The following is a 50,681-nucleotide window of genomic DNA, read 5'->3' as shown; positions in this document are numbered from 1 at the left end:
TAGCGGAAAACTCAGTTATCAGCTGCCAGGATCTTAAGCGTGCTTGTTGGCACCTTAAAAGAAAAAATAAGTTTGATACTCTTATACTTAGCCTGTCTGAACCGACAAATACTGTTGATGGAGTTACGCTTACTTTTACCCTCAAAGCTTCTTGGACATTTTCTAAAGTATGTTTTAAGGGCTCCCTAGTTGGCAAAGATCGCTACGAGCAGTACTATGCTCTTGAAGGTGGTGAACTGTTTGATATAGCAAAGCATCAACAGTCGCTGGTTAAAATACAACAAGAGCTTAAAAATCAGGGTTACTTAGAGGCTGAAGTTGCCGATGTTATTGCCTATGACAAAGAAACTAAAACAGTTAAAGTAACACTGTACGTTGACAAAACTGAGCATTTTACTGTTGGTACTATAGCGGTAATAGTTTCATGTAAACAGAAAACAGAACAAGAAATTAAAAAGCTTCAACAAAAAATAATTGAGCTTGTTCAAACTGAGCTCGCAGATGCTCATTGTGATCAGCAATTATTACAAGAACAAACAGATCGTATAAAGTTGTATTTGGGGCGTAAAGGATTTTTGAATCCTAAAGTTGACTATATAACTGTCCCTAACAAAAAGAATCGTACAGTGCGCATTAAGTATACAGTAATGCTTTCTGAGTACAAACGATTTGTCTTTTTTGGTAACCACTTTTTTACTAGCCACCAGTTGCTTGAAGAGTTACTAGCCAGCGGTTCTTCAGCTTTTTTAATTCCTCCAGCATTGCTTGCAGAAGATATACGCGCTTTATATAAAAAAAAGGGTTTTTGGCGGAGCTCCGTTGAATGGAAAGAAGAGCCTGATCGGTTTTTATTTGTTATCAAAGAGCAGGAGCGTGTACAGGTGCCTGCAGTATCTTTTAAAGGAGTTGTCTCTTGTAACTCTACCGAGCTTGCAAAAGAATTTTTTAGAAATTTTTACAAGTTACCTTTTTTTGATGCAGATGCTTTAAAAATAGCATTAGATAGATTGGGCGACGACTATATACAAAAAGGGTTTTGGGATTTTACGGTGCTTAAGCAAGACTATGTACTGTTAGAAACACCAGGCAGCTATGAACTTGTAATAACTATCAATGAAGGGTTACAGCGTACCTTAAAAAAAATTAGCTTTAATAATTTTCAGGAGCTTGCAAGTCAGGAACCTTTTGTTGAGTACACTTCTGGTAATGCCAAGCCTTTTAATATTTATCTTGTACAGGAGCAGCGTCGGTGGTTGCTTAAGTATTTAAAAAAACAGGGTTTTTATTATGCATCAGTAAAACCTGAATTTATCACTCATCAAGACGGTATAGAGCTTAGATGGCATATAACAAGTGTTCAAACACCAAGTGTATTTGGAAAAACTATTATTACCGGAAGTACTAAAATAGATCCTGAGATTTTTCGCAGAGAACTTTTTTATAAAGAAGGTGATCTGTTTGATAAAGAAAAAATAGATCAAACTATTAAGCGTCTTAAAGAGCTTCGTATATTTCAATCAGTTTCTTTAGTACCTCATGATATAGCTACTCCTGAACCAAGTAAAACTATGGTACTTACCTGCATAGAAGACGATCCCTTTGAAGTAAGGACGCGTTTAGGATTACAGCAAACAAGTAAGAATCTGTTGTCTTTAAATGGTACAACCTATAAATTGGGCGGCTCATTAGTATGGAAAAACCCGGCTCAAAAAGCAGGTCTACTCTATTTTGATGTTGATTTGACACGTTATACACGTGATATAGCGCTCTCTTATGAGATGCCGTGGATTGGTAAGTACCCTATTAATACTACCGTCAGAGCTTATAGTAGTTGCTATGCGCAGCCCGTTATAGCACGATCGCGACAAACATTATATAAAGAATCTCGTGAAGGAGTAGCGTTAGACTTTAATAAAAAATACAATGGCTATCAAACTGCTCTTTCAACAGGTTTTGAATGTGTTAAGCTTTTTGATGTTGCTCATGATCTAGCACATACTATCAATTTTAAGCCTGCTTTAATTGATAAAAGAATAGCTTGTTTATTTATCGAGCCGTCGCTTATTATCAATAAACTAGACGATAAAGTTAACCCTGGATCAGGATTATTTACACGTCTAAGTGCTAAAGCTGTGTTGCCGCTCAACTATTATAACTATTATTTTCTAAAATTTTCTTTTGAGCAGTCGTATATTCGACCTTTGTATAAATCGCTTATTGGGGCAAGTAGGTTGCGCTTTGGCCACATATTTAACAACTCTTTTAATACGCTTACTCCTACAGAACGGTTTTATTTAGGTGGCCCTAATTCACTGCGTGGTTACTATTATGACATGGTGCCACCACTGGCAGATTACGCTCTTAACTCTCATGAGCGTTGCTGGATTCCTGTGGGCGGTAAATCTATGATAGATTTTACCACTGAGTTACGCTTTCCTTTGTATCAAAAATTGAGTGGCGTTCTCTTTAATGATGTAGGTGCTCTTGCTCAAGACAAGATTACCGATTTATTTAAAAACGGTGTAGCTGCAACCGGTTTTGGTATACGTTATGAAACACCTATTGGACCTGTGCGTTTTGATATTGGCTGGAAATGGCATAAGACGTATGAGCACGAAAGGCGCTATGCCTGGTTTCTAACTTTTGGCCATTCGTTCTAACAAATAGAGAGCCAAAAAGAGCTCTAAAAAACTGCCATCTTTTGATTTATTTTTAAAAAACATTATATTCAAAGGGATACTATTTTTCTGACAACTATTACCAATAAATAAAACTATGCAACACACAGACCGTATTTTAACACAGATTACTCCCGCAGAAGTGCCACACGATCATAGCCACGATCATAATCATGAGCATGGTGATCATCATCATCATGGCCATAGCTTTAAAGAAGAATTGCTACATCATTTGCCGTATGCAATATTTTCTGTTGCTTTAGGTATGATTGTATTAAGTCTTTTGGATTATACTTCTGCTGCTCAAACAGCAGCTCATAGTCATGCAGCGCATGATCATAGTGCCTGCTCAGTTTCAGGCTATCATATTCTTTTTCATAGCTTTCACTTTTTACATATTCTTTTTGCAGCTACGGGTACGGTAATAACGTTTTCCCGATTTTCACGTAGTATTAGTAAAGCATTACTTGTAGGCATTATATCACCAGCCATATTTTGTATGTTATCTGACGTGTTATTACCCTATTTGGCAGGTCGCCTTTTGGGTGTTGATATGGAATTACATATCTGTTTTCATAGAGAGCTGCATAATGTGCTTCCTTTCTTGGCAATTGGTGTTTTAAATGGTATGGTACTACGTAGTCACCATTCATCAATGTTACGCGTGTTCTCTTTAGGATCTCATTTTGTGCATATCTTAATTAGTTCTTTAGCCTCATTGTTTTATATGGTGTCTCATGGATTTGAAAATTGGTATCCACAAATGGGCTATGTGTTTTTATTTTTAGTGGTAGCTATTGTTATCCCTTGTACATTCTCAGATGTAATTGTTCCTATGTACTTTGCAGGCGTTAAGAAAAGATGAGAAGCATACGTATTGAAAATGTTACTAAGTCATTTAATGGTGAAGTAATATTAGATAAAATTAACCTTACTATTCCATCAGGCAAATTTTTTGCTTTACTTGGCCCAAGCGGTAGTGGTAAAACTACGCTACTGCGTTTAATTGGTGGTTTTGAAACCGTTGATAGTGGCGCCATATATTTAGGAAATCAAGATATTACTCATGTACCTATAAACGAGCGTCGCATTAATACGGTGTTCCAAAATTATGCTTTGTTTCCTCATCTTAATGTTTTTGAAAACGTAGCTTATAGTTTAACACTCAAAAAAGTACCAAAAGATATTATTGAGCATAAAGTTATAAAGATGCTTAAAACTGTCCATTTAGAGAGTCATATTTACAAAGAAATAGGGCAACTTTCTGGTGGGCAACAGCAACGTGTAGCATTAGCTCGTGCTATTGTTAATGAACCTCAAGTGCTTTTACTTGACGAACCGCTTGCTGCGCTTGATTTTAAATTACGAGAACGGTTACTTATAGAACTTATAGAAATCCAAGATAAGCTTAAAACTACCTTTATTTACGTTACTCATGATCAGCTTGAAGCGCTTACGGTAGCAGATCAAATGGCTATTATGAATCATAATGGTGAAATTGAGCAGATAGGGGCACCTAAGGATATTTATGAGTTTCCTGTATCTTCTTTTGTTGCACGCTTTGTCGGTACAACTAATATATTACAGGGAATTCTACATGTTGACAGTGATACGACAACAATAGAAATTCCACAATTAGGTAATTTTGAAGTCTATATTCCTAAACTGCGTTCTTGGATGGTAGAAGGGCATAAAACTGTTATGAGTCTACGTCCAGAAAAAATTTATATAACTACTAAAGTAACGCCAGACTTTTCTAATATGCTTGAGGGTATAGTTGAATCGATTGTATATCACGGCCGTTCAACTCAGTATAATGTACGAGTAAAAAATCAAGAGCTTATACAAGTATTTCAACAAAACGAAGAACATTTTCCTCAAGAAGTTATAGATTATGACAGCCATGTATACTTATATTGGCAAAAAGAAAACGTCGTATTATTAGAAAGATAAGTGGCATGCGTATTAAAAGTCTTATAGCTCGGCAAATGCCTTTTTTTGTAGGAAGTATTGCTCTGTTGTGGCAAGTGCTCTTTTTTTATGTGCCGCTTGTTTTTATAGGTATGTTAAGTGTTTTACAGTTTTCTTCTACAGGGGCATGGACAGGCTTTACTCTTGCTCATTATGCTCCCTTTATTAAAACTACCTATGGGATTATACTTGCTAAATCATTAGCATTAGCTCTTGCTAACGTGGCAATCTGCTTTTGTGTAGGGTTCCCTGTGGCTTACTTTTTATCGTTTAAAGCTAAGGGATTTAAAAACTTCTTTTTCTTTTTACTGATTTTGCCTTTTTGGACAAACTTTTTACTGCATGTATATGCTTGGTTTTTTGTACTTGAGCGTAATGGCTTTCTTAATACTTTTCTACAAAAAGTAGGTCTTATAGGTGCGCCATTCCATTTTTTAAACTCATTAGGTGCTATACTTCTTGTTATGGTTTATTGTTATTTACCTTTTATGGTGCTCCCTATTTATTCTATACTAGAAAAAGTTGATAGAAAGATTGTTGAAGCATCCTATGATTTGGGAGCTACTACGTGGCAGACATGGATTCGTGTTATATTGCCACTTGCCTTTAGTGGTGTTCGCTCAGGATTCTTTTTAGTTTTTGTACCTTCTTTTGGTGAATTTGCTATTCCAGGACTAATGGGTGGTGAAAAACAGATGTTTGCTGGTAGTGTGATAGCACACTATATTTTAGGTAATCAGACGCTAGCCTCAGGTGCTGCTTTTACTGTGGTAAGCTGTGTAGTGCTTATAGTTTTTATACTAGTTGCCGCAGCTCTTGTACGCAAATTTTTTAAAATAGTATAGATAAAAAGAGGTATCAGTATGGAATTAAAAAGACGCTGGCTGGGCCAAGTAGGTTTTACTGCTTTTATAACCAGTATGTATCTTCTTTTATATATACCTATTATTATACTGGTGGTTTTTTCTTTTAATAATGCTTCATTTCCCGCTCCGTGGAGTGGTTTTTCGCTTAAATGGTATTATGATCTTTTTTCGTCTTCAGAAATCTGGCATGCTTTCTCTAATTCGCTTATTGTATCACTATCGGCAACATTTTTAAGCCTTGCGATGTCAGTTGGGTTGATTTACTATCATGTTATGGGCAATAATCTTTCAAGATTTCTTACACTTTTTTATGGTAACGTTATAATACCAGAAATAGTATTAGCAGTGGGTCTTTTGAGTTTGCTTTCTATGTTTTCAGTGCCGTTAGGTATCCCTACGCTTATTGTAGCTCATACAGTACTCGGCTTAGGATACGCGGTACCTATTGTGTATACACGTTTTGTAGAGCTTGATAATCGTATAGTAGAGTCATCGCTTGATTTAGGTGCAACTCAAACACAAACGTTTTTTAAAATTACTTTACCGTTACTTAAGCCTGCTTTAATAGCGGGTGGCCTTCTTGTATTTATTTTGTCGTTTGACGATTTTTTACTTTCATTTTTTTGTGCAGGAAGTGAAGCTCAAACGCTTTCTTTGTATATTTTTAGTATGATCCGTTCAGGAGTATCTCCTGTTGTTAACGCGCTCTCTACAGTGCTTCTTGCTTTGACCAGTTTACTTGTAATAATCTTTTGCTCTTTTAATGCTCGAACGAAAATATTTTAACTATGCTACTACCACAACAACAGACTAACAAAACAGTGTTTATACGTATTTTAATGCTCGCCTGTTGGGTCGGTCTTATAGTGCTTTTTCTCTATTTACCGACTCTGCTTTCATGGCGCTTGCAAGCACAATCAATTAACGTGTTCTCTTGGTCAGGTCTTTTTGATACCCAGTATATTGCAAAATTTGAAAAAGAGACGGGCATAAAAGTTAATTTTAGTTATTATGAAAGCAACGAAGAACTGTTAGTTAAACTTAAAGCCACAGGCGGCAGGGGCTACGATCTTATTGTACCAAGTGATTATACCGTTAATGTACTACGTCGCGAAAATTTGCTACAAAAAATTGATAAATCTAAACTTGATTTTTATTCTGCTTTAAATAAAACGTTGCTTAACCATTACTTTGATCCAGAAAATAACTACTCTATACCCTTTGAGTGGGCAGTTTTTGGTTTAGGTATAGATAAGGCGGGCATTAATTCTCAAGACGCGTCTCAGGCCACGTGGGGGCTTGTTTTTGATAAGTCTCTTATTAAGTCTAAAATAGTTATGATTAACGATCCACTTGTTGCTATACCGCTCGCGGCATTTTATTTGTTCCAGTCGCTTAACGATATAGATCAGGCTAAGCTTGAGCAAATAAAAGCTCTTCTGCTTACACAAAAAAAGTGGGTTGAGGCATATGCTGACTTTAGGGCTGACTATATGATTGTTACCAAAAATGCTCAAGTAGCAGTTGCTTCAAGTTCTTATATCTGGCGTAGTATGAAAGAGTATACCAATATAGATTTTATAGTTCCCAAAGAGGGTTCTTTGGTAACTGTAGAAAGTCTAGCATTGCCTGTAGGTACCACTAAACAAGATTTGGTATATAAGTTTATAAACTTTATGTACAAACCTGAAACAGTAGAACATCAGTTTAAGACGTTTGCTTTTTTTCCTGTAACTACAGACGTTTTACCTCGATTACAATTAACTGACTCTGTACGCAAGCTGCTTACCTTATCACCTGAAGAATTTAAACAGTTTGACTTTTTTAGGTACGATTACTTTAAAGCACCTATAACACCGCAAACTCTTCAAGATCTGTGGGTAACGGTAAAATCTTAAATTAAGAGTAAAAAGCTTTAGTAGCTTACGCTCCAGGTACTATATAAAATATAAGTTAGCCAATTATTAATTTGGTAGGTACTGTTAGTAGTGCTATGTAATGACATATATTATGATCGAGTTCTGGAGTGGAGCTTTGTAATAGAGCAACAGCTTGAGCCCGTTTTTTAACAATAGCGTTTTTATGTTGTTCAAAAGCAGTAAGTGCAGCACTGTCTAAATGGTTTGGAACAACATAGTTGGCAATAGCATTTTGTATGCTTACACTAAGGCTATACTGTTCAGTTTTTTCTTTAAGTAAATTAATTACCTGAGCTCGTTTTTTTAAAAGATTGCGACTGTATTTTTCAATTGCTTTATAAAGACTACTTTTTAGTGTGGTTTGTATAAACATATCTTGAGTACAGGGTGAACTGCAATTTTCTATAGTATCAGCTACTTGAGTAAGTTCCTCTTTTGTGGGCTTGCAGTAAAATAAAATAGCTGATACTGCTGTAATGCTATTATAGTGCAAAATACCTAGTTCTTTAATACTTACAGGTTGTTGCGTATAAGGGTGTACACGATAGAGTGTTATTATAGTTTTAAATCTTTCCATGTTATTATTTTCAAGAGCATGCATTAATCTCTCTTTAAGAAAAGGCTGATGATGAAACATTTTAGAATATAAAAAGTCAATAAGCTTTTTATCGCCTGACTCTTCTGCCAGAGCTATAGCAACGCTATAATTCACTTCTATTTCTGCATGGTATTTATCTACCAAAAGCATAACCGTTTCTAAAGAACCATATCTAATGGCATCTATAAGTAGATCACTACAAAACCAGGAAAGAGCAAAAGGCCGCATGTCTTTGCATTCTTTTATAATAAAATCTTCCACGAGAGCAGTATATTTATAAAATCCTTTGTAGTCCATTTTATAGTGCTTTTTTATTAAATCTCTTGTAGGTTGAAGTTTTTGATTTGTTGTTTCAAGAGCATTCTTTTCAGCTTGACTAAACTGACCATTAATTGTCCAGGGGATAAGCATCATAAGTGCATATAAAATCTTTTGCATAGTATTTCCAGGTAGGTATATAATTTTTTGTTAAAGTAATGTTATTTAAAAATCACTTAACTCATTAGGTAAAGTTAGCCAAACTATGCTGTTAATAACATTTGGATCGGTTATTTGGCCACTTGCTTGCAGCATTTTTGTAACCTTTTGTCTATTGCGCGCTAATCTAGATTTATACTGAGCTACAGCAAACAAAAAATTACTTTCATGCATATCTGTTATAAAAAGTGCTAATGCATTATATTTCTTATCTGTATAAATATAATGTGGTAACCTTAAACGAAGATTATTGATAGCATTTTGATCAAGATGTTGGCAGATACATGCAGTGAGTCTCAAACTGTTTTTATCTATATTTTCTTTTAAGATCTCTTCAGGTGACTTATAGCTGACTATTTTTTTATGTTTAAGAAAAACGCAAGCTAGGTCTATTTTATTCTCTCTTAACGCATTTAACACAAGTTCTTCATGACGATGATCATTTAGCTTTTCTCCATTAAATCCAGAAGCTAAAAGCCGTTCTATAAGTTGTATATTGTTATATTTAAGTGCAAGGGCTAAAGGTGATCTACTATAATAATCTGCATAACCTGCTAATCTATTTTTAGCTCCTCTATCAAGTAGCAACAATGCTGTTTGTGTGTCTTGTTTTGAAATTGAATTGGATAAGGCATCGTAACTTAAACCACTAATTCCGTTAGGCAGAGCATTTCTATCAAGAAGGAATTTTGCAACTGGGTAGCTATCTTTACGCTGCAAATCATATGTCGCCGCATATAAAGCCCCCTCATTGCGATAGTTTTCATAGTTTATATCTAAGTCATAACTAAGTAAGAATTCTAGCATTGGTAGAGCTTTGTCCGTACTACAGTATCCAGAAGCAGCAATTATTAGATGCTCAGATTTAATTTGAAAACCGTATTCCATAAAAAGCTTTACTATATCAATATGGCCAGAGGCGATAGCTTGATTGCCTGCTTTATTTATTTCATCAGCACCATGTTTTATCAATAATTCAGCAATTTCAACATGATTGCTGTCTGCGGCCTTACGATCAGCTTGAGTAGGAAGCCTAAGTTGTTCTTGTAATTCTGGTGATTGCGCTAGAAGATTTAACTGGGGTGAAGAGCTATTTATATTTTTTGCTAGTGTACTAAGACAAAGAGCCTGCAGACTAAAAGGATTATAGAGCTTTTCTTGTACGGTATCTTGATCATACTCAGATTCTTTATAGCTAGCATAAAGACTACTAGTAAGAAGTAGGCTAAACAAAAAATATGCTTTTTCCATGATATGCTTTCTTTGACTTTTTATTAAATTAAACTTTTAAATTATTTTTCCTGAATATAAAACGCTAAATTTATATTATATTAAATAATTATAGCAATAATTAAAATTTTATCAACCAATATATTATTTATTGATAAATAGATCTCTGTGTTTTATGCGTAATGTAAAGAGCGTACAGCGCCACTATTGACAGAGTGTCTCATATAAGTTGCAATTGGCTTATGGACATTGAAGTTATCTTAATGAAGCGTTGGTTGACCCAGATCCGCGGGTTTTGCTGTTAGCTCTCAAAAATGTATTAAAAGCGCAAGGTGGTGATATGTCTGCTATAGCACAAGAAGCACAACTAAGTAGACAAAATCTGTATCGTATGCTTTCAGCTAAGGCAACCCCCGTTGGAATAATATCACAACGCTATTTGGTGTTTTGGGTTTACAAGTGCAACTTTCGCATAAAAATAAATAAACAGACTGGCTTACAGCAAAGGCTTAACTAAGTATGCCTTTTGTCTTTTAATTGTACGTTCAATTTAAATACCCAGAATTACGCAGTCCAAATTTATTTGGTTTACAAGTTCTGGCATTTTTTGAATATAGAGAGGCTTACTAGGTAAACTTAACTCAACAATGTGCTGAACTAAGTTGGAATCATTAAGCCTTTCTGACCACTTTAAAATTTTTGTTAAAGTTGCTCTATTATGCTCAAGATATTTTTTATATTGCTTGCGACGATTTTGTTGTGAGCTATACTCAGAAAGTGCGTAATCAAGATTTTTATTGAGTACATTAATAATAAAAATACGTGTTTTGTTGGGTATAGGGGTTTGATTTAAGAGTGTATTAGCAAACAGAGTGCTATAGGCTTTAGAATCTAGTAATGAGCACAGTAAAATAACAGATTTTAAGTAGCCTACGCTGAGTGCTACATTAAGTATTTGATGAATAAGGTTGGGATTAGTTTTTTGTAATACGCAATAAAACAAACGGTTATTAACGTTAGCTAATAAAGAAGTAAGTAAGTCATGGCATAGTTTTGTTTTCTTGCCTTCTGATGCTTTCAATAAAATTTCATGTATTATAAATATACACCCATGAGGCAATAAACATTTATCTATTTGAAGGCCTTTGTCTGATAAACATTCTAGCGCTACTATAATAGTATCTAATGGCGTCTTAAACACATGTATACACTTGTCAATTATAACGGAGAACAAATAACTTTCTAACTCTTTTAAATCTAACCCAGATGCTAGTAAGTCATTTATTTTGCTAAGATTTGCTACACTAACAGCACTTATAAGGTCCAGTTTTGAAATAGGTGTATGATTATTAGTTGAGGATATAACATCTGTAATATTACCACCAGCATAAAGGCTGCCAAAAGCAAAAAGAGCAAGTGCACTATATTTTTTTATCATTATTTTTCTTAAGTGAAAATTATTAAGTATAAGTTATTTAATATAATTGTAACCTTAATTAAAATTTTGGCAATTCATAAGCTCGGTAATGCTAGCGCATTAACAAAAAAGCTCCATTCTGCTATGCTAATACTATGCAAAATAAGATTTTCACTTTTACTCTATATGTGGTTTATGATTGATTCAAAGAAAAAATTTTATGTAACGACGCCTATTTATTATGTGACTGCTAAGCCTCATTTAGGCTCACTGTATTCTACTTTACTTGCTGATGTAGCTGCTCGTTGGCATAAGCTGCGTGGTTATAACACCTTTTTTTTAACAGGAACTGATGAGCATGGCCAAAAGGTAGCTGAAGCTGCAGCTAAGGCTGGTAAACAGCCACAAGAATTTGTCGATAGTTTTATCGATAACTATAAAGACATGTGGCATAAATACGAAATTGAGTATAACGAGTTTATAAGAACTACTGATACAGCTCATGTTAAAGCAGTGCAAGAATGGCTCAAAAGGTTACAAGAAAGCGGTGCTATTTATAAATCTTATTATACCGGTTATTATTGTACGCCATGCGAAACATTTGTAACTGAAAAAGATGCTTCATTACAAGAGAATGAGCAAGAGCCGGTTTGCCCTTCATGTAGTCGTGCAACTGCAGCAGTTTCAGAGGAATCGTATTTTTTTAAGTTATCAGAGTATCAAGATAAATTACTCAAATTTTATAAAGAGAACCCTGATTTTATTACACCACGTGAGCGTTTTAACGAAGTAATCAGCTTTGTAAAAGGCGGTCTGAGAGATTTAAGTATTTCTCGTACTACCGTAAGCTGGGGTATCCCTTTTCCTGAAGATACCAAGCATGTAACCTATGTGTGGGCTGATGCGCTTAATAATTATATTACTGCTATAGGATATGGTAATCCAGCACGTCAAGAAGAGCTTACGTATTGGTGGCCAGCTGATATGCAAGTAATGGGCAAAGATATAGTGCGTTTTCATGCGGTCTATTGGCCAGCTTTTTTAATGGCTTCAGGATTAGAATTGCCTAAAAAATTACTGGTACATGGCTGGATTAAAGTCAATAATCAAAAAATGTCTAAATCATTAGGTAATGCAGTTGATCCACAGGTGCTTCTTGATACGTATGGTGCCGAGCCTATACGGTATTATCTAACGCGTCATATGGCAATTACACAAGATGCTGAATTTAGTATTGAAGATCTGGAGCAACGTATCACTTCCGATTTAGCTAACGATCTGGGTAACTTGCTTAACCGTATGGTAACATTAGCACATAAATTTGATGCTTATAAAGTAAACGCACCGCAAAGTTGGGATACTAAAGAACTTGCCTTGCGTGCTAGTTGTTATAGCATGCTTGAGTTGTTTGCTCTAGATATGCAAGAAGGGTATTTTTATCGTGCTCTTAATAGTTTATGGAAGTTTATTAATGACGTAAATGGTTACTTTCATGAACAAGAGCCGTGGAAGGTTATTAAAACTGATAGAGCGCGCTTTGAGCAAATACTTTCAGCTACCTGCCATAGCTTAGAAGCCATTGGTATTTTATTGTCTCCTGTGCTACCAAACAAAATGGCCGAGTTATTAACCAGTATTGGTGTAACTTTAGCGCCTGGTAACGATATGGTAGCAGATTTAACCTCTAACCCTTGGAATAAAAAATTTATGTTACATAAAATTGATAATTTGTTTGAAAAACATCAGCCTGAAAAAATAGCTACTGAGCAACAAGAAACAGCTACACCAGTGCAGCCTCTTGCAGTAGAGCTACCAGCGGTAAATTCTATTACTATAGATGACTTTGCTAAAATTATGTTACTTATAGGCACTATTGAGCAGTGTGAAGAGGTAGCAAAATCAGATAAGCTTTATAAACTACAAGTTAATTTTGGCTCGTATGGTATACGCCAAATACTTTCAGGTATTAGACAACATTTTACGCCTGAAGAATTACTCAATAAACAGAGTATATTTGTGTACAATCTCGAGCCGCGTAAACTTATGGGTAACGAATCCCAAGGTATGATGCTGCTTGCAGAAAATGCTGAAAAAAAATTAACACGTGCTACAGTAGAATACTCAGTACCTAATGGAACACGTTTAAAATAGTATACAATAAAAGAGTCTCGATCACATAAGCACTCCACATGATAGATGTTACGTAATCGAGACTCTTTATGCTAATTTTACTTAAGCGGCTTTTTCGCTTAGTGCTTTAAATGCTTTTGGTTCTGAATTATTTTTAATAAATTCTTGAACTTTTAGCGCTGCTTGCTCAACGGTCATAGCAGTTGTATCAAGCTCAAGATCATAGATCATACCTTGATGCACAGTAGCATAATGGCTACGCGCATGCCCCAGTGGCGTGGTACCTCGTGACTTTTCACGTTGCTCAATTGCTGACAATGTTGGCTTAATGCCAATCATGTATACGCGTAGGCCCCGTAAATTATGTACTAATTGCGCTGTCCATTCTGGATAATACAAAATATAATCAACAATAACATTGTTCCCCGCACGGGCATAAGCTCCTATAGCTGCATGCATTCCAGCTATTGCTTTTTGACCAAGAGTCCCTATTTCAAGGCTAAAAACTGGATTGCCTTCGCTGTCTTTCGATGAAGTTCCTTTCATAACCATAGTTTCAGGTGTTTGATGAGGAACAGGACTGGTAATATAGCGAGCAGGTAACAAGTTAACAAAAAGGTCATCGATGCCTACTTTTAAATAAAGCTCAGCGTATAACTCTTGGAGTTTTTTTTGTAATGACGATTTGCCTGATGCTGAGGGGCCGTTAAGGATAATAATGGTGCCAGAGATAGGAGTGTTGTAATTGTTAGATAATTGCATGCTAAATCCCCAGAAGATAGAGCTTAGAATAACTGAAGGTAATGAAAAATATATCAATGAGCTTAAGCGATTGTGTTTATTTGCCATATTGAGAATCCTATGTAGTAAACCTTTAATTTACAGTTAATTAAGTTATACTGAAATACCAAATAATTATAACACACACGTTTATAAAGGCCTACTTATGAAACAAATAATGCTCTTTAGTATAATAACTTTAGCTATGGTATATCCATGTAGTATTAATGCCAATAGCGAACAGATACCTAAAATCGTAGAGACTACGCAGTTTAATCAGATTACTGTTTTAGATCAAGAGCAAAGAAAAGCTGCCCTTGAAAGTGAAGAGCGTAAAAATAAAATAAAACTTGTTGGTGTATGCTCACTAGCTAGTGCTTTGATAACTACTTATTTTAGTTATCACACATATAATGAGATTATTGGTACTTCTACTAAATTAATACGAGACCCTAACGGTGATTATATCACACACGTTACAGAACTTACATCTTCTACTAGCTATCAAGCCGCTACTGTTAGTTCTCTATTATATGTTGTAGCTGGTTTTTGTTATTTTAAACCCCAGGTAGTTGAAAGAGCTTATTGTAGGTTAGCTCATAGTTATAGTCAAAAGAAGCTCGACAAAACAGCTTAAATTCTTTTAATATAAGCTGTAGTGACTCTATAGTTAAAAAAAGAATAATGGAAGAATAAGCTATGAAAAAAACGATTTTATATATTTTGATGAGTTCTATTCTAGGAAATCAGTATACACTAAGTCAAGAACAGGTAGCCGTTCAAGAGCTTGCAGAAACTGAACCAGCTCTTAACTTAGCCGACCCAGAAGAAGAGCAAGATGCAGCTGAGCTTGCTCAAGAAGAACGATATAGAAAAATAAAGTTATTAGCTGCTTGCTCTGTAATAGCTGGCCTTACAACAAGCGTTGCAAGCTTTATATCGTATAATAAAGTTATATACATAGCTAAAAAGCAGCGAAAAGACGCCGATGGATTTCCTTTAGTAGATCAACATGGTGCACGTTTGTTCATTAGCAAAGAATACAGATCTTCAGCTGTAAGTTATAAGTATGCTGCTACAAGTGCTCTTTTGTATGCTTTAGCAACGGTATTTTTTTATAAAACTGAACAGGTTGATACATCGTATCTGTATTTCAAAGATAAAGCTAAACACTATAGCGACAAATATTTAAGAAGACATAAAGCTTAAAAAAATATAATTATTTAATAACCGCCTTTTTACTGTTAGTTGAAGTTAGAGTACACTTATAAATATAATAATAATAATTACTAGAGGAATATGTTTATGAATAAAATACGCAGTTACCGTTTACTAGCTTTAGCACTTGCAACTCAGCCGCTTATGCATGCAACTGATATAACTTCACCAGAGCGTATTAAGGCTATAGAAATTGAAGTAAAGGCTGATTTTGAACAGCAACAAAAACAAGTTCAAATTGAAAAAGAAGAACGTTATCATAAAATCAAGAGGCTTGCTGCTGGATGTGCAGCCATGTCTTGTATTTGTTTTTGTTTGAGCTATACAACCTACCTGAGCAATGTGCAACATAATGAATATATAGCTGGTGGCGACCTATTTACACAAAATTATGATGGTACGCTTACAAAAGGCCACTCTGAAATAAAATCTTTTAAGGCAAGTTATCAAACTGCTGCTACCAGCGCTGTATTTTTAGGTTTGGCGAGTTTAGGTTTGTTTAAGACAGCTTTAGTTGACAAAATGCTTCTTAGCTTAAAAGACAAGTATAATCACTTGATCAAAAAGCATAAGCACGATGCAAAAAAACAAGCATAATAACAGGCTTTTTACTGTTAGCTGCAATTAGAGTATACTTATAAATATAATAATAACTAATAGAGGAATATATTTATGAAGAAATTACTTTCTTACAGTTTACTAGCTTTAGCGCTTGGTGCTCAGCCGCTTATGCATGCAGAAGATATAAAGTCCAAAGAACTTCCTGAGTCTGCAAAAGCTGAATTAAGAAAAAAAGGCTTGCAAGCTCTTGCGGGAAGTGTGTTATGTGGCATTTATGCCTATGGAAACAAACATCAATTGCCTTGCGCATTTGATAATTGGAAAACAAGAAATCTTACTCTTCATGTTGATTTGCTTCAGGGTTTTAAAGATACTATCAATCTTGGCATTACTCCATCAGAGGGTGGTCGCGTTTTGCTAAGTGCTTTAGGATCTGTTCACCTGGCTATTTATGGAGCTTTATGCTTTCTTAAGCCTGAATTTGTAACAGAGATGCATGCTAAATTTGCTATAAAATAACTTAAAGTTATAAAAAAAGAGCCTCTTAGATTAATCTAAGAGGCTCTTTTTTTATAATAGCTCTATATCTATTCTTGTTCTTTTTCTTTTTTAAAGCCACAGGTTTTATTGTTACAAATAAGGGTAACATTACCAGCTTTGTCTACACGACGCAATAAATACGGTAATTCGCAGCGTGAGCATGGTGTCTCTTCAATTTCACCAGGAATAGAAGAAGTACATTTAGGATATTCACTGCAGCCCCAGAACTTATTCTTTTTCCACATACGCTGTATCATGTCACCTTTTTGGCATTGTGTACATTTAAAGCCAGCAATAATGGGTTTTATATACGTACATTCTGGGTATCCAGAGCATGCGCTAAAGGAACCGAACTTGCCTTGTACTTGGCGTAATGGCTTAGTGCAGGTGGGGCATGTTTCTTCAAGTAGTTGTGGAGCTTCAGGCGTAACAAGTTTAACGCTCCCGTCTTCAAGACGTTCAAAATTACTGGTAAAGTTGCAGCTTGGGAAATTGGCGCAACCAATAAAGGGGCCTGTTTTTCCAAATCTGATTATTAAGTTACCTACAGAACATTTTGGGCATTGTAGCTCAGTTTTTTCAATAGCTTTCTTTACTTGTTCGCCTCGAAATAATTCTAAATCTTTCTCAAAATCTTGGTAAAAGCTTTTAAGAAGTACGTCACGTTTTAAAGTACCGCTTGCTACTTTATCAAGATCTTCTTCCATAGTAGCGGTAAACGTAAGATCCATGATTTTAGGTAGATTTTCAGTAAGCATTTTAGTTACTATCATACCAAGCTCAGTGGGAACAAAGCGTTTTTTTGGATCAAGCGTAGTATAAGACCGTGCTTGAATAGTTTTTAAAATAGTTGCATAGGTACTTGGTCGTCCTATGCCCTCTTTTTCAAGCTCTTTAACCAAAGACGCTTCAGTGTAGCGTGGTGGTGGTTGAGTAAAGTGCTGTTTAGGAGTGGTTTTATCAAGTACTAATGGCATAAGAGCTTCAAGTTCTTTTGGCAGTAGTACTTTGTCCTCTTTTTCATCTTCTTCTTGATTGTATACTTTTAAAAAGCCATCAAATATAAGCGTAGAGCCTGTAACTTTAAAAGTATAAATACCCCCTTGAATAACGACGTTGCGTTGAGCATATTGTGCTGGTTTAATTTGGCAAGCTACAAAGCGCTTCCAAATAAGCTCATACAGCTTAGCAAGATCTGCTGACGCATACCGTTTTACATAGCTTGGGGTAATAGTTATATCAATAGGTCTAATAGCTTCATGGGCATCTTGGGCTTTACCTTTAGCATAAAGCTGTGCTTGCCCTGGTAAATAGTCTTTGCCATACTCATCTACAATAAATTCACGTGTTTGCTTTAATGCTACATCAGAAATACGTAAAGAATCAGTACGCATGTACGTAATTAACGCTTGTGGTGTAGAAGTGTCTTCAAGCGGTATACCTTCGTATAAATTTTGAGCAAGCTGCATAGTTTTTTGCACAGCAAAACCTAGTTGATTATAGGCGCTTTGTTGCAAAGTACTGGTCATAAAGGGTGGATTAGGATTTTTAAGACGTTTAGCATCTTTAATCGACTCAACAGTAAACTGCTGTTTTTGGATAGCCTTTACAAGCTCTTGTGCCTGTTCTTCGTTGGTAATAGCTACTTTTTTCTTGTTAACTTGAGTAAGTGGTGCACTAAAGCTATTTTTAGCATCGGTTAAAAAGTCAGCATCAATACTCCAATATTCTTCTGCTTTAAAACCAATAACGGCTGTTTCTCTATCGCATATTAAGCGTAAGGTGACTGATTGTACACGACCGGCTGACAAGCCTTTAGCTATCTTGCGCCATAAGACAGGGGATACTTCGTAGCCTACAAGTCTATCAAGCACACGACGAGCTTGTTGAGCTGCTACTTTATCTAAATCGATAGTTGAAGGATTAGCTAAAGCTAGTTCAATAGCAGGCTTGGTAATCTCGTTGAAAGCTATTCTATGAATAATGGCTTTCTTTTTTATAAGGCCCAGTATTTCTTGCTCAACATGCCATGCTATAATTTCACCTTCACGATCAGGATCAGGTGCTAAAAATATTTCGTCAGCAGTTTGCGCTTCTTTGCGAATATCAGCTATTGTTTTCTCTTTGCCTTCAAGGACAACGTAGTTGATACCAATGGTGCTATCCATAGTAATACCAAGTTCTTTTTTAGGCAGGTCTTTAATATGCCCTAATGTGGACATAATTTTAAACTCTTTGCCTAAAAACTTGGCTATAGTTTTAATTTTTGCTGGCGATTCAACAATCAATAACTTTTTCATAAATAATATAATCTTTAAGCAGTTCTAATAGTATAATAAATTAATAATCTTTAACCATGTAACGCATGAGCAAAATAGGCAGCTTCTTGTTGTGGATCTTGCGATTGAGTTATAGTTTGTCCTAGTACAAGGCCTGCTGGGTTAATAGAAAGTATTTCGCTTAACGTTTCACGTGATAATGCAGTAGAAATAAATACGGGTAACTGTGTATTACCTTTAACCATATCCCATCTATCTAAAAATACCAGTGGATCATCATCAATAGGTTTATGAAAAACTAAAGCGTCAGCACCGAGGCTTTTAGCTTCAAGAGCTGATTGTCCGAGTGAACTTGCATCAAGCAGATCAAGCATAACTTTTTTACCTAATTCATGTGCTATGGTACATGCAGCGTGAATAACGTTTTTGTTTGCTCCAGCCATAACGGTAATCCAATCAGCACCTGATTGAGCAAATAGGGTAACAGCATCTTTGCTTCTATCGACTATCTTAGTATCAGCTAAAATAATTTTTTGAGGAAAGCGCTCTTTGAATTTTTGTACAGCAAGAACACCATGCTTATAAATAAGCAATGATCCAACTTCTATAATGTCAGCGGAGTTTTCTACAGCTTCAGCTATAGCTATGGCCTGATCAAGATCAGTTAGATCAAAAGCAATCTGTAATTTCATTTATGATATTCCTTATTAAGTCTAACACAAGGTTCCTTATAGTATACCACTATTTTTTTCAATTGGAAAAATGGTTTATACTCAACTACTAAAGCACTCGTTCCTGATAGCCTTGAGGTAGATAATTATACTTAAATGTAACAGGGTGAAAAAAATTTCGTAGTTTAAGAAAGCGTAAAGCGTTTAGTGCTGTATCTGCCGTATTAATTACATATATATCAGGCAACACCAAATTGTCATTGTTTGCTGTTACGGTAGGCCCTAATGGTATAAGTATACTTTGAGGATCAGCAAATACAATAAAAGCATCAGCAGGTATCTTGTCTTTAGGCACCTGTTGTTCACTTACATACCACGTAAGCAATCCTGTCTCAGGGCTTTGAGTAAGTTGATACAAGTAATAACTAGAACGCACTTTAGGGTCAATTAAAAAGCTGGATAGTGTCGTTTTGTGAGAAGGGTTTACCAGTAACGGTTTTATATCTTCTGTTACTAACATATACAGGGTGGTATCAGCGCTTTTGCGCGGTAAAGTCACTTGTCCATGCACAGAAGAGCGAGCAAGCTGCCCTAAGTGAGTTACATAGATTCCTGAGTATAAACTTTTGGGATTAAATTCGCGTGTAAGTCTCTTTTTTGCTAATTTGCCTGGTTTAGCAACCATTTTTTCTATACGTGCTTGAGCAGTTGTTTGAAGTGTTGCTGGTAAAGGTCGTATGAAAAACGTTATACTATAAGGAGCTATCTGGCTTTTAAGAGTTGCTGTAAAATGTAAAAAGAGCAAGCTCATTAGAAAGAGTACCGTTTTTTTCATATTTTTTCCTTTACGCCAGGCTCTAGTAACTAGGATCTCTTTAACTTTAACAAACAAAACTAAAAAAAGTCTACGATTATTATGACAAAAAAAAATTTAGAACTTGAATCACCATCATTATGGCAAGCATTTAAAGAGCGTACAAACTTAACTGACAGGCAACTTGAGCAATTTCAACAGTACTATACTTTGCTTAAAGAAACCAATGATATACATAATCTAACGGCTATAACCGATTTTATGTCTGTGCTAAAATACCATTTTGAAGACTCGCTTATGTTGGGTCAATTTGTAGATTGCACTAAGCTCAGTTGCGTTGCTGATGTAGGAACCGGTGGCGGATTTCCTGGTCTTCCTTTAAAAATTAAGTATCCTCATTTGCAGGTAGTTCTTATAGAAGTTAATTTTAAAAAAAGAGCATTTTTAAAAGAAGTTGTAGCTCTCTTAGGTCTCACTGATGTAGAAATTTCTGAGCTTGATTGGCGTACTTTTTTAAGAAAGACAGAGTATCCTGTAGAGCTGTTTTCTGCTCGTGCTTCTTTGCAGCCAGAAGAGCTGTTGCGTATGTTTAAACCAGCGTCGCCGTATAAAAACGCTACACTTGTCTATTGGGCCTCAAAAGAATGGACGCCAGACGCCTACGTGCAAAGCTTTATCACTAAAGAAGAACAGTATAAAATGAGCCATAAATCACGCCGTTTAATATTTTTAGAGAACCCAGTAGTACAAGAGTGATAAACGCAAGGGAAAAAGGATGAAAAATACTGCTCACGTACCTACACCTGAAGCATCTTCTGCAAGTAATGTGTCAGGGGAAAGTTATAGCGCAATTTTAAGGTATTTTTACCCTGAGTTTATAACGTCACTTATACTGTACTCGGTTCTTAATTTACTTGATATTTATTTTATAGCGCAGCTTAATGTTGCTTCAACCTATACTACTCTTGGGGTAACTAATACGCTATTTCATTTTATTACCAAAATAGCTGAAGGGCTTTCAGTTGGTATGGTAGTAGTGTGTGGTCAGTATAACGGTGTGCATAAGTATAAGCATGTTGGTAGAGCAGTGACCGATTCGTTTTGGGCAACATGTGTTATTGGTGGGTGTATAGCATCGTTGCTGTATGGTGGCGCCTACATAATATATGGCTTTTACGACGTTCCTCAGGAGATGATTGAGCTTGGAGTGCCCTTTTTACGATTAAGGGCAGTAGGAGTATTTTTTCATTTTGTTTATTTTGCCCTTATTGGCTTTTTGCGTGGCATTAAAAATACTAAAGTACCCATGATTTTTTCTGTTATTGGCGCAGTAGTTTTTATCTTTTTTGATTACGCACTTGTTTTTGGTAAATTTGGTTTTGCTGCTCTTGAATTTCAGGGCTCTGCTTTAGCATCTGTAATACAATATTTGGTTATGTTTATAGGCGCTTTTGTCTATGTTTTTATTGAAAAAGAGCATAGTAAATATGCTATTAAGTTATTTACGCGAGTGCGTTGGCATAATGTGCGTGATCTGGTGCATATGAGCTGGCCTGTAGTAATAGATAAAGCAAGTTTAGCAGCTTCTCAGATATGGCTTACTAAATTAATGGCAGGCGTTGCTAAAGCTAACAGCTGTGTGGGTGGTGCAACCGTGCTTGAAAGTTTTGTAGCTATAAAAGATATTGAACGATTTTCTATTTTGCCTGCTATAGCGCTTGCTCAAGTGGTTACATTTTTAGTCAGTAACGATTACTTGCTGCAGCGTTGGCATAGTATAAAAAATACTATCAAAAAAACGCTTTTGCTTTCTTGCAGTATGGTATTTGGTTTATTTTTTATATTTTATGTAAGTTCTGGAAAAATTTTATATGTAATGGGTAAGCAGAATGTGCTTACACCTTTTGTAGTTAAACTACTGCCGCTTGTAAGTATACTGGTCTTTTTTGATCTGTTACAATTAATCTTATCAGCCGCATTGCGTGGTGCAGGAGATGTTAAGACGGTGATGTGGGTACGACTTGTTGTATGTGGCAGCTTTATTCCTGCCTCTTGGGTAGTATCGTTTTTACACTTTAACAGTTCTTACCTGCAGTTTATAAGTATTTATGGTTCACTGTATGTTGCGAATGCTCTTATGAGTTTATTGTATGTATATCGCTTTAAGTCTGGAGCGTGGAAAAAACAATCAATTGAAGGATCTTAATGGTAAAAATTACTAAAGAAGAAGTATTAAAATTAGCGCACATGTCACAAGTAGCTATAGACGAACATGACATAGAAAAGCTTACTGCAAAATTAGATGCAGTTCTCTCTTACGCGTCATGTCTTATTGAAGTAGCTCAAGGAAAAAAAGTGTATACAACGGTTCAAAGCACAAACGTTGTGCGTGAAGATCGTATGGTAAAAACAGATCCAGAGTTATTGCTTTCACTAGCGCCTGAGCGTGAAGAAGATTACTATGTTGTTCCTATGATTTTGAAAAATAGTTAAATATACTTAAGGATAATAATGAGTGAACTTGCCTTTAGTTCAATAAAGACGTTACAAGAAAAAGTAGCTCGCCGTGAGCTTTCTATCTCTGAAGTACTTGAGCACTCTCTTAAGCGTTTTGCACAATTCGACGAACGCATTGGTTCTGCTTTAGAGGTATTTGATACAGATTCTATTACAGCTGCCAGCTCTGCTCAAGGGCCACTTGCAGGTATTCCAGGGCTTATTAAAGATAATATTTGCCAAAAAAATCGCACGGTATCTTGTGCTTCAAAAATATTACAAAATTACGTAGCTCCGTATGATGCAACGGCAATAGTACGTTTAAAAGCTGCTGGAGCTTTATGTGTTGGTCGCGCTAATATGGACGAGTTTGCTATGGGAAGTTCAACAGAAACTTCAGCGTACCAAAAAACAAGAAATCCCTGGAACACCGATCTGGTGCCGGGTGGCTCAAGTGGCGGCTCTATAGCTGCAGTTGCAGCTGGTTTTGTGCCTTGGGCGCTTGGCTCTGAAACAGGTGGCTCAGTAAGACAACCAGCAGCACTTTGTGGTATTGTGGGTCTGAAACCAACATATGGGCTTATCTCTCGTTATGGGCTTATTGCTTATGCGTCATCACTTGATCAGATAGGTATAGCAACACGTACAACCTATGATAATGCGTTAGTGCTTTCAACATTAGCTGGTCATGATGCACAAGATTCTACCAGTCGTCCTATTGCTGCTCAAGATTATACTCACGGGTTAACGGGTACCTTAAAGCCAGGTTTTACATTAGGCATCATCGAAAATGCTTTAGAAGCTGAAGGATTTAATCCTGAGGTATATGCTGCTCTTAATGAAGCTATAAAGCAATTTGAGCGTTTAGGCGCTACTATAAAAAGAGTAAAGTTACCTATGATGGATTATGGCGCAGCAGCTTATTTTATTATAAGTCGTGCAGAAGCTGCTTCTAACTTAGCTCGTTTTGATGGTGTACGTTACGGTTACCGTAATAAAGATGCTCAAACGGTGGCTGATATGTATGCTCGTACACGTCAAGAAGGTTTTGGCTTTGAAGTTACTTCTCGTATTTTAGTAGGAAACTATGTGCTTTCAGCTGGTCATGCAGATGCCTACTATGCTAATGCTCGTACGGTGCAAGGCTTTATTCGTGAAGAATTTAATCAAGCATTTAAAGATGTCGATCTGTTATTGTCACCCGTATCACCGTCACCAGCGTTTAAGTTTGGTGCTTTTGATGATAATCAACTGCAAATGGATCTGCAAGATTACTTTACTGCTTCAATAAATTTAGCGGGTATTCCTGCTTTAAGTATTCCGTGCGGTATGACGCACGACAATCTTCCTATAGGCTTACAACTTATTGGACCTGATTTGTCTGAAGCTGAGATATTTAAAGCCGCTTATGCGTATGAGCAGGCTACTCAGTGGCATACTTTGCATCCTATTCTTAAGTAAATTTTCATAACTCTTGATTATATTCCCCTTTTTATTTTATTATAATACTGTCTGTATTTTTTAAGATAAGGGGGGAAGTGTGATCTTAAAAAGAAGAGCGTATACAGTCATTCTTTTTCTACTTTTTTCTGTGCGCTTTAACTTGCTCAAGGCTCTAGAGACAAATTTAGTTGAGTCAATTAAGTGCTTTAGCTCTACTCTTGTGTATGATTCTCTTGAGCTTGGGCGTTATTTATTTTCAGCCGATTCGCTTAAGGTTGCTGCAGCATGTGTACCCTTGTATGGTATTACGCGCTTATGGGATGAGCCATTACATTATTGTTTTTACGATAAAAAGCAGCATAAAAATATTAAGCAGTTACCTCAGTGGTGCCATTCAGGTGCTAACGTGGGTGTGATTGCTGTTCCTATGATTACGCTTGGTGCGTGTGCCTTGTTTGCCCAAGACATTAAACTTAAAACTACAGCACAGATTTTTGTGCTTGGGTTACCTTTTACGTGGGCTACTAAACGGGCGTTAAAGCTTTTTAAGGTGAACTGCTGCTTAAGGCCACGCAATGAGCATTTTCCTCGTTACCAAAGGTCTCATGGTGGCTTTCCTTCAGGCCATATGCTTGAGATAACCTATATGACTACACTTATTGGGTTGCAATATGGACCGCAATGGGGTATTCCTTTGGCTGTAGGAGCGGGGTTTTTAGCAGTCGATTTTACTGTTTGTAATCGTCATTATGTATCACAACTTGTTGCAGGCACAGCTTTAGGTGTTATATTTGGTGTCGCTGCTAGTAAGCTTGTTGACAGCAAATTAGCACAAGCTTGCAATCTAGCAGTAACAGTAGAAACATGTCCTCAAACAGTACGTCCTGCATTGCAAGTCGCTTACGTATTTTAGCAAATATTTGTATACTAGCTCATAGGTAGTGCTAAGTAATATTTTTATGGGTAGTTTGTATAATGACACGTATTTCAGTTTTCCGACTTTTAAAGCAGAGCAGTATACTCTTTGTAACTGGAGGCCTTTTTTGTAGCCTCTTTTTTAAAGTATATTATCGATCTTCAGGTGTTCTTGAGTCTTTTTCCTCACGTCTTTTATACCCAGTAATTAAAATACAAACCACCGTTACTCGTCCTGTGCATAATTGGCTTGCCCATTGGCGTAGTTACAAAGAGCTGCAGGCTGACCATCAAAACTACAAAATTCAGTTAGAAGACCTCAAAGCCCAGGTTATAGCTCTGAACGCTTATCGTGACTATGCTCATGATACTCAAGAAGTTCGTAGTTTTTTAAATCGTTATAATTCTAATAATGGTATTTTAGCACAAGTAATACTTAAGAATTTTGATGAAAAAAATCACTTTTTTTTACTTGATGCTGGGCTACGTAAAGGTGTGATGCGCGATAATCCTGTTGTGTATAAAAACTGCTTGGTAGGCCGCATAAGTGAAGTTTACCCGTATTATAGTAAAGTAACTTTAATAACAGATGCTTCATGCAAAATCGCTGCTTATTGTACTTCTAATCGTGTACAAGGTATTCATGAGGGTGAAAACAGTTTGCAACATTCTAAGCTTGCTTTTGTAAATCATCTTGAGAGCCTAAAACTCAATGATTTAATTGTTTCTAGTGGTGAAGGGCTGATATTTCCTCGTGGTTTTGGTTTAGGATCTATAGACTCGTATAGCATAGATGGCTTTAATTATAAAGTAAGTGTTAAGCCGCTGATAAATTTCAAAGAGTTAGCCTATTGTTATGTACTTCAAAAGGGTGCTGAATGGAATAGTGCCCAAGAAGTGCCAGAGTTGCTTAAACCTCAAGAGATCACTTCAGCTACTGATGCTATTCAAGAGGTTAAAGCAGAGGATGTTGTAGAAACGGCAACGGAAAACCAAGATTCTCTTATTGCACCAATACAAGATGATAAAGAGTCAGAAAAAGAAACGCTAAAAGAAAATTCTCAAACGCAACTAGTAGAAGAGTAAAAGCAAAAGCGCTACTAGTTAAGTAACGCTCTTGCTTTTTAGAGCTGTTAATACTTTACACGTGGTGTAGTGTAACGATCTTCTACTGTTTTACACAAAGTATTTGCGATACTTTGTAAAGATGATGAGGACTCGGGGTCTGTTTCATCATCATCACTATCAGAAGAAAACAAGTTAGTTATAAAGTTGCTGCTTTTAGCTGGTTTAACCCATTCTATTTCTTTCTCTATAGTGGCAAGTTTTTTAAGTTTGCTAACAGCGTTAGAAAATGAGCCCAGTTCATCAATAAGTTTTAATGAAAGCGCTTGATCTCCAGTAAATATTTTACCATCAGCCCATAATTTTGAATCGCTTGATAGACCCGGACGACTATTCTGAACGTCTTTTGTAAATTGATTGTAGGAGCTATCAGTTAATGACTGCAATTGTTTTCGTTGCTCAGGTGTAAGATCTAAAAAGGGACTACCAGAGGCTTTATAAGCTCCAGATTTTATAATGTCATACTTAATATTATACTTTTCGATAAACTGTTTTACCTGAGGAAATGCTACATAGGCTCCTATGCTACCAATAAAAGCACTTGCTGGAGCTATAATATAATCTGTAGCGCTGGCAATATAGTAGCCGCCTGAAGCAGCTATGTTTTCTACAAGTGTAATAATAGGTTTAGGATATTGAGCTTTAAGCGTTTTTATTTCGTTAAATACTGATTGAGCAGTTCCGGCATAGCCTCCTGGGCATTCCATCTTTATAAGTATTGCTTTAATATCTTTGTCTTCAAAACACTTTCTTAAGTTACGTGTATACGCTCCTGAACTTGTTAAGTTATCTTTAATATGAATTAAGCCAACTTTGCTTTTAGGCTCAAGTAGTCCTGAATATTTTTTGTGCAAGTCTTTAAATAAGCTTGGTGCTACTTGCAAAAATAAAAGAAAGAAAAAGATATTGCTCAAAGAGCCAAACCAATTAGCCATTGTGTCCCTTAAAAGTTGAGTATTAGTGTAACTATGCTATACTTTTTGTACATCATAACTAGTGTATAAAATTTTAGACAAGTTAAGAAAGTTTTTTTGACATTTGTAAGATTTTGTCATACACTAGATTTAGCTAGTTATGAAAATAGCACGGGCGGTTAGCTCAGCTGGTAGAGCATCAGTCTTACAAACTGGGGGTCGCTGGTTCGAGTCCAGCACCGCCCACCATTAAAATGTATATCGAATTCCTCGGTAGCTCAGTTGGTAGAGCACACGACTGTTAATCGTTAGGTCACAGGTTCGAGTCCTGTCCGAGGAGCCAGAAATTTGTCGGGGGCTGTAGCTCAGTTGGTTAGAGCGTCCGCCTGTCACGTGGAAGGTCGCGAGTTCGAGTCTCGTCAGCCCCGCCAGTTTTCAAAGAGAAAAGGAGTCTAAATTAATTTTTAGGCTCTTTTTTTATGCCCTTTTGTCATATTTAATAGCACTCCGTATCAGACTTTTCATCGTATCTTGCGAAACTCCTGTATTAAATAAAGAAAACCCAGAGGCTTCATTTTAAGCGGTAGGAAACAACTATGCATAATTTTATACGATATAAATTTTATCGTGAACATAAATATTTAAGCTTTGTACTTAATGATTTAGAACGTTTGATTGCAAAGACCAACTTTCAGATAGCCCAAGAGGTGGTAAAAGTTACAGAACAATTTAAAGCAGCGATTGAGCTACTCAAAGGGCATGCGGAGTATGAAGATAATTGTTTACATGTATTGCTTAAGCAGAAAAACTCGCAACTATACGAGCATATTGAAGAAGATCATGGAACTTTAGATGAGACGCTTAATAATTTGCAGTTATTGCTTGATCGTGTTAATTCTTTTGTATTAGCATCAGAAAAAGTAGAGGCTGGTTATCAGTTTTACGTTGGTTACAGGAAGTTTGTGGGAGAGAATCTGATTCATTTGCATGAAGAAGAAACCATTATATTGCCAGAGTTACACCGCTTGTATTCAGATGAAGAATTGAAAAAAGTAGAAGCAAAAACATACGCGGTTATGTCATCCGATGATTTAATCGACATGTTGCAAGTATTGTTTCCTCATATGAATGCTAGCGATAAGAGAGCGCTTTTATCTGATATTAAAGAGTGCCAACCAGCTAAATACGCAGTTATATGGCCAAAAATACAGCTTCAAATACCTGAACATGAATTGCCAATAATCACCTTATAACTGATTAGATGGTTTTAATACTCAATAGATAAAAAAATAGCTAAAACAAGATTAATTAAGATAGATTTAAGAAGATGATAGCTAAAAAATTATTGCATGCTCATGAGCTTAATGAACTACATGAAGCTTTATATTACATGAAAATCAATGAGCTTAAAGGCTTATGCGCAACTTATAGTCTACCTATAAAAGGTAATAAAGTTGCTTTGATAAATCGTATCACAGTATTTATAGAGACAGGCAAGGTTGTACATTTGCAAGAACTTCCTAGTACATCTAAGGCAAATAAAGAACTTGTAGACTATAATCTTGAGCTTGATGCTTTAATGCTTTATGGGGGATATAAGAACGATGCTAAGACTCGCAGTTTTTTTAAGACAGTTATTGGCAATCATTTTCACTTTACTGCATTTGGCATTGACTGGCTTAATGAAAGATGGATTTCTGGCAATCCTCCGACCTATAGAGAATTTGCTTTGTTTTGGCAACAAGAATATCTTAATAGAAAACAGACTAAAGTGGTACCTAAAAAAGAATGGGCCTATATTAATTTTACGCAACAATTTTTAATTCATAACCCAGCTGCCTCAAAAAAAGAAATTATTACAGCATGGGAAAAAGAGCGTATGCAGTATGTGTATAAGATTAAAAATTTGTTAGATTTAACGTAGTTAAACACAGATTATCTTGGAAAAAGCATTTCCTTGACAACTACTCTATAAAGAAAAGTTATGACTGCCAAAGAAAATTTATTTAATAAACTTGAAGAATTAAATATTAAGTATCAAACTTATAATCACGAGCCTTTGTTAACAATTGAGCAGTCTCTTAAGGCTGCTTTTCATATTCCAGGTATTGGGTGTAAAAATCTCTTTTTAAAGGATAACAAAAATAATTTGTATTTAATTGTAGCTGTCTATGATACTAAAATCGCTTTAAAACCTTTATCTAAAAATATTAAAGCTCCAGAGTTGAGATTTGCTAATGAAGAATTACTTAAACAGTATTTAGGAGTAGTGCCCGGATCGGTAACACCGTTTGGCATACTTAACGATAAAGATCATAACGTAAAAATTCTTTTAGATTCACGTATATTTAATTATGATCAAGCTGGATTTCATCCTTTAGAAAATACTCAAACAACTGTTATATCGACAAAAGATTTAAAAAAGTTTATTGAATATTGTGGCAATTTTAATCAAATTATAAACTTTGAAAACCTTATATAAGCCAAAAGCGTCATATCTTTAGTTTGATGTTAAACATTAAAACTAAAAATATTAGAAACTACAAATTCTTTCATGTCTTCGTCGTTTTGCTAAGTCTCTTCTGGCTTCTACGTTAAAGGAATTATTTTCTGAAAATAAAGAACTTGTTAAAGACTTGTTGATAAGCAGTAGTGACTATAGATGGCAAGAGTATCCTGTTATTTATTTAGATTTTGCTGATATAAGTCATGAGACTGCTACCGAATTAAAGTTAAGCTTAGGTTGGGCTTTAAATTCTATAGCTCAGCACTATACGATAGATATATCTCAAGCTCCAACACTTAATGCTAAGTTTAGTTTTTTAGTTAAACAGTTAGCTCGGAAAAATAAAGTTGTTCTTTTAATTGATGAATATGATAAACCGGTACTTGATCATTATCTAAGTTCTTACTAGGCCAATTGAGCTTTGCTATCAGGAATATGCTCCATTAACCAAGGAATTTAATTTGACATATTGCATTAATATATTTAATCTTATATTTATAAATATGTCTAAATAATAAATTATAAAAAGAGTCTAGCTCATGACTAATTTCACTAAATCAATTATTTTTACCGCTCTTCTTTTAACCCTTTCAAATAGTTTCAGCTCTTTAGCTTCTTTAAAAGATCGAGCAGCTGATAAAACTATAGAAGCATTACTTTCTCAAACATCACAAGAGAAGCTTTCTGCTAGTATCTCTAGCATGCCTGGAGAAATACAGCAAAGACTTAAAGGCAAAATACTAGAAAAATATAAAGATGCTTTAAATAAAGCTCTAGCTATTCAGTTCAAGGAGTTTAAGGGTCATACTGATATTGTAAACTCAGTATCCTTCAGCCCTTGTGGCAAACTTGCCTTAACTGGATCTTCTGATAAAACTGTTCGTTTATGGCACTTGGCCACTGGTACTACTATACAAGAACTTAAAGGCCATAATAGTTTTGTAAGATCGGTAGTATTTAGTCCCTGTGGTAAATATGCTTTAACTAGATCAGCTGATAAAATTGCATGTTTATGGGATGTATCTACTGGCAGTGCTATAAAGGACCTTAAAGGGCATACTGATGATATGATTTCAGTAGCATTTAGTCCTTGTGGCAATTTTGCTTTAACTGGGTCCCATGATAAAACTGCTCGCTTATGGTTTCTTCCTCAACTAAATACTTTAAGCTTTGAGCAACTTTTGTTTGCCCTTAGATCTCAAGAGCAGAATATTAATATAGATGATGTAGGCACACAAAACTTATTAAACTCTTTGTCATCAACACTAGATCCTTATGGTACATTACCAGGTAAAGATTACGCTACTAATCCCTTAATTAAAGCCTACATAGATTTTAGACGTAGACAACTCTTTCATGCAGCTGTTAGTGATGATGTTGATACTGTTAAAGCTCTAATAAAAAAAGGTTTTAACACAGTATTCACCATTGATAAAGCTGGTAATAATCTATGGCATTATGCTTTTAAAGGCTGTATTAAAGATGGTATTACTTGTCCAAGCAAAAAGGTATTAGCGTACTTACTTGAGCTTGAAGGAGCTGATAAGGGACTAAAAAAACCTAATAAACAAGGATTACCTCCTTTTGCCGTTGGCCTTATCTACAACAAAGAGTTTACAGCTGAGTTTATAAACAACCTTACTAAACCTTAACTCTACTAGGGACATTTCTCATGACTCATTTCCATAAATCAATTTTTTTCATCACTCTTCTTTACTAAACCTTTTTATGTCGGCTTGCTTATGGTTACGCTAAAAACCCAATAGAACCTACTTAAACAACTCCCACTTTTAATTTTTAGAAATTGAAGTTGCTTAAAGACGGGTGCTTAGCTAAGCTAAAAGAAACAAAAGACATAGTTAATTTTTACCATCTGAGATAGTTCATGAAAAATTTACCCAGAGACGTAAGTGATTTTAATACAATGATAACTGGTAATTATGCTTACGTTGATAAAACGCAGCTTATTTACAATCTTTACGCTACCGGAGGTAGGTATTATTTTCTTTCACGTCCTCGTCGCTTTGGTAAATCTTTGTTGATCTCGACACTTAAAGAATTATTCTCCGGTAATAAGCAGCTTTTTTCTGGCTTGTCGATAGAGTCAAGTGATTATGATTGGCAAGAATATCCTGTTATTCATTTGGATTTTTCTACGATAGATCATGAAACTGCTCTTGAATTTAAAATAAACTTAATGTGGGCTTTAAAAAATATTGCGCATAGTCATGGTATTGATATAGCAGAAGCTCCAAGTTTAGGATCAAAACTGTCATTTTTAGTACGTCAATTAGCACAACATAAAAAAGTGGTTATATTAATCGATGAATATGATAAGCCTTTACTTGATCACCTACAGGATCCACGTCGAGCACAAGCTCAACAAGTAGTGCTTAAAAGTTTTTATGATACCATAAAGGGCCTTAGTGAACACTTACATGCTGTTTTTATTACCGGTGTAAGCAAGTTTTCTAAAACATCTATTTTTTCAGGTATTAATAATCTTATTGATATTACTATGGAGCCTGAAGCTGCAATGCTACTGGGTTATACTAAAGACGAAATTGATCTTTACTTTAATGAATATATAAATGATTTAGCTGCTGATAAAGATATGTCTACTGAGCAAGTTATGCAAGAAATGAAACTCTGGTATGATGGTTACCAGTTTTCTGAAAGAGCATCTCAAAAGATATATAATCCTTATTCTGTCCTTTACTATTTAAAAACAAAAAAAAGAGCTAACTATTGGTTTAGCTCAGGTACTCCCTCATTTCTTATTAGTTTAATAAAAAACCAATATCCAGTCTTAGAAGATATAAAAGATATAGAGTTAAGTGCTGATAGTTTAGGTACGTTTGATATAGATAATATCCCTCTTATTCCATTGCTTTTTCAAACAGGATACCTAACTATAACGGGCTATGATCCTATAACTGAAAAGTACCAACTTAATTACCCTAATGCTGAAGTAAGTGAATCTTTCCAAAAGTATCTTGTAGTAGCTCTTACGAATTGTACTTATTGGGCTTGCATTTAATTACAAAAAAAAGAAATTAACTCTTGAGTGGCAAAAAAAGATAGTTGAATAAACTCTGAACGCTTCTTAAAGATTTATTTTTCGCGATTGTCTCTCTCTGTATGGTAAAATAATCAAAAAGCTGAAGGGTCTTTTGTTGTAATAAAAGATTCATTCTAACTATGCTTGCTATAAAGTGAGAGCATATTTCAAGAAAAAAATAGGTGAAGCATGAAAATAACGTTTTTGGGTGCAGTAGAAGGAGTAACAGGATCACGCTATCTTGTAGAGCACGAAAATATAAAAATTTTAGTTGATTGTGGCATGTTTCAAGGATCTCAGGAAATCACTCAGAGCAATTCTGACCCCTTTCCTGTAGACCCGGAAAGCATTGATGCTGTTATAGTAACTCATGCTCATATAGATCATACTGGTTATATACCGGTATTAGTTAAGAATGGTTTTAGGGGCAAAATATATTGTTCAAAAGGCACCTATGCATTGTGCTCTCTGATGCTAGTCGATAGTGGGTCCTTGCAGGAAAGAGGGGCAATAAAATTTAATCAAAGGGGTGGTCCTGATCATCCGCCAGCAGTAGCCTTGTATACAGCACGTGATGCTGAGAACGCATTAAAATTTTTTAATCCGGTTGATTACGATACCGTTATTGATATTGGTACCTCTTTAAAAGTTACCCTAGTGCGCTCAGGACATATTCTTGGTTCATCATTTGTGATTGTATCAGATGGCAAACAAAAACTAACCTTTTCTGGAGACCTTGGACGACCACAACAGTTTATGCTAAAAGCACCACCAGCACTTAAGCAAACTGATTTTTTAGTTATTGAATCAACCTATGGTGATAGGCTCCATCCACAAGATGACCCGATAAAAATTATAGGTGATATTGTTAATGCAACAATAGCAAAAGGGGGCGTTATTATAATTCCTTGCTTTGTTATAGGGCGTACTGAAACGATCCTCTATTGTCTTCATCAATTAAAACAAAAGAATATGATTCCCGATATTCCTATTTTTTTAGATAGTCCGATGGCTATCCATGTTGCTAATTTCTCGTGTGATTTTAAAGAAGAATATGAATTATCATCTGACTTGTGTAAGGATATATTTACTCTTGCTACGTATACGCTCACGGCGGAAGAATCTAAGAAGATCGATCGCATTGAGCAGCCGGCAATAATTATTGCTGGAAGTGGCATGGCTGATGGTGGACGCGTATTGTTTCATCTCAAACGTTTTATTTCTGATGCCAAGAACACGGTCCTTTTTGTAGGGTTTCAGGCAGAAGGTACAACAGGACATGCATTAGTCAATGGTGAAAAACTAATAAAAATAGATGATGAGTACTATACCGTTCAAGCAGACATAAGAGTATTAGACTCTCTTTCTGCTCATGCTGACTATGACGAAATTTTGAAATGGGTTGGGCATTTTGAAAATAGGCCTAAAAAAGTATTTGTTACCCATGGAGAAAAACCAGCTGCAGAGGCATTAAAAAATAAAATAGAAGAGCGCTTTGGTGGTACTGTTATCGTGCCAAAGTATTTAGAATCATTTGATCTAGATTAAATCCGTAATGAGCTGATCCTTCACCGCGCAAGCAGTTAACAGCTCAGGAACAGCTGCGCGCTCTAATGGAGTAAAGCTCATTGTAAGAGCTCATAAAAATAGATGAATAGATTCTAACTAATTGACAAAAGGTCCTTTGCTACTGGCTAGCAAGTAAGCGGCATACTATCCTGTTGAAGTTCATATACACGTGAGACAAAAAAGCATAATGAATCTTCTTAAAAAGAGTAACTACTTTTAAGGAGATTCATTATGCTACTGGGACGTATCATTGGTAAAAGATATGATTACATAAGAAAAAAATATTTCTAGGATCAAAGCGCTAAAAAAGTGTTAACTTAACTGCCCATTCCATAAATTTGCATATACACCTTGTTTTTTTAAAAGTTCTTCATGATTACCTGATTGAATAATAGAACCTTTGTCTAAAACAAAGATAGTATCAGCATTACGCACTGTTGAAAGTCTGTGTGCTATTATAATAATTGTATGATTTGCCGAAAGTTGCACTATTGACCGTTGAATCATACTTTCGGTTTCATTATCGATAGCGGATGTTGCTTCATCAAAAATTATAATAGGGGCCTTTTTAATTATTGCCCGGGCAATTGAGATGCGTTGACGTTGGCCACCAGACAAATTCTTACCATGCTCCTGTATTTTTGTATCATATCCACGTGGTAGTGCCATTATAAAATCATGCGCTTGTGCCATTGTGGCTGCTTTTATAATGTCGTTACGTGATGCATGAAAAGTGCCATATGCTATATTCTCGGCTATGGTGCCTTCAACTAGGTAAACATCTTGGCTTACAAGTGCTAATGACTTACGTAAATCGGTAAGTTTTATATCTCTTATAGCGTGATTATCAATTGAAATTGAACCGCTACTGGCATCATAAAAACGTAATAATAGCTTAATAATCGTACTTTTGCCCGAACCAGTCTGGCCAACAAATGCAACGATCTTACGTGCAGGGACTTCGAAGTTCAATTTATTAAGAACTTTCAGGCCATTAGAATAAGAAAAAGAAACGTCTTTAAAATAGATTTGGCCTTTTATGCTCTGTATATCGCTTTTAGAATTACCATCAATAATTGCAGGCGAACTAGCAAGAATAGCGAGTATTCGTTTTGCGCATGCCATTGTTTTTTCATACATATCAGTGATTGTTGCCAGTGACGTAAATGGCCACAAAAAACGTTGCGTTAAAAACACTAAAGCGGCGTACCAGTTTATGGGTATTTTCCCTTGCAGAGCGTAAACACCTCCAACAACTAGAGACATAATAAACCCGACCATTATTGCCATGCGCACTATAGGAATATACTGTGCAGTTACACGGTTTGCATTATAGTTTGCCTTTTGATAAAGATTGCTCTGCTTTTGTAAACGCTCAAGTTCATACTTCTCAGTTGTATAAGATTTAATGGTAGCAATACCTTGTAATCGGGAAGCGATATGGCTTGTTAAATTACTGGAAGTTTGACGTACAGCTTCATATAAGTTTGCTAACTTATGTTGGAAGTAATAGGCGATACCAATAACAAAAGGCACGGGTAGCAGTGTCACTAGTGCTAACGTTGGCGATAGATAAAAAAAGAGTAATCCCATAACAATAATGTTAACAGTCAGTTGTATTATTTCATTGGGGCCCTGGCTTAAAAATCCCTCTAATTGGTTTATATCATCTTGAAGTGTATTTAGTAGACTACCAGTTGTCTTATTTTCAAAATATTCTAGATCTAAATTTTGAATTTTTTCGTAAGTCTTTAAACGAAGTGTATGCTGAATCTCTTGTGCCAAATTTCGCCAAGTAATGGAATAAGCATATTCAAAAATAGATTCTAAAATCCACAATAATGCAGTAAGAAAGCCAACTAAATACAATTGATGAAAGGGATTTGCAATGCCTAGCTTTGCTACAATTGAGTGTTGTTGATTGACAATTACGTCTATGGAAATACCAATCAGTATTTCAGGCACAATATCACAGATCTTGTTAAGCACTGAGCATAATGAGGCAAAAACTATGGCTTTTGTACTCGGTGCTGCATATTTTACTAACTTAATTAAAGCATTAGTAGCATTCATAGCTGTTCCTAAATAAGTTTATTTTCTTTAAATTTTTTAATTACATCTTCAATCATGCCATTAATGTGATAAGTCATTAAAGCTTGTGCGGTTTTGGTATCTCTCTTAAGAGTAGCTTCAGCTAGCTTTTTATGTTCTTTGTAATTTAAAGACAATGCACGTTTACTGATTTGATAAGACATGCGACAATAGCGATCAAATTTCATATAAAGAGTACGACGAATTTCAAGGAGCGTTGGAGAATTACACCCACGGATCAAAGCTACATGAAAATTATAATTCTGTTGGACCCACTCAGCGTAAGAATCAAAATAACTTTTGTTTTCGATTAATCCCAATTTATGAAGCTCGGCGACTATGGAAGCTTCCCAAGAAACATCACCTTTTTCTATTGCTTGCTCTAAAGCTAAATTTTCAATTTGGGTAAAGGTCCTATAAGTGTCCCTTATATCAGCTTCTGATATAGTCGCTACTCTAAAGCCTTTATTCTCTTCAATATCTACTAGTCCAACTGCCGTCAATCTAGATAAAGCTTCTCTTACAGGACTTTGGCCAATATTAAAGCGCTGTGCGATAGGAACCACTTTAAGCTTTTGACCAGGTGTTAAAATGCCTTCTATTATTTCGTTTTGAATGTGCTCATAACATTGCTGTGAAAGTGTGCTGTCGGAAACAAATTGTATCTTTTTCGCCATAATTAACTCCAAGTAAATTTTTAACTTATAGTATAATTATATCGACAATATTTTATTTTGTCGACAAAATAATAATTTAGACTATTCGTCCTCATCGCCTATGGCTAATTTGCTGTCCTTCGCTAACAGATACTAATATTTCATTTTAGGTAACTAGGCCTAAAGCATATATTGCTACAATTTTTTTAGGTTAAATTTTAAGTAAAAATTTGACTATTGATAATTTCATAGGTGTTGTTTTGGGAAAGAGATAAATTGCTTTTTACACTATGCTTGTGCAATTTTTACATAAATTGTAAAATATGTACAAAAGTATTAATAATATTTTTAAATAGGGGTTTTATATGATACATCGCGAGCTGTTATCAACGTTAAAGGAAATAGCTTTACAACTACCAGTTATAGCGCTTTTAGGCCCACGCCAATCAGGTAAGACTACTCTTTCAAAAATAGCATTTGATAAGCATGTGTATATATCCTTGGAAGATTTAGATGTACGTGCTCAAGTTATGGAAGATCCCCGTAGTTTTCTTGAGCGCTATCGTAATCCGCACGGTATTATTTTAGACGAAATTCAGAATGTCCCGAGTATTCTTTCTTATATTCAAACATATGTTGATAGTGAAAAAGTCTATGGCTATTTTATATTAACAGGATCGCAAAATTTTTTAGTTAATCAAGCAGTTACTCAAACTCTGGCAGGAAGAATTGCAATTCTAACACTTTTGCCTCTTTCTATTTCAGAGTTACAAGAAAACTCTCTTTTACCATTAACTGTAGAAGAGCTTGTCTATAGGGGTGCGTATCCTCGCCTCTATGATGAAAATATAAAGCCTTTTGTATGGTATCCTAGCTATACCCTTACCTATATAGAGCGGGATGTTCGGCAGGTAGCTCATGTTCAAGATTTAACTATTTTTCAACTTTTTTTAAAATTATGTGCAGGGCGGATAGGTCAACTGCTTAATCTATCATCGCTTGCAAATGATTGCGGTATACCTTTACGCACTGCTCAGCATTGGATTTCTTTATTACAATCAAGTTATATTGTTTTTTTGTTACAGCCACATTACAAAAATTTCAATAAAAGATTAGTGAAAACTCCAAAACTTTACTTTTATGACACAGGTCTTGCCTGTTCGTTATTGGGTATTGATTCTCCGGATCAAGTATATACTCATTATTTAAAAGGGAGTTTAGTAGAATGCCTTATTATTTCTGAGCTACAAAAGCAATATTACAATAGAGCCCGTTTGCCCAATCTTTACTTTTGGAGAGACAGCCATGGCCATGAAGTAGATTGTATTATTGAAAAAGGTATACAGCTTATTCCAGTTGAAATAAAGGCAGGTAAAACAGTATCTTCTGATTATTTTACGGCGTTACAGTATTGGTATAGATTAAGCGAAGCAGAACAACCGAATGGTTTTGTAGTGTATGGAGGATTAGAAAATCAAAAGAGAAACTATGCAACAGTACTTAGTTGGAAATCAGCTAATACTATTATTAGTAATTTATATGAATGATGTTGTATGTTATATGCAATAATCGTAGTTAATTACTAAAGAGCTTAAGAAAAGCTATATAAAGGGGTTTATGTACTTATCTAAACAAAAAAGTTTACGAGCTAGTATTATAATTAGCATTTTTATTAATCATCACTTTTGTTTAGCGCTTACACAAGAAGCAAGGTCTAAAGGTTTTGTGTATTTACATGAAATAGACCCATCTATTTATGTTTCTTTACGTTACGCAAGCAGCAATAACTTTATGGGCAGATCTATTGAAGGGTATAAAAAACCGATTGTTATACTTACACTATCAGCAGCTCAAGCATTAAAAAGAGTGCAAGCAGAGGTCAAGAAAAATGGCTATAGTGTAGTTGTCTACGATGCCTATCGACCACAACAAGCAGTTGACAGTTTTGTGCGTTGGTCTAAAGATACTCAAGATGATACCAAAAAAAGTGAGTATTATCCACGTGTAAAGAAAGCAGATATACTTAAACTTGGTTATGTTGCACAACGTTCAGGTCACAGTAGAGGTAGTACTGTTGATGTTACTCTTATCAAAACAGGTCAACATCTTCATGCTATTAAACCCACAAAACTTAAACTTTTAGATGGGTATACTATTACTTTTCTTGATGATGGTACTGTTGATATGGGTTCGTCTTTTGATTTGTTTGATGAGGCTTCTCATGGTGAAAGTACACTTGTAGAAGAAAAGTATAGAAAATCAAGAAGATATTTAAAAACTAGTATGGAAAAGCAGGGATTTAAAGGTTACGCCAAAGAATGGTGGCATTTTACTTTGAACAATGAGCCTTTTTCCGCTGGTAACAATACTAGTTATTTTAATTTTAGTGTAAAGTAATTGCTTTAATTTTGCTCGTAATTATAAAATTATCAAATAGAATCTACTCTTGTGGTGCTGGTGTTATTAAAAAACTAAAATATATTTATAATATACATATATAAAAAAAGACAAAAGTATATTTTTACTGTATACTTAGAATAATAATAACAAAAAGAAACATTAATTTTAGGAATTTATGTCAAAATACAGCAACGAAAAACGTCGATCAGAAAAAAAAGACAGCTTTATGCCTGCTACAGGTAAAAGCGGCACTAAGTCTTATGGTACACCAAGCGGCAAACCTAAAACAGGTAGCTCACAAGGCTTTAACCGTAATCCAAAACCTGCTCAGTCAAGAAAAGCAGTTAAAAGTTATAACCCTTTATTATTTATAAAAAAAGTTGAAGAGCAATCTGTAGCGGCAGTTTATACGCCAAAACATAACTTTGTAGATTTTTTAATTGATGATCAAATTAAAGCAAATATTAGTGCGCGTGGGTACGTTACTCCTACACCTATACAAGATCAAGCTATACCGTTATTGTTACAAGGCAAAGATGTTATTGCTACTGCAAATACCGGTACAGGTAAAACTGCAGCTTTCTTGATACCCTTAGTGCATAATGTGCTTACTAAAAAAATAAATAGAGTACTTATAGTTACTCCTACACGTGAACTAGCAGCTCAAATTCAGAGTGAACTTGATTTTTTTAAAGCTAAAACAGGATTAGGCTCAGTGCTTTGTATTGGTGGTTTAAGCTTAAAGTTGCAAATGCAGCAGCTTAAAAAAGAACCAGCATTTATTATAGGGACTCCGGGTAGATTACTTGATTTAGAACAAAATGCGAGTTTACACTTTCGTAAATATGACGCTATTGTGTTAGATGAAGTTGATACTATGCTTGATATGGGTTTTATTAATGATATTAAATATATTATTGGTAAACTACCAGAAAAAAGACATTCATTGTTTTTCTCTGCAACTATCTCTCCCGCTATTGCACAAGTAATGGACGGCTTTTTACATAACCCAGTTTCTATAAGTGTGAAAACCAGACAATCATCTGAAAATGTAAACCAAGATGTAGTAAAAGTAGCAGAAAAAAATAAAATTGAAGTATTGCATGATCTTCTTATTAAACCTGCTTTTACACGAGTAATTATATTTTCACGTACAAAAAGAGCAACTGATAAACTCGCAAAAGCATTAAAAGAGCGTGGATTTGAAGCTGCGGCTATTCATGGTGACAAAACGCAAACTCAAAGAAAAAAAGCTTTAGATATGTTTAAAGCTGATGCTGTTAAAATTTTGTTGGCAACTGATGTCGTTGCACGTGGTATAGATATTGATGATGTATCACATGTGATTAATTATGATTTACCGCAAACCTATGAAGATTATATTCACAGAATAGGCAGAACCGGACGAGCAAGCAAAATAGGTCAAGCGCTTACTTTTATTGAGTAATAGAAAGGATAATTATGGTAAAAAAATATGTATTTTTACTGCTCTTTGTATGCTTACAAAATGGCACTATATTCTCTGGCGGCTCATTGAGCAGTGGTAAACAAGAAAGCGTTTCAAAGCCAGTTAATGTAGAGAAAAAACATCTTTTTAGCCGTGGTAGCGGTTATTGGACAGATCCAGCAGATGAATCAACCACTGGTTGGTTTTCTCAGTTAACGAGTCCGGCTAGTCAACGTGAAAATTGGTATAAAGTAAGTCCCTACGTAGCAGAGTTTTGGTGTGCTATTTCTAATGTGGGCTTTCTATATGTAGGATATAAGCATCGGTCACCTGAATTGATGGCTGCCGGTTTAGCTTCTCTACTAAGTCATAGTATTCCAAAGCAATGGTTGTTATCTGTAGATAAAGCAGGTGTTCTATTCGTATTGTCAAAAGTGCTTAGAGAATATAAAGTCTTTAAAGATAATCCCAAGCTATTAGCTCCTGTTGGCTTAGCTGGTCTTATAAATCTGACTGATGCTTATCTTGCTCGTAATAAGGGATACACGTTGCCACATGTTGTATGGCACTTATCGGCTGCTTTACTGGCAGACGTGGTTTTGACGGCAGCAAAAAGATAGTATTGTCATTTTATGTGAGTGTAAAAACAAAAAGCCTAGAAATACTCTAGGCTTTTTTAATATATTATTCTATTTCATCCAGGTATGTGCCCACTGGTGAATACAAAACCGGTAAGGCGTACTTTTGCTATACCAAATTTTGTTTGCAGGCGTAAAACACTCAGATGGTAGTATTATACCGGTCTTTTTTAATAGTGCACGATGATTATAGCATACACGTGTAAGTAAAACGGGACCTGTTTTAATAACTGTTTTTAGTATTGGATGAGCATTTTTAGTGTCAATTTGGGGCTTTTTAATTTGCTCAATACATTCTTTTACTATAGGATGACCTGCTTTACAACCAATAATTGCATTAGCTACTGATAAACAAGTAAGGGTATTAGCTCTTAACGGTTCAAGGGCTACATAAAAGTCATAACGATCATTAAGAAAATCAAATGGCTTGAGAGACTCAACGTCCATATCTACGTAAACGCCACCTTCGCGCTCTAAAATTTCATAACGAGCTATGTCGCTTTTTTCTCCATAATTTTTTGCTTCATCATAAGCAGCCTGATTTAAAAGCTTAAAGTCTGCTATGTCTTTATCTGTCCATAATTTATAGTGCCATGTTGGATGCAGATCTTTAAGCTTTTGTTGCAGACGCTTAAACTTAGCAGGCACAGGACTGCCAAGCCATATTTGGTGAATTATTTTAGGTGTACTGTTTTTTTTCTCTTCACACGTGCGCTGACTGGTATAAATATCTTTAAAAGCGTCAAGTATAGTGTTTCCGGATTCTTTAAGTAAATAATGGGTTGTTGGAGAAGAAAGTGTTTTTTTATCTTGTATATAAGAGGCTGTATCAAAATCTGGCAGTACCAGTTTGCTTTTTTGTAGAGCATACAAGTAAGCACCTACACAGGTGAGCAATCCATAGACTATAACAAGCCTGATACGCATTTTTTTATCTCCTGGTACTAATCTTTTTATTATACTTCTAGGCTATTAAGTGCTTTTTTCATCCAGCTATGGTCCCAATGGTGAATGCAAAATCTGTAACTATCGTTTTTATTTACAGAATTAGAATTAGCCGGAGTAAAGCACTCAGAAGGAAGTATCATACCTTTGTTGAGTAACGAATTTCTATGCTGATAGGCTGCTCTTGTAAGTAATACAGGTCCTGTTTTTACCACAGTTTTTAAAATAGGGTGCCAGCCAGCAGTAGCTATGGGTGGGTTTTTGATCTGTTTAATACATTCTTTTAGTAGAGGATGACCTGGCCTGGAGCCTATAATTGCATTTGCTAAAGACAAGCAGGTCATGCTATTTTTTGGCAGCGGTTCAAGTGCAGCAAAAAAGTCATATCGTTCAGTAAGAAAATCAAAGGGCTGAAGACATTGAACGTCAGTATCAAAGTAAATACCACCTTCACGCTCTAAAATTTCGTAACGAGCTATATCGCTTTTTTCACCAAAATTGATTGCTTCATTATAAGCAGCTTGGTTAACAAGCTTAAATTCTGCTATATCAGCATCGCGCCATAATTTGTACTGCCAAGTTGGATGAAATTTTTTAAGAAGATCTTGAAAATGATGGTATTTAACCGGTAGTTCACTGCCAAGCCAAATTTGATGAATTATCTTTGGTATTTGATTGTTGCCGGCAGGTTTAGAGCGTGAACTTTTATAAATAGTTTTAAAAGTGTTGAGTACTTGAATACCCGATTGCTTAAGAAAGAAATGGGTTCTCTTAGAATGTAAGTCTGGGTAATGGGCAATAGCATTGGTGCTTACAAAATCTGGTAGTTCAATCGCTCTGCTATAAGGAACTATGCTGGTTATTGCCATAACTGCTATAAGTATTTTTTTAGCAACTCTTTGATTCATGATCTTTTATCTCCAAAGCTATACATTCACTACCCTTTTTACACTGTCCCTTTTAACTAGTTTACGCTAATTGAAATTTTTACAGCAAGAGTTTTTGTGTAATAAGTTGGTGTTGCAAATTTTCATTAAAAACTTGATTTTTACTCGCTCTTTAGTATAGACTGCTCATAGCTTTCCTCGGTAGCTCAGTTGGTAGAGCACACGACTGTTAATCGTTAGGTCACAGGTTCGAGTCCTGTCCGAGGAGCCACAAAAACTACTTGCTTGCAAAATTGTCATACGCCATAGAGTATGGTATACTAATACTAAAGCCATTATTATTGCAAGAAAGGTCATACTTATGAAAAAAGAAATACATCCAAATCTTAATGAAGTGTTAGCACACTGTGCTTGTGGTAACGAGTTTAAAACAACCTCTACCAGAAGAGAATTACGCGCAACTATTTGCTCTAATTGTCATCCGTTTTTTACTGGGTCACAAAAGCTTGTAGATACAGCAGGTCGTATTGAGAAGTTTGAAAAGAAGTATAAAAAAGGTAACAAGTAATTATATATGAACAGTTTTCATATTGCTTGGGATGAGTTACAACAACGGTATAATGAGCTCTCTGAGCAGCTTACTACATCCGTTCTTGATAACAATAAACGCCATGTAGTTCAAAAAGAGCTTTCATCACTTTCTACGTTACTTAATAAACACAAAGATATTGTGGGATTAACGTGCGAAATTACTCAAATAGAAGCTCTTATTACTGGTAATACCGATACAGAGATGGCAGCTCTTTATGATGAAGAGCTTGCAGCTCTGCGTTTAAAATTAGCAAAAGAATATGAATCTCTTGATAAGCTTATGTTCCCTGCCAATCCGCTGGATGATCGCTCGGTGTTTTTAGAAATACGTGCAGGTACTGGTGGTCAAGAGGCTTCTCTTTTTGCTGCAGATCTTTTACGTATGTATACTAACTATGCTCTTAAGCAAAACTGGCGTGTTGCTGTAACTCATTCAAGTACCACCGATTTAGGTGGGTACCGCGAAATTGTGTTACATATTGAAGGCAAAGAAGTATATGGCCATCTAAAGTTTGAGTCAGGCGTTCATAGAGTACAACGTGTTCCTCAAACTGAAACTGCAGGCCGTATTCATACTTCTACTGCTACAGTAGCAGTGCTGCCTGAAGCTGAAGAGGTAGACATAGCTATCAACCCAAGCGATTTACGTGTTGATGTATATCGTTCAAGTGGTGCTGGTGGTCAACATGTTAATACTACCGATTCGGCTGTTCGTATAACGCATATACCAACCGGAGTTGCTGTTGCGTGTCAGGAAGAACGTTCGCAGCATAAAAATAAAGCTAAAGCACTTAAAATGTTACAATCGCGTCTGCTTGCAGCACAGCATGAAAAACATGAAGCTGAACTTAGCCAAAAACGTAAAGAACTTGTCGGTAGTGGCATGCGTGCTGAAAAAGTGCGTACTTATAATTTTCCACAAAATCGCGTAACAGATCATCAAGTTGAAGTAACGCTCAAAAAGCTTGATATGGTTATGGGCGGCGATCTTGATGAAATTATTGATGCACTGCGTGTTCATGAGCATGAACAAAGGCGTAAAAATCCTCTTATCTTTAAACAATAGCTACACAAATATATATTTTATTTTTTTAAAGCACCTTGTGTGCTAAGGGCCACTTCTATGTCTATTGGCGTCTATTTACTTGAGCATAATCGCATTTATAATCTTTTGGGTATCTTCGTTATTTTAGCAATTGCTTTCTTGTTTTCTAACAATAGAAGACATATAAGTGTTAAATTAGTTGTTAGTGGTCTTTTATTGCATGGTTTACTTGCTTTAGCGGTGCTTAAAACTACTTTGGGAAAACAAGGTATTGAATATGTAGCAGGGCTCGTGGCTAAACTCTATGAGGCTGCTGATCAAGGTATAGAATTTGTTTTTGGTAAATTGAGTATTCCTACTGAAAGCTGGGGATTTATTTTTGCTATTAAAGTGCTCCCGGTAATAGTTTTTTTTGGTGCTTTAATGTCTTTGCTGTTTTACTTGGGTATAGTGCAATGGCTTGTTTCAGGCATTAGTTTTTTATTAAGACCATTGCTTGGTACTTCAGGAGCAGAAACCCTGTGTGCAGCAGCTAATAGTTTTTTAGGTCAAACAGAAGCGCCATTACTTGTGCGTGGTTACCTTAAAAATATGACTAAGTCAGAGTTTATGGTTGTTATGGTAAGTGGTATGGGTAGTATTAGTGGTGCTATACTTGCAGTATTTGCTCGTATGGGTGTTCCTGCGACTCATTTGCTTGCAGCAAGTGTAATGTCTATTCCAGCCACTATAGTGATCGCAAAAATTTTGTATCCAGAAACAGAAATACCTGAAACTGCTCATGGAGCTCAAGCAACATTTAAGAGTCCATCGACTAATGTGCTTGATGCTATTTCAACAGGAACTTCTGATGGGCTGCAATTAGCACTTAATGTAGGGGCAATGCTTATAGCTTTTATAGCTCTTATAGGTATGCTTAATGGTCTTTTGAGTTTTACTTGTTTTAAAATTAACGAGTTGTTTTCTCTTAACTTGCCTCTTATTACTCTAGACACGGTATTTTCTTGGGTTGGTCTACCCTTTGGGTGGTTGCTTGGTTTTACTGGTAAAGAAGCTATACAAGCAGGTGAACTTATAGGTACCAAAGTAGCGGTTAATGAGCTTGTTGCTTATAGTAAAATGGTCGCTATGAATTTGCCTGAACGGACTAAAGATATACTAACGTATGCTTTATGTGGTTTTTCTAATTTTTCATGTATTGGTATCCAAATTGGTGGTATAGGTGCGTTAGTGCCAGAAAAGCGCCAATGGCTTAGCGAGCTTGGACTACGTGCTGTGTTGGGTGGTGCACTGGCTAATTTGCTTTCAGCGATGGTAGCCAGTCTCGTATTGTAATTAAAATATGCTTTTTACAATTAAAAAAGTCGATTGCGCTTTAGCTTAATACCAAGCGCAATCGACTTTTTGTGTTTACTAATTATTAATTATAAGTAAGTGGTCTTGATTTGTTGCTCCACCAGCTGCCTTCCCACCAATGAATAGCAAGAGATTCGCGCTTAAGCGTTGCCTGTTTGATTTGGTTAGCAGATAAATGCTTATGGCTTTGTGAATAAGAAAAGCCTAAAGGGTATAAAAAGGTAGGCGGAAAGAGCATTATGTGTTTGTGATTTCTAGGAGCATGCTTAAGAAATACTTGCGTGAAAAAGCCAGGGCCTGTTTGTTGTACTACATCATGTACACGGGCAAAATTGGCAGGCAAATCATCAATATAACCTTTTACTATGGGATTGCCTGGTGCTGAGGCTATCAATGCATTTTCAAGAAGTATACCTGAGTCTATAGGATGCATACCCGTATAAAAATCGTAATAGTGGTTAAGTTCACCAAATATTTGAGGCTTCAAGCATTCAAAATCGGTGTCCACATAGACGCCACCATAGGTATACAGTATCTCCATACGTGCAATATCTGATTTAGCTCCAAAATTTGTTGATCTCTCATACAGTGCTCTGTTTTTTAAAGGTAGCTTTGCTATATCAGCATCAGTCCACAAGATATATTTCCATTCAGGACCCATGTTTTGCCACGTTTTTTGCCAATGGCGGTATTTTTCTGGAAAGGGACTGCCAAGCCAAATTTGATGTATTATTTTGGGTATGCGTGGTGTTGCTTGTCTTGGTATTTTGAGAACATTATTTTTAGTGTAGATATATTTTGAAAATTTAAATAAAAATTTCATATTGCCGCTTGAAATGCCAAGGCGTGCAAGACTGTCGTATCTGCCTTTATTAATCTTATCAAGTACATTAAAATAGTAGTTTCTATAAAATGGATCGTTGCGTCCAAACGAAGTATCAAAGTCAACATTTAAAAAAGATACATTTTGGTAACTTTGCACATAAGCTGCCTCAGTTGCTAGTAAGCAAAGTATAAAAGTAGCAATAGATGCCTTTAACCGAGAAATATTTTTCGTATTCACACTCAGCCCTTTTTTAATGAGTTGTTTGGTTGTCGTATAGTTTACGATACTAACCTTTCTTAAAAAGTACTTTAAAAAATAATGAAAAAGCAATATTTAATTGATTGCCAGATAGACTTAAGTAATGGTACAGTAGTATATAAGAGATTATCTTAAACCTACTTATTTTAAAAAGCACAGTAACGGGAGTAGTATGTCACTTATAGGAAAAGAAGCACCCCAATTTTCATGCGACGCTTTGGTTAAGGGTCATATAAGAACCGTAAGCTTAAAAGATTTTGCTGAAAAATATAAAATTTTGTTTTTCTATCCGCTTGATTTTAGTTTTGTATGCCCTACAGAATTACATTCTTTTCAAGATATCTATCAAGCAGTTCAAGAGCGTAATGGTGAAATACTGGGCATTTCGGTTGATTCTGTGTATAGCCATCAAGCATGGCTTGACAAGCCTAAGGCAGAAGGGGGTATTCAAGGTATTACCTATCCATTGCTTTCAGATATGACTAAATCTCTCTCTCGTCAGTACGGTATACTCAATGAAGATAAGGGTATATCTTATCGTGGTGTTTTTTTACTTGATAAAAATAATATAGTACAAGTTGTGCAGGTTAATAACCTTAATTTGGGTCGTAATATACAAGAGATATTGCGGTTACTTGATGCTTTGATTTTTACCGAGCAGCATGGCGAAGTATGTCCAGCTAATTGGCTGGCAGGTGAAGAGGGACTTAAGCAAACTCAAGAGTCAGTTATTGATTACTTTGCGCATAAACCCCAAGTTTAAAAAAACAAGATTAGATAGGTATGTCAGCAGGGATTATTATCCCTGCTCAATAACTTTTACCGTGCTTCCTTGAGAGCTTTTGTGTACTAAAAAGTGTACAGGAAACTGGTCTTTTAAAGCAGGTAAATGGGACACGATAATAATTTTTGCAAAGTCTTCTTGGATTTTATAAAGAGATTCCATTATGTGTGCTAAGCCTTCGTCATCTTGTGATCCAAAGCCTTCATCTATAATAAGTGTTTGTAGTGCGGTACCTGCACGTCGCGCAAGTAATTTTGATATAGCTATACGTAATGCAAAATCTATTCTGAATGCTTCGCCGCCCGAAAAAAGTTCATAAGGCCTTACGCCCACTGTATCAGATATTTTTATATCAAGCGTTTCTTTAGTACCGCCGCTACGCAAATCGCGTAGTGACTCAATAGAAAGCTGCGCTTGATTATCTGTTAGGCGAGAAAGCAAGATATTTGCTTCATGTTCAATTTCAGGAATAGCATCTTCTATAAGTAACGCTTGAATGCCATCTTTGCTTAAAGCTTGTGCTATAGCATGATACTCTTCTGATGTTTTTTCAAGTTCTTTTATAGTAGTTTGGTAGTTTTTATACTCACTAGCTCGTTGTTCAAAAAACTTTTGTTGCTGCTCAAGTGCGCCTTTATGATGCATGAGCTGCTCTTTTTGGTGTGCTATCTTAAGAAGTATTGTATGCAGATCAGTTTCTTTTTGAGCAAGAAGATAATCGTCTTCTAAAAGCGAGTTGCATAAAGCTAACTCAAGTGCTATCTCTTGAGATTTATGCTTAAGCAGTTTAATGCTTTTAACGGTGCTGGAAATAGTATATTTACGCTGGTCTTTAAGAATAGTTTCTTTGGTTGTTTGAGCGTGATCTTGTTGTAAAGCTACAATATGTTGTAGTCGTGTATTTAAAGCAGTTTCGTGCACTGTATCATGAGAAAGAGCATCAAGCTTTTTAGAAAGTTCATCTAATTGGCTTATTATTGCTGTATAAACACTATCTTGAACTTTATAAGTTTGAGCTTGTTTTTCAAAAGCAGCTTGTTCTTGTTGCTTGTTTTTTAGCTGTTCGAGTGAAAGAGCAAGCTCTTTGTTAAGTTCAAAAACTAGTTTTTGTTTTTGAAGTAAGCTTTCTTGTATTTTAACTTTGTTTTTTGTTGCATCTTCAAGTTGTACTTGTCTTATAGCAGCTTCTTGAGCATCTGCTCTTTGTTTTTCAAGTGTAGTATGCTGTGCAACAATAACTTCTTTAAGATTTTTTATAATCTTAGTCAATCGCGCAAGTTGCCACGTATATCTTTGCTCTGTCTTCTCTAATGCGGAAGAAAGCACATGCTTTTTTTCTTGTGAAAGATCTTGTTCGCATAGTGGGCATAGAGGATTATTGGCATTATGGCTAAGCTCTTTTTTATGCTTTATGCTTGCAAGTTCAGATTTAAGTAGATTCCCCTGAGCAATAAACTTATGATATGCTGCTTTGCGCTTATCAAACTGATTTTCTAGCTGTGTAAAAGCTGCACTAGATACCGTTAGTTTACTTGTGTTTTCTAGGCTTTTAGAATGTTCTTCTAGTTTAATAAGTTCTCTAGTGTCACGTTGACATTGCTCAGCAAGCTCTTTTATTTTATATTCTTGTTCTTTATTAAAGAGTATGCAGTATTGCTGTGTCGTTTTAAATTGTTCAAGTACTGTGGCATGCTGCACTTCAATCATATGCTCGTAGCTTGTCAGTTCTTGCTTTTTATGCAAATAAGCTTCTTTGAGAGTAATGCGCTCTTGTCCCTTAAGTTGTATCTGTTGTAACTCTTGGTTTATATGGAGTCGTTCTTCCTCAAGCTTTTGATAATTTACTGTTGCTCGTTGTTTTTTTAGTGTAGACCGTGCACAAGCTATTTCAGTCAGTAGGGTGCTCGTATACTCTTTTATACTGCGTGCTATCTCTTGCTGTTGTACGTTAAGAGTATCTCTTTTAATTTTTGCAGGAGCAAGTGCCTGTTGTTGATTTACCGTGTCTTGTAGTGCTCGCTTAAAAGTAAGCTCTTGTGTTTGTAAATCAGTAAGGGCATTGGTTGCTTCTTGTAGTTTAAGTTCAAGCGACTGATTTTGCTCTATTTCTTGTGCTAATCGTTGACATAAGGTGCTTAAATACTCTTTTTGTTGAGCCGACTGACGTGATCTATCGGATGCCTTTTTGCGCAGTAGTTCAAATTGGCCTAATCCAAGTATAGTTGCTAAAATTTCTTTGCGATCTTTAGGTGATTTTTTAGAAAATTCGTTTGATTGACCTTGTCTTATAAAAGCAGAGTTTACAAATGAATCAAAATCAAGGCCTATCGTGGCTTCAAGTTTTTCTTGGGTAGCTCGTATGGTTTTATCAGTCAGTGGCTTAAAAGCGCCGGTAGTTTGATCTACTATGCCAAAATCAAGTGAAGTGTAGGCTTTAGTTGAGTGAGTATATTCTCTGCGGACGCGGTAAAATTCTTTGTTACAAGAAAAGTCTAAGCTTACCATCATACTTGTTTGTCCAAGACGTAAAAGGCCTTCATCAGCTTTAGCTGTGCCTGCTACTTTACGTGCTTGTCCCC

At 35.7% G+C, this 50,681-nt stretch carries 47 protein-coding genes and 4 tRNA genes; 37 read left to right on the top strand and 14 right to left on the bottom strand.

Annotation, left to right across the window (positions count from 1 at the left end; genetic code table 11):
- From H0X48_03240 to H0X48_03215, 6 genes are all read left to right on the top strand, one after another.
- Window positions 1–2,660: BamA/TamA family outer membrane protein (locus H0X48_03240; protein MBA3954304.1), on the top strand; the 2,660-nt coding region annotated here is incomplete at its 5' end.
- 115 nt (window positions 2,661–2,775) lie between these two features.
- Window positions 2,776–3,543: a hypothetical protein gene (locus tag H0X48_03235; GenBank protein ID MBA3954303.1), complete on the top strand. Its 768-nt coding sequence runs from the start codon at window positions 2,776–2,778 to the stop codon at window positions 3,541–3,543.
- Window positions 3,540–4,631, top strand: a complete 1,092-nt coding sequence (locus H0X48_03230; GenBank protein MBA3954302.1) for an ABC transporter ATP-binding protein — start codon at window positions 3,540–3,542, stop codon at window positions 4,629–4,631. Before H0X48_03235 ends, H0X48_03230 begins: the two co-directional genes overlap by 4 nt.
- 5 nt (window positions 4,632–4,636) lie before the next feature.
- Window positions 4,637–5,494, top strand: a complete 858-nt coding sequence (locus H0X48_03225; protein MBA3954301.1) for an ABC transporter permease — start codon at window positions 4,637–4,639, stop codon at window positions 5,492–5,494.
- 18 nt (window positions 5,495–5,512) lie between these two features.
- The gene (locus tag H0X48_03220) at window positions 5,513–6,301 is read left to right on the top strand and encodes an ABC transporter permease (protein MBA3954300.1); all 789 of its coding nucleotides are present in this window, start codon (window positions 5,513–5,515) and stop codon (window positions 6,299–6,301) included.
- Window positions 6,302–6,303: 2 nt separating this feature from the next.
- Window positions 6,304–7,413, top strand: a complete 1,110-nt coding sequence (locus tag H0X48_03215; protein MBA3954299.1) for a spermidine/putrescine ABC transporter substrate-binding protein — start codon at window positions 6,304–6,306, stop codon at window positions 7,411–7,413.
- 55 nt (window positions 7,414–7,468) lie between these two features.
- Here the strand turns inward: H0X48_03215 and H0X48_03210 are convergent, their stop codons facing one another.
- Window positions 7,469–8,470: a hypothetical protein gene (locus tag H0X48_03210; GenBank protein ID MBA3954298.1), complete on the bottom strand. Its 1,002-nt coding sequence runs from the start codon at window positions 8,468–8,470 to the stop codon at window positions 7,469–7,471.
- Window positions 8,471–8,515: 45 nt separating this feature from the next.
- On the bottom strand, window positions 8,516–9,760 hold the full coding sequence (locus H0X48_03205) for a hypothetical protein (protein ID MBA3954297.1): 1,245 nt from the start codon (window positions 9,758–9,760) through the stop codon (window positions 8,516–8,518).
- A 319-nt stretch (window positions 9,761–10,079) separates the two neighbouring features.
- Between H0X48_03205 and H0X48_03200 the strand changes: the two genes are divergently transcribed.
- Complete coding sequence (locus H0X48_03200; protein MBA3954296.1) at window positions 10,080–10,256, top strand: hypothetical protein; 177 nt, start codon at window positions 10,080–10,082, stop codon at window positions 10,254–10,256.
- Between the two features lie 33 nt (window positions 10,257–10,289).
- Here H0X48_03200 and H0X48_03195 read toward each other — a convergent pair whose 3' ends face one another.
- Entirely contained in the window at window positions 10,290–11,177 is an 888-nt protein-coding gene (locus H0X48_03195) for a hypothetical protein (GenBank protein ID MBA3954295.1), read from the bottom strand.
- A 174-nt stretch (window positions 11,178–11,351) separates the two neighbouring features.
- Between H0X48_03195 and metG the strand changes: the two genes are divergently transcribed.
- Window positions 11,352–13,307, top strand: coding sequence for a methionine--tRNA ligase (gene metG, locus H0X48_03190; GenBank protein MBA3954294.1), 1,956 nt, complete (start codon window positions 11,352–11,354; stop codon window positions 13,305–13,307).
- A gap of 81 nt (window positions 13,308–13,388) precedes the next feature.
- Here metG and H0X48_03185 read toward each other — a convergent pair whose 3' ends face one another.
- Window positions 13,389–14,135, bottom strand: coding sequence for a hypothetical protein (locus H0X48_03185; GenBank protein ID MBA3954293.1), 747 nt, complete (start codon window positions 14,133–14,135; stop codon window positions 13,389–13,391).
- 97 nt (window positions 14,136–14,232) lie between these two features.
- Between H0X48_03185 and H0X48_03180 the strand changes: the two genes are divergently transcribed.
- The 4 genes from H0X48_03180 (at window position 14,233) to H0X48_03165 (ending at window position 16,364) form a co-directional block, all read left to right on the top strand.
- Complete coding sequence (locus H0X48_03180) at window positions 14,233–14,703, top strand: hypothetical protein (GenBank protein MBA3954292.1); 471 nt, start codon at window positions 14,233–14,235, stop codon at window positions 14,701–14,703.
- A 62-nt stretch (window positions 14,704–14,765) separates the two neighbouring features.
- On the top strand, window positions 14,766–15,275 hold the full coding sequence (locus H0X48_03175) for a hypothetical protein (protein ID MBA3954291.1): 510 nt from the start codon (window positions 14,766–14,768) through the stop codon (window positions 15,273–15,275).
- 96 nt (window positions 15,276–15,371) lie between these two features.
- Complete coding sequence (locus H0X48_03170; GenBank protein MBA3954290.1) at window positions 15,372–15,881, top strand: hypothetical protein; 510 nt, start codon at window positions 15,372–15,374, stop codon at window positions 15,879–15,881.
- Window positions 15,882–15,956: 75 nt separating this feature from the next.
- A complete protein-coding gene (locus H0X48_03165) occupies window positions 15,957–16,364 on the top strand; it encodes a hypothetical protein (protein ID MBA3954289.1) in 408 nt (135 codons plus the stop codon).
- A 68-nt stretch (window positions 16,365–16,432) separates the two neighbouring features.
- Here the strand turns inward: H0X48_03165 and topA are convergent, their stop codons facing one another.
- From topA to H0X48_03150, 3 genes are all read right to left on the bottom strand, one after another.
- Window positions 16,433–18,685, bottom strand: coding sequence for a type I DNA topoisomerase (gene topA, locus H0X48_03160; GenBank protein ID MBA3954288.1), 2,253 nt, complete (start codon window positions 18,683–18,685; stop codon window positions 16,433–16,435).
- 50 nt (window positions 18,686–18,735) lie between these two features.
- Complete coding sequence (locus H0X48_03155) at window positions 18,736–19,356, bottom strand: orotidine 5'-phosphate decarboxylase (GenBank protein MBA3954287.1); 621 nt, start codon at window positions 19,354–19,356, stop codon at window positions 18,736–18,738.
- Window positions 19,357–19,444: 88 nt separating this feature from the next.
- Complete coding sequence (locus H0X48_03150; protein MBA3954286.1) at window positions 19,445–20,170, bottom strand: hypothetical protein; 726 nt, start codon at window positions 20,168–20,170, stop codon at window positions 19,445–19,447.
- Window positions 20,171–20,251: 81 nt separating this feature from the next.
- Between H0X48_03150 and rsmG the strand changes: the two genes are divergently transcribed.
- The 6 genes from rsmG (at window position 20,252) to mreC (ending at window position 26,089) form a co-directional block, all read left to right on the top strand.
- Window positions 20,252–20,905, top strand: a complete 654-nt coding sequence (rsmG, locus tag H0X48_03145; protein ID MBA3954285.1) for a 16S rRNA (guanine(527)-N(7))-methyltransferase RsmG — start codon at window positions 20,252–20,254, stop codon at window positions 20,903–20,905.
- A gap of 19 nt (window positions 20,906–20,924) precedes the next feature.
- Window positions 20,925–22,355 carry an MATE family efflux transporter gene (locus H0X48_03140; protein ID MBA3954284.1) on the top strand — a complete coding sequence of 477 codons (1,431 nt, stop codon included), beginning with the start codon at window positions 20,925–20,927 and terminating at the stop codon, window positions 22,353–22,355.
- Window positions 22,355–22,642: an Asp-tRNA(Asn)/Glu-tRNA(Gln) amidotransferase subunit GatC gene (gene gatC / locus H0X48_03135; protein ID MBA3954283.1), complete on the top strand. Its 288-nt coding sequence runs from the start codon at window positions 22,355–22,357 to the stop codon at window positions 22,640–22,642. Before H0X48_03140 ends, gatC begins: the two co-directional genes overlap by 1 nt.
- A gap of 18 nt (window positions 22,643–22,660) precedes the next feature.
- The gene (gatA, locus tag H0X48_03130) at window positions 22,661–24,106 is read left to right on the top strand and encodes an Asp-tRNA(Asn)/Glu-tRNA(Gln) amidotransferase subunit GatA (GenBank protein ID MBA3954282.1); all 1,446 of its coding nucleotides are present in this window, start codon (window positions 22,661–22,663) and stop codon (window positions 24,104–24,106) included.
- Window positions 24,107–24,185: 79 nt separating this feature from the next.
- Window positions 24,186–25,001, top strand: a complete 816-nt coding sequence (locus H0X48_03125; protein MBA3954281.1) for a phosphatase PAP2 family protein — start codon at window positions 24,186–24,188, stop codon at window positions 24,999–25,001.
- Between the two features lie 62 nt (window positions 25,002–25,063).
- Window positions 25,064–26,089, top strand: coding sequence for a rod shape-determining protein MreC (gene mreC / locus H0X48_03120; protein MBA3954280.1), 1,026 nt, complete (start codon window positions 25,064–25,066; stop codon window positions 26,087–26,089).
- 47 nt (window positions 26,090–26,136) lie between these two features.
- Here the strand turns inward: mreC and sppA are convergent, their stop codons facing one another.
- The gene (gene sppA / locus H0X48_03115) at window positions 26,137–27,063 is read right to left on the bottom strand and encodes a signal peptide peptidase SppA (GenBank protein ID MBA3954279.1); all 927 of its coding nucleotides are present in this window, start codon (window positions 27,061–27,063) and stop codon (window positions 26,137–26,139) included.
- Between the two features lie 152 nt (window positions 27,064–27,215).
- Between sppA and H0X48_03110 the strand changes: the two genes are divergently transcribed.
- The 10 genes from H0X48_03110 (at window position 27,216) to H0X48_03065 (ending at window position 34,157) form a co-directional block, all read left to right on the top strand.
- A tRNA-Val gene (locus H0X48_03110) sits at window positions 27,216–27,291 on the top strand.
- Window positions 27,292–27,309: 18 nt separating this feature from the next.
- Window positions 27,310–27,385 (top strand) — tRNA-Asn (locus tag H0X48_03105).
- An 11-nt stretch (window positions 27,386–27,396) separates the two neighbouring features.
- Window positions 27,397–27,473 (top strand) — tRNA-Asp (locus tag H0X48_03100).
- A gap of 165 nt (window positions 27,474–27,638) precedes the next feature.
- A complete protein-coding gene (locus H0X48_03095) occupies window positions 27,639–28,295 on the top strand; it encodes a hemerythrin domain-containing protein (protein ID MBA3954278.1) in 657 nt (218 codons plus the stop codon).
- Between the two features lie 74 nt (window positions 28,296–28,369).
- Window positions 28,370–28,966, top strand: coding sequence for an SAP domain-containing protein (locus H0X48_03090; protein MBA3954277.1), 597 nt, complete (start codon window positions 28,370–28,372; stop codon window positions 28,964–28,966).
- 60 nt (window positions 28,967–29,026) lie between these two features.
- Complete coding sequence (locus tag H0X48_03085; protein ID MBA3954276.1) at window positions 29,027–29,524, top strand: prolyl-tRNA synthetase associated domain-containing protein; 498 nt, start codon at window positions 29,027–29,029, stop codon at window positions 29,522–29,524.
- Window positions 29,525–29,588: 64 nt separating this feature from the next.
- Window positions 29,589–29,957, top strand: coding sequence for an AAA family ATPase (locus tag H0X48_03080; GenBank protein ID MBA3954275.1), 369 nt, complete (start codon window positions 29,589–29,591; stop codon window positions 29,955–29,957).
- Between the two features lie 130 nt (window positions 29,958–30,087).
- Window positions 30,088–31,200 carry a hypothetical protein gene (locus H0X48_03075; protein ID MBA3954274.1) on the top strand — a complete coding sequence of 371 codons (1,113 nt, stop codon included), beginning with the start codon at window positions 30,088–30,090 and terminating at the stop codon, window positions 31,198–31,200.
- 233 nt (window positions 31,201–31,433) lie between these two features.
- The gene (locus H0X48_03070; GenBank protein MBA3954273.1) at window positions 31,434–32,588 is read left to right on the top strand and encodes an AAA family ATPase; all 1,155 of its coding nucleotides are present in this window, start codon (window positions 31,434–31,436) and stop codon (window positions 32,586–32,588) included.
- A 210-nt stretch (window positions 32,589–32,798) separates the two neighbouring features.
- Window positions 32,799–34,157 (top strand): MBL fold metallo-hydrolase, encoded by a 1,359-nt coding sequence (locus H0X48_03065; GenBank protein MBA3954272.1) that lies wholly within the window; start codon window positions 32,799–32,801, stop codon window positions 34,155–34,157.
- Between the two features lie 333 nt (window positions 34,158–34,490).
- Here H0X48_03065 and H0X48_03060 read toward each other — a convergent pair whose 3' ends face one another.
- Entirely contained in the window at window positions 34,491–36,251 is a 1,761-nt protein-coding gene (locus H0X48_03060; protein ID MBA3954271.1) for an ABC transporter ATP-binding protein, read from the bottom strand.
- An 8-nt stretch (window positions 36,252–36,259) separates the two neighbouring features.
- Window positions 36,260–36,946, bottom strand: a complete 687-nt coding sequence (locus H0X48_03055) for an FCD domain-containing protein (protein MBA3954270.1) — start codon at window positions 36,944–36,946, stop codon at window positions 36,260–36,262.
- 344 nt (window positions 36,947–37,290) lie between these two features.
- Between H0X48_03055 and H0X48_03050 the strand changes: the two genes are divergently transcribed.
- The 4 genes from H0X48_03050 (at window position 37,291) to H0X48_03035 (ending at window position 41,392) form a co-directional block, all read left to right on the top strand.
- Window positions 37,291–38,472, top strand: coding sequence for an ATP-binding protein (locus H0X48_03050; GenBank protein MBA3954269.1), 1,182 nt, complete (start codon window positions 37,291–37,293; stop codon window positions 38,470–38,472).
- Between the two features lie 70 nt (window positions 38,473–38,542).
- Complete coding sequence (locus H0X48_03045; protein ID MBA3954268.1) at window positions 38,543–39,322, top strand: M15 family metallopeptidase; 780 nt, start codon at window positions 38,543–38,545, stop codon at window positions 39,320–39,322.
- 178 nt (window positions 39,323–39,500) lie between these two features.
- The gene (locus H0X48_03040; protein MBA3954267.1) at window positions 39,501–40,772 is read left to right on the top strand and encodes a DEAD/DEAH box helicase; all 1,272 of its coding nucleotides are present in this window, start codon (window positions 39,501–39,503) and stop codon (window positions 40,770–40,772) included.
- A gap of 14 nt (window positions 40,773–40,786) precedes the next feature.
- Window positions 40,787–41,392 (top strand): hypothetical protein, encoded by a 606-nt coding sequence (locus H0X48_03035; GenBank protein MBA3954266.1) that lies wholly within the window; start codon window positions 40,787–40,789, stop codon window positions 41,390–41,392.
- A 69-nt stretch (window positions 41,393–41,461) separates the two neighbouring features.
- On the opposite strand, the gene H0X48_03030 is transcribed toward H0X48_03035, so the two are convergent.
- Both H0X48_03030 and H0X48_03025 read right to left on the bottom strand, forming a co-directional pair.
- A complete protein-coding gene (locus H0X48_03030) occupies window positions 41,462–42,337 on the bottom strand; it encodes a hypothetical protein (protein MBA3954265.1) in 876 nt (291 codons plus the stop codon).
- A 29-nt stretch (window positions 42,338–42,366) separates the two neighbouring features.
- Entirely contained in the window at window positions 42,367–43,263 is an 897-nt protein-coding gene (locus H0X48_03025) for a hypothetical protein (GenBank protein MBA3954264.1), read from the bottom strand.
- A 174-nt stretch (window positions 43,264–43,437) separates the two neighbouring features.
- Between H0X48_03025 and H0X48_03020 the strand changes: the two genes are divergently transcribed.
- The 4 genes from H0X48_03020 (at window position 43,438) to H0X48_03005 (ending at window position 46,213) form a co-directional block, all read left to right on the top strand.
- Window positions 43,438–43,513, top strand: a tRNA-Asn gene (locus H0X48_03020).
- Window positions 43,514–43,603: 90 nt separating this feature from the next.
- Entirely contained in the window at window positions 43,604–43,810 is a 207-nt protein-coding gene (gene rpmE / locus H0X48_03015; GenBank protein ID MBA3954263.1) for a 50S ribosomal protein L31, read from the top strand.
- 6 nt (window positions 43,811–43,816) lie between these two features.
- Complete coding sequence (gene prfA, locus H0X48_03010; GenBank protein ID MBA3954262.1) at window positions 43,817–44,899, top strand: peptide chain release factor 1; 1,083 nt, start codon at window positions 43,817–43,819, stop codon at window positions 44,897–44,899.
- A 57-nt stretch (window positions 44,900–44,956) separates the two neighbouring features.
- On the top strand, window positions 44,957–46,213 hold the full coding sequence (locus H0X48_03005) for a NupC/NupG family nucleoside CNT transporter (protein MBA3954261.1): 1,257 nt from the start codon (window positions 44,957–44,959) through the stop codon (window positions 46,211–46,213).
- 85 nt (window positions 46,214–46,298) lie between these two features.
- Here H0X48_03005 and H0X48_03000 read toward each other — a convergent pair whose 3' ends face one another.
- Window positions 46,299–47,297 carry a hypothetical protein gene (locus H0X48_03000; GenBank protein MBA3954260.1) on the bottom strand — a complete coding sequence of 333 codons (999 nt, stop codon included), beginning with the start codon at window positions 47,295–47,297 and terminating at the stop codon, window positions 46,299–46,301.
- Between the two features lie 193 nt (window positions 47,298–47,490).
- Here H0X48_03000 and H0X48_02995 point away from each other — a divergent pair, with 193 nt between their 5' ends.
- The gene (locus H0X48_02995) at window positions 47,491–48,081 is read left to right on the top strand and encodes a peroxiredoxin (GenBank protein ID MBA3954259.1); all 591 of its coding nucleotides are present in this window, start codon (window positions 47,491–47,493) and stop codon (window positions 48,079–48,081) included.
- Between the two features lie 36 nt (window positions 48,082–48,117).
- Here the strand turns inward: H0X48_02995 and H0X48_02990 are convergent.
- Window positions 48,118–50,681, bottom strand: a 2,564-nt coding sequence (locus tag H0X48_02990; protein ID MBA3954258.1) for an SMC family ATPase, incomplete at its 5' end; no start/stop codon positions are given.

The sequence above is a fragment of the Candidatus Dependentiae bacterium genome (genome assembly GCA_013821315.1).
Taxonomy (GTDB): Bacteria; Babelota; Babeliae; order Babelales; family Babelaceae; genus JACDHA01.
The sequence above is the reverse complement of the archived record's forward strand: the minus strand, read 5'-3'. Positions and strand labels throughout refer to the sequence as shown.

Bases quoted from the DNA above. Each gene is read 5' to 3' on its own strand.
- H0X48_03170 (MBA3954290.1), top strand. From the start codon at position 15,372: ATGAATAAAATACGCAGTTACCGTTTACTAGCTTTAGCACTTGCAACT.
- H0X48_03140 (MBA3954284.1), top strand. From the start codon at position 20,925: ATGAAAAATACTGCTCACGTACCTACACCTGAAGCATCTTCTGCAAGT.
- H0X48_03225 (MBA3954301.1), top strand. From the start codon at position 4,637: ATGCGTATTAAAAGTCTTATAGCTCGGCAAATGCCTTTTTTTGTAGGA.
- H0X48_03070 (MBA3954273.1), top strand. From the start codon at position 31,434: ATGAAAAATTTACCCAGAGACGTAAGTGATTTTAATACAATGATAACT.
- H0X48_03075 (MBA3954274.1), top strand. From the start codon at position 30,088: ATGACTAATTTCACTAAATCAATTATTTTTACCGCTCTTCTTTTAACC.
- H0X48_03155 (MBA3954287.1), bottom strand. From the start codon at position 19,356: ATGAAATTACAGATTGCTTTTGATCTAACTGATCTTGATCAGGCCATA.
- H0X48_03045 (MBA3954268.1), top strand. From the start codon at position 38,543: ATGTACTTATCTAAACAAAAAAGTTTACGAGCTAGTATTATAATTAGC.
- H0X48_03215 (MBA3954299.1), top strand. From the start codon at position 6,304: ATGCTACTACCACAACAACAGACTAACAAAACAGTGTTTATACGTATT.
- H0X48_03200 (MBA3954296.1), top strand. From the start codon at position 10,080: ATGTCTGCTATAGCACAAGAAGCACAACTAAGTAGACAAAATCTGTAT.
- sppA (MBA3954279.1), bottom strand. From the start codon at position 27,063: ATGGCTAATTGGTTTGGCTCTTTGAGCAATATCTTTTTCTTTCTTTTA.
- H0X48_03150 (MBA3954286.1), bottom strand. From the start codon at position 20,170: ATGAAAAAAACGGTACTCTTTCTAATGAGCTTGCTCTTTTTACATTTT.
- gatC (MBA3954283.1), top strand. From the start codon at position 22,355: ATGGTAAAAATTACTAAAGAAGAAGTATTAAAATTAGCGCACATGTCA.
- rsmG (MBA3954285.1), top strand. From the start codon at position 20,252: ATGACAAAAAAAAATTTAGAACTTGAATCACCATCATTATGGCAAGCA.
- mreC (MBA3954280.1), top strand. From the start codon at position 25,064: ATGACACGTATTTCAGTTTTCCGACTTTTAAAGCAGAGCAGTATACTC.
- gatA (MBA3954282.1), top strand. From the start codon at position 22,661: ATGAGTGAACTTGCCTTTAGTTCAATAAAGACGTTACAAGAAAAAGTA.
- H0X48_03085 (MBA3954276.1), top strand. From the start codon at position 29,027: ATGACTGCCAAAGAAAATTTATTTAATAAACTTGAAGAATTAAATATT.
- H0X48_03095 (MBA3954278.1), top strand. From the start codon at position 27,639: ATGCATAATTTTATACGATATAAATTTTATCGTGAACATAAATATTTA.
- H0X48_03205 (MBA3954297.1), bottom strand. From the start codon at position 9,760: ATGGAAAAAGCATATTTTTTGTTTAGCCTACTTCTTACTAGTAGTCTT.
- H0X48_03030 (MBA3954265.1), bottom strand. From the start codon at position 42,337: ATGCGTATCAGGCTTGTTATAGTCTATGGATTGCTCACCTGTGTAGGT.
- H0X48_03175 (MBA3954291.1), top strand. From the start codon at position 14,766: ATGAAAAAAACGATTTTATATATTTTGATGAGTTCTATTCTAGGAAAT.
- H0X48_03050 (MBA3954269.1), top strand. From the start codon at position 37,291: ATGATACATCGCGAGCTGTTATCAACGTTAAAGGAAATAGCTTTACAA.
- H0X48_03005 (MBA3954261.1), top strand. From the start codon at position 44,957: ATGTCTATTGGCGTCTATTTACTTGAGCATAATCGCATTTATAATCTT.
- H0X48_03055 (MBA3954270.1), bottom strand. From the start codon at position 36,946: ATGGCGAAAAAGATACAATTTGTTTCCGACAGCACACTTTCACAGCAA.
- H0X48_03235 (MBA3954303.1), top strand. From the start codon at position 2,776: ATGCAACACACAGACCGTATTTTAACACAGATTACTCCCGCAGAAGTG.
- H0X48_03220 (MBA3954300.1), top strand. From the start codon at position 5,513: ATGGAATTAAAAAGACGCTGGCTGGGCCAAGTAGGTTTTACTGCTTTT.
- prfA (MBA3954262.1), top strand. From the start codon at position 43,817: ATGAACAGTTTTCATATTGCTTGGGATGAGTTACAACAACGGTATAAT.
- H0X48_03195 (MBA3954295.1), bottom strand. From the start codon at position 11,177: ATGATAAAAAAATATAGTGCACTTGCTCTTTTTGCTTTTGGCAGCCTT.
- H0X48_03090 (MBA3954277.1), top strand. From the start codon at position 28,370: ATGATAGCTAAAAAATTATTGCATGCTCATGAGCTTAATGAACTACAT.
- H0X48_03180 (MBA3954292.1), top strand. From the start codon at position 14,233: ATGAAACAAATAATGCTCTTTAGTATAATAACTTTAGCTATGGTATAT.
- H0X48_03210 (MBA3954298.1), bottom strand. From the start codon at position 8,470: ATGCAAAAGATTTTATATGCACTTATGATGCTTATCCCCTGGACAATT.
- topA (MBA3954288.1), bottom strand. From the start codon at position 18,685: ATGAAAAAGTTATTGATTGTTGAATCGCCAGCAAAAATTAAAACTATA.
- H0X48_03065 (MBA3954272.1), top strand. From the start codon at position 32,799: ATGAAAATAACGTTTTTGGGTGCAGTAGAAGGAGTAACAGGATCACGC.
- H0X48_03230 (MBA3954302.1), top strand. From the start codon at position 3,540: ATGAGAAGCATACGTATTGAAAATGTTACTAAGTCATTTAATGGTGAA.
- rpmE (MBA3954263.1), top strand. From the start codon at position 43,604: ATGAAAAAAGAAATACATCCAAATCTTAATGAAGTGTTAGCACACTGT.
- H0X48_03040 (MBA3954267.1), top strand. From the start codon at position 39,501: ATGTCAAAATACAGCAACGAAAAACGTCGATCAGAAAAAAAAGACAGC.
- H0X48_03035 (MBA3954266.1), top strand. From the start codon at position 40,787: ATGGTAAAAAAATATGTATTTTTACTGCTCTTTGTATGCTTACAAAAT.
- H0X48_03185 (MBA3954293.1), bottom strand. From the start codon at position 14,135: ATGGCAAATAAACACAATCGCTTAAGCTCATTGATATATTTTTCATTA.
- H0X48_03165 (MBA3954289.1), top strand. From the start codon at position 15,957: ATGAAGAAATTACTTTCTTACAGTTTACTAGCTTTAGCGCTTGGTGCT.
- H0X48_03060 (MBA3954271.1), bottom strand. From the start codon at position 36,251: ATGAATGCTACTAATGCTTTAATTAAGTTAGTAAAATATGCAGCACCG.
- H0X48_02995 (MBA3954259.1), top strand. From the start codon at position 47,491: ATGTCACTTATAGGAAAAGAAGCACCCCAATTTTCATGCGACGCTTTG.
- metG (MBA3954294.1), top strand. From the start codon at position 11,352: ATGATTGATTCAAAGAAAAAATTTTATGTAACGACGCCTATTTATTAT.
- H0X48_03025 (MBA3954264.1), bottom strand. From the start codon at position 43,263: ATGAATCAAAGAGTTGCTAAAAAAATACTTATAGCAGTTATGGCAATA.